55 protein-coding genes (1 of these 55 only partly in view) are annotated in these 56,094 nt (G+C 71.0%); 23 read left to right on the top strand and 32 right to left on the bottom strand.

All coding sequences use genetic code 11. The features are described 5' to 3' along the window. Nucleotides 1-83 precede the first annotated feature (83 nt). The gene (locus tag AB0J58_RS27745) at nt 84-881 is read right to left on the bottom strand and encodes an SDR family NAD(P)-dependent oxidoreductase (RefSeq protein WP_364220738.1); all 798 of its coding nucleotides are present in this window, start codon (nt 879-881) and stop codon (nt 84-86) included. 159 nt (nt 882-1,040) lie between these two features. Between AB0J58_RS27745 and AB0J58_RS27750 the strand changes: the two genes are divergently transcribed. The 4 genes from AB0J58_RS27750 to AB0J58_RS27765 are packed head-to-tail and all read left to right on the top strand — an operon-like array spanning nt 1,041 to nt 3,877. After that, complete coding sequence (locus tag AB0J58_RS27750) at nt 1,041-1,493, top strand: MaoC family dehydratase (protein WP_364220741.1); 453 nt, start codon at nt 1,041-1,043, stop codon at nt 1,491-1,493. After that, nucleotides 1,490-2,239, top strand: coding sequence for a 3-oxoacyl-ACP reductase FabG (gene fabG, locus AB0J58_RS27755; protein WP_364220744.1), 750 nt, complete (start codon nt 1,490-1,492; stop codon nt 2,237-2,239). The genes AB0J58_RS27750 and fabG overlap by 4 nt, the downstream gene beginning before the upstream one ends. Beyond that, entirely contained in the window at nt 2,236-3,018 is a 783-nt protein-coding gene (locus AB0J58_RS27760) for an enoyl-CoA hydratase/isomerase family protein (protein WP_364220747.1), read from the top strand. Before fabG ends, AB0J58_RS27760 begins: the two co-directional genes overlap by 4 nt. A 49-nt stretch (nt 3,019-3,067) precedes the next feature. Next, nucleotides 3,068-3,877, top strand: a complete 810-nt coding sequence (locus AB0J58_RS27765) for an enoyl-CoA hydratase-related protein (RefSeq protein WP_364220750.1) — start codon at nt 3,068-3,070, stop codon at nt 3,875-3,877. 48 nt (nt 3,878-3,925) lie between these two features. On the opposite strand, the gene AB0J58_RS27770 is transcribed toward AB0J58_RS27765, so the two are convergent. After that, nucleotides 3,926-4,957: an MBL fold metallo-hydrolase gene (locus AB0J58_RS27770; protein WP_364220753.1), complete on the bottom strand. Its 1,032-nt coding sequence runs from the start codon at nt 4,955-4,957 to the stop codon at nt 3,926-3,928. A 94-nt stretch (nt 4,958-5,051) separates the two neighbouring features. On the opposite strand from AB0J58_RS27770, the gene AB0J58_RS27775 reads away from it, so the two are divergent. The 15 genes from AB0J58_RS27775 (at nt 5,052) to AB0J58_RS27845 (ending at nt 20,385) form a co-directional block, all read left to right on the top strand. Next, on the top strand, nt 5,052-5,852 hold the full coding sequence (locus tag AB0J58_RS27775) for an enoyl-CoA hydratase-related protein (RefSeq protein WP_364220756.1): 801 nt from the start codon (nt 5,052-5,054) through the stop codon (nt 5,850-5,852). Between the two features lie 299 nt (nt 5,853-6,151). Next, on the top strand, nt 6,152-7,849 hold the full coding sequence (locus tag AB0J58_RS27780) for an AMP-binding protein (protein WP_364220759.1): 1,698 nt from the start codon (nt 6,152-6,154) through the stop codon (nt 7,847-7,849). Next, nucleotides 7,846-9,096 carry an aromatic ring-hydroxylating dioxygenase subunit alpha gene (locus tag AB0J58_RS27785; RefSeq protein ID WP_364220761.1) on the top strand — a complete coding sequence of 417 codons (1,251 nt, stop codon included), beginning with the start codon at nt 7,846-7,848 and terminating at the stop codon, nt 9,094-9,096. The genes AB0J58_RS27780 and AB0J58_RS27785 overlap by 4 nt, the downstream gene beginning before the upstream one ends. After that, entirely contained in the window at nt 9,093-9,569 is a 477-nt protein-coding gene (locus AB0J58_RS27790; RefSeq protein WP_364220764.1) for an aromatic-ring-hydroxylating dioxygenase subunit beta, read from the top strand. Before AB0J58_RS27785 ends, AB0J58_RS27790 begins: the two co-directional genes overlap by 4 nt. 12 nt (nt 9,570-9,581) lie before the next feature. Beyond that, a complete protein-coding gene (locus tag AB0J58_RS27795; RefSeq protein ID WP_364220767.1) occupies nt 9,582-9,803 on the top strand; it encodes a hypothetical protein in 222 nt (73 codons plus the stop codon). Next, nucleotides 9,796-11,049 carry an acetyl-CoA hydrolase/transferase C-terminal domain-containing protein gene (locus tag AB0J58_RS27800; protein ID WP_364220770.1) on the top strand — a complete coding sequence of 418 codons (1,254 nt, stop codon included), beginning with the start codon at nt 9,796-9,798 and terminating at the stop codon, nt 11,047-11,049. Before AB0J58_RS27795 ends, AB0J58_RS27800 begins: the two co-directional genes overlap by 8 nt. Beyond that, on the top strand, nt 11,046-12,257 hold the full coding sequence (locus tag AB0J58_RS27805; RefSeq protein ID WP_364220773.1) for an acetyl-CoA C-acetyltransferase: 1,212 nt from the start codon (nt 11,046-11,048) through the stop codon (nt 12,255-12,257). Before AB0J58_RS27800 ends, AB0J58_RS27805 begins: the two co-directional genes overlap by 4 nt. Beyond that, complete coding sequence (locus AB0J58_RS27810) at nt 12,254-13,636, top strand: OB-fold domain-containing protein (protein WP_364220775.1); 1,383 nt, start codon at nt 12,254-12,256, stop codon at nt 13,634-13,636. Before AB0J58_RS27805 ends, AB0J58_RS27810 begins: the two co-directional genes overlap by 4 nt. Continuing rightward, complete coding sequence (locus AB0J58_RS27815) at nt 13,633-14,826, top strand: acetyl-CoA acetyltransferase (RefSeq protein ID WP_364220778.1); 1,194 nt, start codon at nt 13,633-13,635, stop codon at nt 14,824-14,826. The genes AB0J58_RS27810 and AB0J58_RS27815 overlap by 4 nt, the downstream gene beginning before the upstream one ends. An 86-nt stretch (nt 14,827-14,912) precedes the next feature. After that, on the top strand, nt 14,913-16,073 hold the full coding sequence (locus AB0J58_RS27820; protein ID WP_364220781.1) for an acyl-CoA dehydrogenase family protein: 1,161 nt from the start codon (nt 14,913-14,915) through the stop codon (nt 16,071-16,073). Between the two features lie 42 nt (nt 16,074-16,115). Then, complete coding sequence (locus tag AB0J58_RS27825; RefSeq protein WP_364220784.1) at nt 16,116-17,420, top strand: FAD-dependent oxidoreductase; 1,305 nt, start codon at nt 16,116-16,118, stop codon at nt 17,418-17,420. A 26-nt stretch (nt 17,421-17,446) separates the two neighbouring features. Continuing rightward, complete coding sequence (locus AB0J58_RS27830) at nt 17,447-17,638, top strand: ferredoxin (RefSeq protein ID WP_364220787.1); 192 nt, start codon at nt 17,447-17,449, stop codon at nt 17,636-17,638. Further along, nucleotides 17,635-18,858, top strand: a complete 1,224-nt coding sequence (locus AB0J58_RS27835; protein ID WP_364220790.1) for an FAD-dependent oxidoreductase — start codon at nt 17,635-17,637, stop codon at nt 18,856-18,858. The genes AB0J58_RS27830 and AB0J58_RS27835 overlap by 4 nt, the downstream gene beginning before the upstream one ends. A gap of 19 nt (nt 18,859-18,877) precedes the next feature. After that, nucleotides 18,878-19,588, top strand: a complete 711-nt coding sequence (locus AB0J58_RS27840) for a nitroreductase (RefSeq protein WP_364220793.1) — start codon at nt 18,878-18,880, stop codon at nt 19,586-19,588. 152 nt (nt 19,589-19,740) lie between these two features. Further along, entirely contained in the window at nt 19,741-20,385 is a 645-nt protein-coding gene (locus AB0J58_RS27845) for a lysoplasmalogenase (RefSeq protein ID WP_364220796.1), read from the top strand. 101 nt (nt 20,386-20,486) lie between these two features. On the opposite strand, the gene AB0J58_RS27850 is transcribed toward AB0J58_RS27845, so the two are convergent. Both AB0J58_RS27850 and AB0J58_RS27855 read right to left on the bottom strand, forming a co-directional pair. Then, nucleotides 20,487-21,389: a dioxygenase gene (locus AB0J58_RS27850; RefSeq protein WP_364220799.1), complete on the bottom strand. Its 903-nt coding sequence runs from the start codon at nt 21,387-21,389 to the stop codon at nt 20,487-20,489. After that, nucleotides 21,386-21,604, bottom strand: coding sequence for a fumarylacetoacetate hydrolase family protein (locus AB0J58_RS27855; protein ID WP_364220802.1), 219 nt, complete (start codon nt 21,602-21,604; stop codon nt 21,386-21,388). The genes AB0J58_RS27850 and AB0J58_RS27855 overlap by 4 nt, the downstream gene beginning before the upstream one ends. A 4-nt stretch (nt 21,605-21,608) precedes the next feature. Between AB0J58_RS27855 and AB0J58_RS27860 the strand changes: the two genes are divergently transcribed. Continuing rightward, nucleotides 21,609-22,025, top strand: coding sequence for a hypothetical protein (locus tag AB0J58_RS27860; RefSeq protein WP_364220805.1), 417 nt, complete (start codon nt 21,609-21,611; stop codon nt 22,023-22,025). On the opposite strand, the gene AB0J58_RS27865 is transcribed toward AB0J58_RS27860, so the two are convergent. From AB0J58_RS27865 to AB0J58_RS27885, 5 genes are all read right to left on the bottom strand, one after another. Beyond that, the gene (locus tag AB0J58_RS27865) at nt 21,974-22,414 is read right to left on the bottom strand and encodes an OsmC family protein (RefSeq protein WP_364220808.1); all 441 of its coding nucleotides are present in this window, start codon (nt 22,412-22,414) and stop codon (nt 21,974-21,976) included. The two genes, AB0J58_RS27860 and AB0J58_RS27865, sit on opposite strands and share 52 nt — an antisense overlap. A gap of 167 nt (nt 22,415-22,581) precedes the next feature. Further along, nucleotides 22,582-22,842: a DUF1876 domain-containing protein gene (locus AB0J58_RS27870; protein WP_343978110.1), complete on the bottom strand. Its 261-nt coding sequence runs from the start codon at nt 22,840-22,842 to the stop codon at nt 22,582-22,584. A 104-nt stretch (nt 22,843-22,946) separates the two neighbouring features. Then, nucleotides 22,947-24,065 carry a fructose-1,6-bisphosphate aldolase/phosphatase gene (gene fbp, locus AB0J58_RS27875; RefSeq protein WP_364220811.1) on the bottom strand — a complete coding sequence of 373 codons (1,119 nt, stop codon included), beginning with the start codon at nt 24,063-24,065 and terminating at the stop codon, nt 22,947-22,949. A gap of 209 nt (nt 24,066-24,274) precedes the next feature. After that, nucleotides 24,275-24,706, bottom strand: coding sequence for an Hsp20/alpha crystallin family protein (locus AB0J58_RS27880; protein WP_343978104.1), 432 nt, complete (start codon nt 24,704-24,706; stop codon nt 24,275-24,277). Between the two features lie 334 nt (nt 24,707-25,040). Then, entirely contained in the window at nt 25,041-25,496 is a 456-nt protein-coding gene (locus AB0J58_RS27885; protein ID WP_364220814.1) for a MarR family transcriptional regulator, read from the bottom strand. A 145-nt stretch (nt 25,497-25,641) separates the two neighbouring features. Between AB0J58_RS27885 and AB0J58_RS27890 the strand changes: the two genes are divergently transcribed. Continuing rightward, nucleotides 25,642-27,081, top strand: coding sequence for an MFS transporter (locus tag AB0J58_RS27890; protein ID WP_364220817.1), 1,440 nt, complete (start codon nt 25,642-25,644; stop codon nt 27,079-27,081). A 184-nt stretch (nt 27,082-27,265) separates the two neighbouring features. Next, nucleotides 27,266-29,107, top strand: coding sequence for a protein kinase (locus AB0J58_RS27895; protein ID WP_364220820.1), 1,842 nt, complete (start codon nt 27,266-27,268; stop codon nt 29,105-29,107). A gap of 199 nt (nt 29,108-29,306) precedes the next feature. On the opposite strand, the gene AB0J58_RS27900 is transcribed toward AB0J58_RS27895, so the two are convergent. From AB0J58_RS27900 to AB0J58_RS27960, 13 genes are all read right to left on the bottom strand, one after another. After that, a complete protein-coding gene (locus AB0J58_RS27900) occupies nt 29,307-30,470 on the bottom strand; it encodes an acyl-CoA dehydrogenase family protein (protein ID WP_364220823.1) in 1,164 nt (387 codons plus the stop codon). Further along, a complete protein-coding gene (locus AB0J58_RS27905) occupies nt 30,457-31,656 on the bottom strand; it encodes a CoA transferase (RefSeq protein ID WP_364220826.1) in 1,200 nt (399 codons plus the stop codon). The genes AB0J58_RS27900 and AB0J58_RS27905 overlap by 14 nt, the downstream gene beginning before the upstream one ends. 40 nt (nt 31,657-31,696) lie before the next feature. Next, nucleotides 31,697-33,163, bottom strand: coding sequence for a glycerol kinase (locus AB0J58_RS27910; protein ID WP_364220829.1), 1,467 nt, complete (start codon nt 33,161-33,163; stop codon nt 31,697-31,699). After that, nucleotides 33,160-34,911, bottom strand: a complete 1,752-nt coding sequence (locus tag AB0J58_RS27915; RefSeq protein ID WP_364220832.1) for a glycerol-3-phosphate dehydrogenase/oxidase — start codon at nt 34,909-34,911, stop codon at nt 33,160-33,162. The genes AB0J58_RS27910 and AB0J58_RS27915 overlap by 4 nt, the downstream gene beginning before the upstream one ends. A gap of 11 nt (nt 34,912-34,922) precedes the next feature. Then, nucleotides 34,923-35,939, bottom strand: a complete 1,017-nt coding sequence (locus tag AB0J58_RS27920; protein ID WP_364220835.1) for a DUF2804 domain-containing protein — start codon at nt 35,937-35,939, stop codon at nt 34,923-34,925. Continuing rightward, nucleotides 35,936-37,402 carry an NAD-dependent succinate-semialdehyde dehydrogenase gene (locus AB0J58_RS27925; protein WP_364220838.1) on the bottom strand — a complete coding sequence of 489 codons (1,467 nt, stop codon included), beginning with the start codon at nt 37,400-37,402 and terminating at the stop codon, nt 35,936-35,938. The genes AB0J58_RS27920 and AB0J58_RS27925 overlap by 4 nt, the downstream gene beginning before the upstream one ends. Beyond that, nucleotides 37,399-38,079, bottom strand: a complete 681-nt coding sequence (locus AB0J58_RS27930) for a GntR family transcriptional regulator (RefSeq protein WP_364156838.1) — start codon at nt 38,077-38,079, stop codon at nt 37,399-37,401. The genes AB0J58_RS27925 and AB0J58_RS27930 overlap by 4 nt, the downstream gene beginning before the upstream one ends. Nucleotides 38,080-38,095: 16 nt before the next feature. Then, the gene (locus AB0J58_RS27935; RefSeq protein WP_364220841.1) at nt 38,096-39,256 is read right to left on the bottom strand and encodes a mandelate racemase/muconate lactonizing enzyme family protein; all 1,161 of its coding nucleotides are present in this window, start codon (nt 39,254-39,256) and stop codon (nt 38,096-38,098) included. Between the two features lie 7 nt (nt 39,257-39,263). Further along, nucleotides 39,264-40,133 carry a carbohydrate ABC transporter permease gene (locus AB0J58_RS27940; protein WP_364220844.1) on the bottom strand — a complete coding sequence of 290 codons (870 nt, stop codon included), beginning with the start codon at nt 40,131-40,133 and terminating at the stop codon, nt 39,264-39,266. After that, complete coding sequence (locus AB0J58_RS27945; RefSeq protein ID WP_364220847.1) at nt 40,127-41,083, bottom strand: sugar ABC transporter permease; 957 nt, start codon at nt 41,081-41,083, stop codon at nt 40,127-40,129. Before AB0J58_RS27945 ends, AB0J58_RS27940 begins: the two co-directional genes overlap by 7 nt. Then, entirely contained in the window at nt 41,080-42,438 is a 1,359-nt protein-coding gene (locus AB0J58_RS27950; protein WP_364220850.1) for a sugar ABC transporter substrate-binding protein, read from the bottom strand. Before AB0J58_RS27950 ends, AB0J58_RS27945 begins: the two co-directional genes overlap by 4 nt. A 57-nt stretch (nt 42,439-42,495) precedes the next feature. Next, complete coding sequence (locus tag AB0J58_RS27955; RefSeq protein WP_364220853.1) at nt 42,496-43,626, bottom strand: alcohol dehydrogenase catalytic domain-containing protein; 1,131 nt, start codon at nt 43,624-43,626, stop codon at nt 42,496-42,498. A gap of 210 nt (nt 43,627-43,836) precedes the next feature. Next, nucleotides 43,837-45,114 (bottom strand): YncE family protein, encoded by a 1,278-nt coding sequence (locus AB0J58_RS27960; RefSeq protein WP_364220856.1) that lies wholly within the window; start codon nt 45,112-45,114, stop codon nt 43,837-43,839. A 326-nt stretch (nt 45,115-45,440) separates the two neighbouring features. Between AB0J58_RS27960 and AB0J58_RS27965 the strand changes: the two genes are divergently transcribed. Continuing rightward, nucleotides 45,441-45,845, top strand: coding sequence for a hypothetical protein (locus AB0J58_RS27965; protein ID WP_364220858.1), 405 nt, complete (start codon nt 45,441-45,443; stop codon nt 45,843-45,845). Between the two features lie 114 nt (nt 45,846-45,959). Here the strand turns inward: AB0J58_RS27965 and AB0J58_RS27970 are convergent, their stop codons facing one another. The 10 genes from AB0J58_RS27970 to AB0J58_RS28015 form a co-directional block, all read right to left on the bottom strand. Next, nucleotides 45,960-46,904: a MurR/RpiR family transcriptional regulator gene (locus AB0J58_RS27970; RefSeq protein ID WP_364220861.1), complete on the bottom strand. Its 945-nt coding sequence runs from the start codon at nt 46,902-46,904 to the stop codon at nt 45,960-45,962. Nucleotides 46,905-47,077: 173 nt separating this feature from the next. Next, nucleotides 47,078-48,403 carry an ArgE/DapE family deacylase gene (locus tag AB0J58_RS27975; protein ID WP_364220864.1) on the bottom strand — a complete coding sequence of 442 codons (1,326 nt, stop codon included), beginning with the start codon at nt 48,401-48,403 and terminating at the stop codon, nt 47,078-47,080. Beyond that, on the bottom strand, nt 48,400-49,398 hold the full coding sequence (locus tag AB0J58_RS27980; protein WP_364220900.1) for a branched-chain amino acid ABC transporter permease: 999 nt from the start codon (nt 49,396-49,398) through the stop codon (nt 48,400-48,402). Before AB0J58_RS27980 ends, AB0J58_RS27975 begins: the two co-directional genes overlap by 4 nt. 5 nt (nt 49,399-49,403) lie before the next feature. After that, nucleotides 49,404-50,279 (bottom strand): branched-chain amino acid ABC transporter permease, encoded by an 876-nt coding sequence (locus AB0J58_RS27985; RefSeq protein ID WP_343978041.1) that lies wholly within the window; start codon nt 50,277-50,279, stop codon nt 49,404-49,406. Further along, nucleotides 50,266-50,997 carry an ABC transporter ATP-binding protein gene (locus tag AB0J58_RS27990; RefSeq protein ID WP_364156818.1) on the bottom strand — a complete coding sequence of 244 codons (732 nt, stop codon included), beginning with the start codon at nt 50,995-50,997 and terminating at the stop codon, nt 50,266-50,268. The genes AB0J58_RS27985 and AB0J58_RS27990 overlap by 14 nt, the downstream gene beginning before the upstream one ends. Beyond that, nucleotides 50,994-51,740 carry an ABC transporter ATP-binding protein gene (locus AB0J58_RS27995; protein ID WP_343978035.1) on the bottom strand — a complete coding sequence of 249 codons (747 nt, stop codon included), beginning with the start codon at nt 51,738-51,740 and terminating at the stop codon, nt 50,994-50,996. The genes AB0J58_RS27990 and AB0J58_RS27995 overlap by 4 nt, the downstream gene beginning before the upstream one ends. Then, nucleotides 51,737-52,552 (bottom strand): SDR family oxidoreductase, encoded by an 816-nt coding sequence (locus tag AB0J58_RS28000; RefSeq protein WP_364220869.1) that lies wholly within the window; start codon nt 52,550-52,552, stop codon nt 51,737-51,739. Before AB0J58_RS28000 ends, AB0J58_RS27995 begins: the two co-directional genes overlap by 4 nt. Nucleotides 52,553-52,639: 87 nt before the next feature. Further along, entirely contained in the window at nt 52,640-54,274 is a 1,635-nt protein-coding gene (locus tag AB0J58_RS28005) for a gamma-glutamyltransferase (protein WP_364220872.1), read from the bottom strand. After that, nucleotides 54,258-55,103 carry a polysaccharide deacetylase gene (locus tag AB0J58_RS28010; protein WP_364220875.1) on the bottom strand — a complete coding sequence of 282 codons (846 nt, stop codon included), beginning with the start codon at nt 55,101-55,103 and terminating at the stop codon, nt 54,258-54,260. Before AB0J58_RS28010 ends, AB0J58_RS28005 begins: the two co-directional genes overlap by 17 nt. Beyond that, nucleotides 55,100-56,094, bottom strand: partial view of an ABC transporter substrate-binding protein gene (locus tag AB0J58_RS28015; RefSeq protein WP_364220878.1) — the 3' portion only. It continues 319 nt past the right edge of the window; 995 of the gene's 1,314 nt are visible here — the last part of the coding sequence; the start codon falls outside the window, past its right edge — the gene reads right to left on this strand; it ends in the stop codon at nt 55,100-55,102. The genes AB0J58_RS28010 and AB0J58_RS28015 overlap by 4 nt, the downstream gene beginning before the upstream one ends.

Consider the following 56,094-nt stretch of genomic DNA (forward strand, 5'->3'; position numbering starts at 1 on the left):
TTCACCCCCGGGCGCGGGCCGCCCCGTCTATACTGCGGGGGGTGGGGGCCCGCGCCGGACCGGCGCGGCCCCGCACACCCGGCTCAGGGCATCGCGTAGCCGCCGCTGACCGAGATCACCTGTCCGGTGACCTGGCGGGCCGCCGCCGGGGAGGCGAGCCAGACGACGGCGTCGGCGATGTCGCGGGCGGTGGTCAGCCGGCGCAGCGGGGTGGCCTTGAGCATGTGCTCGACCTGGCGGTCGTTGAAGATCGCATCCTGGCCGCCCGCCCACAGGCTGGTGGCGCCGACGGCCTCGGGGCCCTCGGGGATGACCAGGCCGGGGCAGACCACGTTGGAGCGGATGCCGTGCCGGCCGTGCTCCTTGGCGGTCGTCCTGGCCAGGGCTAGGATCCCCGCCTTCGAGGCCCCGTAGACGGCCTGCCGGATCTCGCCGAACGCGGCGTCGCTGGCGATGTACACCAGGGATCCAGCACCGGCCTCGCGCATCGGCGCGAGCACGGCCTGGGTGCATTCGATCGCGGCGAAGAGGTTGACCTCGAAGGTGCGCTGCCACTGCGCCCGGTCGGTGTGCTCGGCGACGAACCCGGGGATGCTGATGCCCGCGTTGTTCACCATGACGTCGATGCCGTCCCAGACCTCCAGCACCCGGTGGGCGGCACGGGTGGCCGCCCCCGTCTCGGCCAGATCGGCCCGTACCACGACGGCCTCGGTGGCTCCGAGCTCCAGGGCCTCGCCGCGGACCCTGTCGGCCTGGTCTCCGTCGAGGTCGCAGATGGCGATCCGCGCGCCTTCGGCCGCGAAGCCGTGCACGATGCCCCGTCCGATGTTGGAGGCGCCGCCGGTCACCAGGACTCGAGCACCGGTGAGACCAAGATCCATGTCGCTGGGTTCCTTCGCGCTGGGGCCGGATGCTCTCGGGCCGGACGGGCCGAGGTCGTCGAGGGTCATGTTGGGACCCCGGCCTTGTGACCAGATTCTTATCTAATCTAGATTAGAACAGGCGGCCGGTGTGTGGGCACCCCCGCCCGAGGAGGGAACATGAGGATTTTCAACGACCTCGACGAGTTCGCCAGGGCGAGCGGCGAGGTACTGGGCACCAGCGACTGGCTTGCCGTCGAGCAGGAGCGGGTCAACGGATTCGCCGACGCCACCGGTGACCACCAGTGGATCCACGTCGATGTGGACCGGGCCAAGGACGGCCCGTTCGGGGGGACGATCGCGCACGGCCATCTCACGCTGTCGCTGCTCCCGGTGTTCCTCAAGCAGATCTACCGGGTCGACGGCCTTCGGATGGCGGTCAACTACGGCCTGAACAAGGTGCGCTTCCCCGCGCCGGTCCCGGTGGGCTCGAAGCTCCGGGCGACCTCGCGGCTGGTTGAGGTCACCCCGCTGGACGGCGCGGTCCAGGCGGTGCTGTCCAGCACCGTCGAGGCGGCCGGAGTGGAGAAGCCGGTGTGCGTGGCCGAGTCGGTCGTGAGGTACTTCGGATGAGCGGGACAGGGCTGGTGGCGGGCCGTACAGCGATCGTGACGGGCGCGGCGCGGGGTATCGGGATGGAGATCGCCCGGCTGCTGCACGAACACGGCGCCAGGGTCGTCCTGGCCGACCGGGACGCCGACGAGGCGGCCGCGGCGGCGGCCGGGCTCGGAGACGGGCGGAGCGTCTGGGCGCGCGGCTGTGACGTCACCGACGAGACCCAGGTCGAGGCGCTCGTCGCGGAGACCGTCGAGCGGTTCGGATCGCTGGACGTCTTCGTCAACAACGCCGGCATCACCAGGGACGCCTCGCTGAAGAAGATGACGGTGCAGGACTTCGACGCGGTGATCAACGTCCATCTGCGCGGCACCTGGCTGGGCGTGCGGGCCGCCGCGGCGGTGATGCGCGAGGCCGGCGCCGGCTCGATCGTCAACATCTCCTCCCTGTCGGGGAAGTCCGGCAACCCGGGCCAGACCAACTACAGCGCGGCCAAGGCCGGCATCGTCGGCCTCACCAAGGCAGCCGCCAAGGAGCTGGCGCACCGCGGCGTCCGGGTCAACGCCGTGCAGCCGGGCCTCATCAGGACCGCGATGACCGAGGCCATGCCGCCGGAGGTCTTCGCCGCCCGGGAGGCCGACATCCCGATGAAGCGGGCCGGTGAGCCGCGCGAGGTCGCGGGGGCGGTGCTGTTCCTCGCCTCCGACCTGGCGAGTTACCTGACCGGCACGGTGCTCGAAGTCGGGGGCGGGAGGTTGATGTGAGCGAGCGAACCAGTGGGCAGGACAGCGGAGAGGTCGTGCTGAGCCGGGTGGACGGCGAGGTGGGGCACGTCATCCTGAACCGCCCGAAGGCGATGAACGCGATCACCGTCGAACTCGGCGGCGAACTGGAGCGGGTGCTGACCGGGATCGCGGACCGGGTGAACGTCGTCCTGCTGCGAGGGGCGGGCGGGAACTTCTCGGTCGGCGGTGACTTCAACGAGCTCGAACGGCTGCGTGTCGCCGGAAGGGAGGCGATGCGCCCGCTGTTCTCGAACTTCGGCCGGGCCTGTGCCGCCATCGCGGAGCTGCCGGTACCGGTGGTCGCCGCCGTCGAGGGGTACGCGATGGCCGGCGGTTTCGAACTCATGCAGGCGTGCGACGTCGTGCTGGTGCACGAGAACGCGAAGATCGCCGACAACCACGCCAGGTTCGGGCAGGTGCCCGGCGGTGGCAGCACCCAGCGGCTGCCCCGGCTGGTCGGCCGGCAGCGTGCCCTCGGGCACATTCTCAGCGGCGAGCGGTTGTCCGCGGCCGAGGCGGTCGCCTGGGGGCTGGCCTACCGGTCGCTGCCCGCGGACGGTTTCGACGAGGAGGTGAACGCGTTCGTCACGCGGATGGCCGGTCGCGACCGCGACGCCCTGACCCGGATCAAGCGCCTGGTCCGCACCGGGCTTGACCTGCCCCCCGAGGAGGGGCTGGCGCTCGAGCTGGAGACCGTGCTCGACCATCTCGGCGGGCAGGCCGCCGCGGCGGGCATCGCCTCTTTCAAGCGAGCTTGACCTTCCCCCCGGGCGCGGAGCCCGGAGTTTCCACGCTCAAGGAGATCTGATGACACGTGAACTGATCGACTCCGGCCCGGTACTGCTGGACCTCGACTCCGGCGGGGTGGCGCGCCTGCGGCTGAACCGTCCCGAGGCGGCCAACGGGATGGACGTGCCCTTCCTGAGAGGGCTGCACGCGGCAGTGATGCGCTGTCACGGTGAGCCGGACGTGCGCGCCGTACTGCTCACCGGAGAGGGGCGTAACTTCTGCGCCGGCGGTGACGTCAAGACTTTCGCGGCCAGGGGCGAGGGGCTGCCCGACTACCTGCGTGAGGCCACCTCCTGGCTGCAGGTCTCGGTCTCGGCGCTGATGCGGCTGCAGGCCCCGGTGGTGGCCGCGGTGCACGGCTTCGCGGCCGGCGGTGGCGGGTTCGGCCTGGTGTGCGCGGCGGACCTGGTGATCGCCGCCGAGTCCGCGAAGTTCATGGCCGGGGCCACCCGGGTGGGCATGGCGCCCGACGCCGGCGTCTCGGTCACCCTTCCCCGGCTGGTCGGGCTCCGCAAGGCGATGGAGATCACCCTGACCAACCCGGTCCTCACCGCTGCCGAGGCCCTTGAGATCGGCCTGATCACGAAGGTGGTCACCGACGACACCCTGCTCGACGAGGGCCTCGCACTGGCGCGCGCGCTCGCCGCCGGCGCCCCCAGGGCGCTGGCCGCCACCAAGCGGCTGCTCTGGGACGGCCTGGGGGCGAACGTGGAGGCCAGGCTGCCCGAGGAGGCCCGTACGGTCGCCGACCTGTCCGGCACCGCCGACGCGCGCGAGGGGCTGGCCGCCGTCATCGAACGCCGGAGCCCGCTCTTCACCGGCCGCTGACCCCTCCATCCGAGACCTGTGCGCCCGCAGGTTCCGGATGGGCGGCGTTCAGGACGGCGCGTAGGCGCGGACACCGCCGTCCAGGTCGGCGGCGACGAGCACGCCCTGGTCGGTCAGCACGTCCAGATGGGCGTCGGTCTCCAGCACGGCGAGCATCTGGCTGAACAGGTCGAGGTCCTCCAGCCTGCGCCGGCGGCGGGTCCACGGCATGGCCACGGCCACCTCGTACGCCGTCCGCGCCCCGGTCTTGATCTCGTGTGCGCAGGCGTCCAGCCGCTCCTCGTGGTGGGCCAGCAACTCCTCGATCCGGGTGTGGACGCTGGGGGTGACCGGTCCGTGCGCGGGCAGCAGCAGGGTGTCGGGCATCTCCCGGACCAGCCGCAGGGAGTCGAGATAGCTCCGCAGCGGCTTGGGCTCCGGGACGACCTCCAGACCGAGGGACGGGGTGATGTGCGGGAGCACGTGGTCACCGGCGAACAGCAGGCCGGCCGCGGCGTCGCGCAGCACCACGTGCCCCCTGGTGTGTCCCGGCGTGGCGAACACGTCGAGTTCGACGGGGCCGAGAGACATCCGCTCGCCGTCGTCCAGCCAGCCGTCGGGGTGCTTCCACGGCAGGTCGCGCTCGTACTCGTGGCTCTCGGTGGCGGCGACGCGGCCGGCGATCTCCGGGGCCCCGCAGCGGCGCAGCAGCTCGATCTGGCGGGGGTAGAGTCCCTTCTCCTCGTCGAAGGCCTCGATGGAGGGCTGCTCGCCGCGGCCGATCCGCACCCGGGTGCCGAAGGTCTCGCGCAACCTCAGGGCCTGGGAGTAGTGGTCCCAGTGGGCATGGGTCACCAGGATGCCGGCCACGTCCGCCAGCCGGTGTCCCAGCGTTCCCAGCGCCTGGGCCAGTGCCTTCTCGGTGTCCGGCATCGCCCATCCCGAGTCGACGACCACCGGGCCTTCCGGGCTCTCGATCAGGTAGGCGTTCACCGCGTGCAAACCGTTGGAGGGGAGCGGCAGCGGCACCCGATGGACCCCCGGCAATACCGGATGGGCACCCGGCTCGGTCCAGTCCTCGGGCTGCTCTGCGATCGTCATGCGTCGTCTCCTCAGCATCGGTGGCTTGTCTCGAAGTCCGAATCGCCCCTACTCTATTATTTGAAAATAAATTCAAAAGTTGAGGGTGGGGAACATGTCGGAGCGGGCCGGTGAGATCGCCGAGGGTGACTGCGTCCTGGTGGGGGAGAGTGGTGCCGTACGGGTGCTGACCCTGAACCGGCCGCGCCTTCGCAATGCCATCGACCTTGAGCTGCGGATCACGCTCGCCGAGCGGATCGAGGAGGCGATGGCCGACGGTACGGTGCGGGTGATCGTGCTGACCGGGGCGGGCGGCACGTTCTGCTCCGGGGGTGACATCTCCACCATGCGCCGCCGGTCGGCCGAGGAGAGCAGGCCGAGGGCGGAGGCGGCGCAGCGCATCGTGCGCGCGATCTGGTCCGGCCCCAAGCCCGTGCTGGCCGCGGTCGAGGGCTTCGCCTTCGGGGCCGGGGCGTCGCTGGCCCTCGCCTGCGACCAGGTGGTCGCCGCCTCCGACGCCGTCTTCAACCCGACCTTCACCCGGGTGGGTCTCGCCGGTGACCTGGGCATCCTCTGGTCGCTGAGCAGGCGCGCGGGGCTGGCCAGGGCGCGCCGGCTGCTCATGCTACCCCGGGCCGTCAAGGGGGCGGAGGCGCTGGAGATGGGCCTGGCCGACGTCCTCGCCGAGCCGGGCGCCGCGCTTGAGGCCGCGCTCGCCGACGCGGAGAGGCTCGCCGCGGCGCCGCCGCTGGCCCTCGCCGCGATCAAGTCGATGCTCGTCGAGGGGCCGTCCGATCCGTACGAGGTGCTGGCGCGCGAGGTCGACCACCAGGTTCGCCTGTTCGACACCGATGACTTCGCCGAAGGCGTGGCGGCGTTCCATGAGCGACGGCCGCCGGTCTTCCTCGGCAGGTGACCGACCCTGTCGCCCCGCGGGACCGCCGGAGGGCTCGCCGTGCGGAATCCCTTCCGCGGAGGCTCTTACTTTTTTAATCTGCCTTATGTAGCCTGAGCCGCCTGCACGGTGTCGACCGCCCGTAACCCGGTGCCGCCCGGGGGTGGCGCCGCGCCATGGCGGCGAGCTCCGTGGACACCACGTGCAGACCGTCCCGTCGGCAGTTCCGCGGCGGGTGCCCCTTCCTGCCGCTGCCGCCGGGCATGCGTGCGCGTTGACAAATTAATCTAATTAAGATTATATAATTCAGGAGGTATCCTATGATTCCGAGCGTCGGCGAGCGCCGTGAGCAGCTGAGCAGGCGTTTCCCCGAGTGGACGCCGCTAACCCTTGACGGTCGGCTGGAGCGCTGCGCGCAGGAGTTCGGCGACCGCCCCCTCGTCCTGACCGACGAGCGGACCCTCGGCTACGCCGAAGCCGCCGAGTGGTCGGCCCGGCTGGCGGACGGACTGGCGGCACTCGGGGTCCGGCCGGGCGACCGGGTCGGTCTGCTGATGGCCAACTACCTGGAGTTCGTCCCGCTGAAGTTCGCGATCGCCAGGACCGGTGCGGTCGCGATCCCCTTCAACTACCTGTACCGGCAGGATGAGCTCGCCTACGTCCTGGCCCAGTCCGAGTGCAACGTACTGATCACCATGACCGGTTTCGCCGGGCTGGACTACCTGGACATGCTCGACGCCATCGCCCCCGGCTGGGAGCGCGAAGGCGGCGAGGCGCTGCCGGACCTGCGCCAGGTCGTGCTGCTCCCCACCGACGGGCGGACCCGCGACGGGGTGCTGACCGTGGACGGCCTCGGCGAGCTGGGCGCGGGCGCACCCGGCGGGGCCGCACCCGGAACGCGGACCCCCGACGATCTCGGGGACATCCTCTACACCTCGGGCACCACCGGCTCGCCCAAGGGCGTGATGGTCACCCACGACGCGGTGCAGCGCACCGCCTACGCCTCGGCGCTGAGCAGGGCCTTCGAGGACGGCCGGCGCATCCTGTTCTCGCTGCCCTGCTACCACATGTTCGGTTACGTCGAGGGCCTGCTCGCGGCCATGATGGTGGGCGGGGCGATCATCCCGCAGACCGCGTTCAGCCCGGCCGGCTACTTCGAGGGGATCGAACGCCACCGGGCCACCGAGATCCTGTGTGTGCCGACCATGACCGTCGCGCTGCTCGAGCACCCCGACCGGCTCACCCGGGACCTGTCCTCGCTGTTCGCCGTGCTGTCCGGTGCCGCGCCCTCCCCGATCTGGCTCTGGGAGCGGGTCCGCGCCGAGCTCGGGGTCACCGAGCTGGTCACCGGCTACGGCATGACCGAGTGTGGCGGGGCGATGACGATGTCCCTGCCCGAGGACCCGCTGGAGCGCGCCTCCGCCACCGTCGGCCGGCCCAAGCTCGCCGGCGTCGCCGGGCTCCCCGGTGACATCTGTGTCTACCGGACCGTCGACCCGGTGACGGGGGAGTTCCTGCCGGCCGGCGCCGAGGGCGAACTCGTCTCCACCGGGCCGACGCACATGCTGGGCTTCTGGAACAAGCCCGAGGAGAGCGCGCTCGCCCTGCGGGACGGCTGGGTGTACTCGGGTGACCTGGGCATCGTCCGCGAGGACGGCTACCTGGTGCTCACCGGCCGCAGCAAGGAGCTCTACAAGAGCGGCGGCGAGCTGGTGATGCCCAAGGAGATCGAGGAACTGCTCACCGCGCGGCCGGGCATCAGCCAGGCGTACGCGATCGGCGTGCCCGACGACAGGTGGGGCGAGACCGGTTGCGTCTGGATCGTTCCAGAGCCGGGGGTGAGGCTCGACGCGGACGAGATCATCGCGTTCTGCAAGGAGAACCTGGCCCGTTTCAAGGTGCCCAAGCACGTGCTCTTCGCGGAGCCGTCGGAGCTGCCGACCACGCCGACCGGAAAAATCCAGAAATTTCGGCTTGTTCAGCAGGCCAAGGCACGTATTGAAGGAGGGAAGTCGTGACCGTCCAGTACTCGGAGCTGATCCAGCCCGAGAGGGTGCACGGTTCGCTGTACACCGACCCGGAGATCTTCGCGGAAGAGCTCGAACGGATCTGGTACCGCACCTGGGTGTGCGTCGGGCACGTGAGCGAGGTGGCGCAGCCCGGCGACTACGTGCGCAAGAACGTCGCCGCCCAGGACGTCATCATGACCAGGAGCGCGGACGGCGAGGTCGGCCTGCTGCTCAACCGGTGCGCGCACCGGGGCAACCTGGTCTGCGAGGACCGGCGGGGCAACTCCAGTGCCTTCCGCTGCCCCTACCACGGCTGGACCTACCGCAACACCGGTGAACTGCTCGGATATCCCTACAACCAGGGGTACGGCGGTAAGAACAAACTCGAACTCGGCCTCGGCCGGGTGCCCCGGGTGGACACCTACCAGGGCTTCGTGTTCGCCAGCTTCGCCGCCGAGGGGCCGACCCTGAAGGAGCACCTCGGCGCCGCGGCGGGCGAACTGGACCGGCTGGCCAGGCTCTCCCCCGAGGGAGAGGTCGAGCTCACCGCCGGCTGGCTCAGGCACCGTGCAAAGGCGAACTGGAAGCTGCTGGTCGAGAACGAGACCGACGGCTACCACCCGCAGTTCGTGCACGGCTCGGTCTTCAGCGTCACCGGCAGCCCCATCGGAGCCCTCTACAGCGACAAGTCGACAGCCGTCACCCGTGACCTCGGCGGCGGCCACAGCGAGAACGACCTGCGTCCGGAGTTCCGCCGGGCCGCCCGCCCCATGGGCTGGTTCGGCACCTCCGAGGCCAGGGTCCCCGACTACGTGGCGAAGATGCGCGCGCTCCACGGCGAGCAGGCCGAGGAGATCCTCATCGAGGGCGCACCACACGTCATGGTCTTCCCCAACCTGTTCATCGCCGAGATCAGTGTTTTCATGATCCAGCCGACGGCGGTCGACGAGACCGTGCAGAACGTCACCGCGGTGCAGCTCAAGGGCGCGCCGGAGATGAACGGCAGGCTGCTCTCGCAGTGCGTCGGCTCGGTCGGTCCCGCGGGGATGCTGCTGGCCGACGACTCGGAGATGTACGAGCGCAACCAGCGCGGCATGGCCGCCCGGCGGCCCGAATGGCTCGACATCCGCCGCGGCGTGGGCCGCGAGCGCATCGACGAGAACGGTTTCCGGATCGGCGCCGCCAACGACGAGACCGGGATGCGCGGCTTCTGGTCGCACTACCGGGGTCTGATGGAAGAGGGGGCCGCGCGGTGAGCAGTCCGGAACTCGGTGAGATCGAGCGGTTCCTCTATCGCGAGGCACGGCTCGCCGACGAGCACGACTACGACGGATGGGAGGCCCTGTGGACCGACGACGCGCTCTACTGGGTGCCCGCCGGAGGCCCCGACACCGACCCCAGGTCGCAGATGTCAGTGATCTACGACAACCGCAGCCGCATCAGGACGCGGATCAGCCAGCTCAAGACGGGCAAGCGCTACTCCCAGTCGCCGCCGTCGAACATGCGGCGGCTGATCTCCAACGTCGAGGTGGTCGGTGTCGAGGGAACCGACACCGTGGCCGAGGCGAACTTCGTGCTCGTCGAGTCCCGCGAGCGGGGGACCACCCTGTGGTCGGGCCGCGTCACCTACCGGCTGCGCCGCGTCGAGGACGACATCCGGCTGGCCTACAAGAAGGTGGTCCTGGTGAACAGCGCGGAGGCGCTTTCCACCCTGGCCTTCCTCATCTGAAGGAGTCCGGCAGTGGATCAGTGGATCATCGCCAGCGAGTTTGCCGAGGTGGCCGTGAGCCTCGACACCGACGCCAACGGGCCACGATTGCGCGTCGAGGACCTGCGTGGCGGCCGGGTGCGCTACCTGGACGCGCTGGAACTGGAGTCCGTCGTCTGGCTCTCCGACGAGCGGGCGCGGGAGTTGCTGGACCCCTCGGCCGGTCGCTGGAGCGACAGGCCCGCCGATGACTGAGGTCCTCGAAGAAGCCGGGCGGCTGGACCTCACGGCCCACGTCCGTCCCGGCGACGCGGTCATGTGGGGACAGGCCTGCGCCGAGCCGCTCACCCTGACCGGGCGGCTCATCGAGCAGCGCGCCGAGATCGGCGGCTTCCGGTGCTTCCTCGGGCTGCCCGCCTCGGACACGATCCGCCCGGAGCACGCCGACCACGTGTCGTTCCTGTCCTACTGCGGTGGCGGCGGCAACCGCGCACTGCACCGGGCCGGCGCCTTGGACATCCTGCCGTGTCACTACTCGACGCTGCCGGATCTCATCGAGAGCGGGGCCCTTCCCGTCGACGTCGCCCTGGTCCAGCTCTCGCCCGCGGACGGCGCCGGTCGCCACAGCCTCGGCATGGCCGACGACTACCTGTCCGCCGCGATCGACAGGGCACGCGTGGTCATCGCGGAGGTGAACGACCAGGTGCCCTGGACGCACGGGGCGCGCACGCTCACCGCCGCCGACCTGGATGTGATCGTGTTCACCTCCCGGCCGCCGGCCGAGATCGTCAAGAGTGTGCCCGGTGACGCCGAGGAGCGCGTCGCCGGGCACGTCGCCGGCCTGATCGAGGACGGCGCGACCCTGCAGCTCGGGCTTGGCGCGCTGCCCGAGGCGATCGTCGCCCGGCTGGCCGACCGCCGTGACCTCGGTGTGCACTCCGGCCAGATCGGGGACGCCGTCGCCGACCTGATGGAGGCCGGAGTGATCACCGGCGCCCGCAAGACCGTCGGCCGGGGCCGTACGGTAACCGGAACGCTGATGGGAACGTCGCGGTTGTTCCGCTACGCCCACGGCAACCCGGCGATCGAGCTGCGCGACACCCGCCACACCCATGATCCCGAGGTGCTCGCGGCCCAGGAGCGCCTCGTCGCGATCAACTCGGCGATCGAGGTCGACCTGTCCGGTCAGATCAACGCCGAGGTCGCGCGCGGATCGTACGTCGGCGCAGTCGGCGGTGCGATCGACTTCCTGCGCGGGGCGGCCCGCTCCCGAGGCGGCCTGCCCATCGTGGCGCTGACCTCCACCGCGAAGAGCGCCAGCCGGATCGTGGCGAACCTGAGCGGGCCGGTCAGCACGTCCCGCGCCGACGCCGGGATCATCGTCACCGAGTACGGAGTCGCCGACCTGCGCGGGCTGTCCCTGGACGAGCGGCGCGCCCGGATGCTCGCCATCGCCCACCCCGACCATCGCCCCGCGCTCGAGAAGGAATGCTGTCAATGAGAAGAGCCGCGATCGTCGCCCCGGTCCGCACGCCGGTCGGCGCCTTCGGTGGAACCCTGCGCCCGGTGCCGGTGGAGGACCTGGCGGCCACGGTCATCAGGGCCGTCCTCGCGCGCTCGGGCATCGACCCCGAGCGGATCGACGACGTGGCGATGGCCCAGTCCTACGCCAACTCCGAGACGCCGTGTGTGGGCCGCTGGGCCGCCCTGCACGCGGGCCTGCCGGTCGCCGTCCCCGGCTTCCAGATCGACCGGCGCTGCGGCGGCGGACTGCAGGCCGTGGTCACCGCCGCGATGATGGTGCAGACCGGAGCCGCCGACGTGGTGGTGGCCGGCGGTGTGGAGAGCATGAGCAACATCGAGCACTACTCCACCCAGGTCCGCTGGGGCAGCCGTTCCGGCGGCGTGCAGCTGCACGACCGGCTGGACCGGGGCCGTGAGCGGTCCCAGCCGGAAGGGCGCTTCGGCCGGATCTCCGGGATGATCGAGACCGCCGAGAACATCGCCCGTCAGTACCGGATCACCCGTGAGGAGGCCGACGACTACGCCGCGGGCAGCCAGCGCCGGGCCGCCGCGGCCCGGGATGCCGGGGCCTTCGACGACGAGATCGTCGGCGTCCAGGTGCCGGTGCGGCGCGGCGATCCGGTCATGTTCGAGCGCGACGAGGGCATCCGTCCGGACACCACTCCCGAGACGCTGGCCAGGTTGCGGACCCTGATGCCGGGCGGGACCGTGACCGCGGGCAACTCCAGCCAGCAGAACGACGCCGCCGCGGCCTGCCTGGTGGTGGCCGAGGACAAGCTGGACGAGCTCGGGCTGGAGCCGCTGGGATTCCTGGTCGGCTGGGCGGCGGCCGGCTGCGAACCGGCCACCATGGGACTCGGCCCGGTGCCGGCCGTGGCCAGGCTGTTCGCCGCGACCGGCGTGACGTTCGACGACATCGACCTGGTGGAGCTGAACGAGGCGTTCGCCTGCCAGGTGCTCGGCGTCATCAGGGGCTGGGGGTTCTCCGGTCCGGCCGAGCTGAGCGACCGGCTGAACGTCAACGGCTCCGGCATCTCGCTCGGGCACCCGATCGCCGCGACCGGGGTGCGCATGCTCACCACGATGCTGCACGAACTGCGCAGGCGGGGTGGCGGGTACGGCCTGGAGACCATGTGCATCGGCGGCGGCCAGGGCATGGCCGCCCTCTTCGAGGGAGTCTCGTGAACACGCCGAAGGGGATCGTGGCGTACGCCACCTACCTGCCCAGGCATCGGCTGCGGCACGCCGACCTGGGCACCGCGCTCGGCACCCGGGGCGGCACCGGATCACGGGTGGCCGCCTCGTTCGACGAGGACAGCACCACCCTGGGGATCGAGGCCGCGCGGCGGCTGCCGCGCGAGGGAGGGCGGCCAGAGTCGATCTTCTTCGCCACCACCTCGCCCGCCTACCTCGACAAGACCAACGCCGCGGCCGTGCACGCGGCCCTCGGTCTGGGCGCCGACGGCTTCGCGGTGGACCTGGCCGGGTCGGCGCGGTCCGGCACCGGCGCGCTGCTCGCCGCCGCCGCGAGCGGAGGGCTGGCCGTACTCGCCGACGTGCGGACCGGTCTGCCGGGTTCGGCCGACGAGCGCGACGGGGCCGACGGGGCCGCGGCCTTCCTGTTCGGCGACCCCGATGAGGCGGTTGCCGAGATCGTGGCCCGGGTGTCGGTGACCGCGGAGTTCCTGGACCGCTGGCGCACGCCGGACGAGCCGGCCGCCCGCCGCTGGGAGGAGCGTTTCGGACTGGAGAGCTACCTGCCGCTGGTGACCGAGGCCGGACGGCGCGCGTTGCGGGAGGCGGGCGTCGCCGCCCCCGACCACGTGGTGCTCTCCTCGCCGAACCCGCTGGTGGTCAGGCGGGGGGCCGCGCTGTTCCCCGCGCGGGTTCCGGCGGGAGGGACGCCGGGTCACGCGGGCGCGGCGGACGTCGGACTGGGCCTGGCGGAGGTCCTGGACCGGGCGGCGCCCGGCGAGACGGCGCTGGTGCTCTCCGCCGTGGACGGCTGCGACGCGCTGGTACTGCGGGTCACCGGCCGCATCGAGGGCGGGCGCCAGGCACACCCGCTCTCCGCGCAGCTCGCCGCCGGGCGAGATGTCTCGTACACCACCTATCTCACCTGGCGTGGCCTGCTGGACCGGGAGGCGCCCCGGCGACCGGAACCCGAGGTGGCCGCGGGGCCGCCCTCGGCCAGGTCGCAGGCGTGGAAGTTCGCGTTCACCGGGTCGCGGTGCCGCGGCTGCGGTTTCGTCCACCTGCCTCCGGCGCGGGTCTGCAAGGGCTGCGGAGCCGTGGACGAGATGGAGCCGCGCCCGCTGTCGGGCGCGCGGGGCACGGTCGTCACCTTCACCGCCGACCGGCTGGCGTACTCTCCCTCGCCGCCGCTGATCGACGTCGTGGTCGACTTCGACGGCGGCGGGCGGTACACGATGGAGCTGGCCGACGCCGTCCCGGACGAGGTGGCGATCGGAATGCGGGTGGAGACGACGTTTCGCAGGCTCCACACGACCCAGGGAGTGCACAACTACTTCTGGAAGGCACGGCCCGTGGAGGACGAGCGATGAGCGCAAGGGGAATCAAGGACCGGGTCGCGATCGTGGCCATGGGATGCACCCGGTTCGGCGAGCACTGGACCTCCTCCACCGACGATCTGCTGATCGACGCGGTCGAGGAGTGCGTGGCCGCGGTACCCGGCACAGACCTGGCGGACGTGGAGGCGTTCTGGCTCGGCACGCTCGGTTCCGGACAGTCCGGTCTCACCCTCAGCCGCGCGCTGGCCCTGGACTACCGGCCGGTCACCCGGGTGGAGAACTACTGCGCGACCGGTTCGGAGGCGTTTCGCAACGCCTGCTACGCGGTGGCGTCCGGAGCCTACGACCGGGTCATGGCGGTCGGGGTGGAGAAGCTCAAGGACTCGGGCTTCTCCGGGCTGACCCGGATGGACCCGCCCGGAGACGGCACGGCCGCGGAGAACACCCTCACCGCGCCGGCCGCGTTCTCACTGCTCGACCCCGCCTACTGCGCGAGGTACGGCGTCGACCCCGCGCGGATGCGGGCGGCGATGACCCACGTGGCCTGGAAGAACCACGCCAACGGGGCGCTCAACCCCAAGGCGCAGTACCGCTCCCGGGTGTCAAAGGAGAAGATCGCCGCGGCGCCGCTGGTGGCCGGGCGGCTCGGGGTGTTCGACTGCTCGGGGGTCTCCGACGGCGCCGCCTGCGCGCTGATCGTCCGTGCCGAGGACGCCCATCTCTACACCGACCACCCGGTGTATGTGAAGGCGCTGTCGCTGACGGCGGCGCCTGGCCGTGCGGCGATGGATCCCGAATACGACTACACGACCTTTCCCGAGGTGGTGCGCAGTGCCCAGGACGCCTACCGGCAGGCCGGGATCACCGATCCGCGCACCGAGATCTCGCTGGCCGAGGTGCACGACTGCTTCACCCCCACCGAACTGGTACTGATGGAGGACCTGGGCTTCGCCGAGCGTGGCGAGGCGTGGCGCGACATCCTCGACGGTGCCTTCGAGTTCGGCGGGCGGCTGGCGGTCAACCCGGACGGCGGCCTGAAGTCCTTCGGCCATCCGGTCGGCGCCAGCGGGCTGCGGATGCTCTACGAGTGCTGGCTGCAGTTCCGCGGCGAAGCCGGGCAACGGCAGCTGAGCGACCCCAGGCTCGCTCTCACCCACAACCTGGGTGGCCGGCCGGGGGCCTGCGTCTCCTTCGTCTCGCTGGTCGGCAACGAGCTGGGCTGACCGGCGCGGGCCGGCCGGGGCGGTTTGACCTGGCCCGTTTATTTATTCTATTTTAAATTAGAGATAGTGTCAGGGATGGGGACGAGATGGCGGGATTCATCGTCGACAGCGAGGAGCACGCCCTGCTCCGGGAGAGCGTCGGCAAGATCGCGGAGCGGTACGGCCACACCTACTTCGCCGACCGGGCGCGTGCCGGAGGCAGGGTCGACGAGCTCTGGACCGAGCTGGGGGAGAACGGCTTCCTCGGCGTGCACCTGCCCGAGGAGTACGGCGGCGGCGGAGGCGGCCTGGCCGAGTACGGCGTGGTGCTGGAGGAGCTGGCGGCCCACGGCATGCCGCTGCTGATGGGGGTCATCTCGCCCGCCATCACCGGCTCGATCGTCTGGCGGCACGGATCGGCCGAGATGAAGGACGAGTGGCTGCCCGGCATGGCGGCCGGGACGAAGAAGATGGTGTTCGCGCTCACCGAGCCCGACGCCGGCTCCAACAGCCACCAGGTCACCGCCGGCGCGCACCGCGACGGCGACGGCTGGCGGCTGACCGGCACCAAGTGCTACATCTCCGGCGTCGATGAGTCCGACGCGCTGCTGGTGGTGGCGCGGGACGGCGAGCCCGGCCCGTCCGGGCGCGCCCCGCTCTCGCTGTTCGTGGTGCCCACCGACGCGCCCGGCCTGCGCTTCCAGCAGATCGTCACCGAGCTCGTCGTCCCGGAGAAGCAGTTCACCGTCTTCTTCGACGACGTGCGGATCGGTCCCGAGGCGCTGATCGGCGAGGCGGGGCGGGGCCTGCGCCAGGTCTTCGCCGGCCTCAACCCCGAACGCATCCTGGCCGCCTCGCTCAGCAACGGCATCGGCAGGTACGCCCTGGACAAGGCCGCCCGCTACGCCCGCGAGCGGCAGGTGTGGTCCACCCCGATCGGTGCCCACCAGGGGGTCTCGCACCCGCTCGCCGAGTCGTACATCGCCGTGGAGCTCGCCAGGCTGGCCACCGCCCGCGCCGCCGAGCTGTACGACTCCGGCCAGGACGCCGCCGAGGCGGCCAACATCGCCAAGTTCGCCGCCGCCGACGCCTCGCTGAAGGCACTCGACCAGTCGATCCAGACGCACGGCGGCAACGGGCTCTCCCGGGAGTACGGGCTGGCCGACCTGTGGTTCGCGGCCCGGCTGCTGCGCACCGCCCCGGTCAGCAGGGAGATGGTGCTCAACTTCATCGCCCAGCACAGCCTGCGGCTGCCCAACTCCTACTGAGGCGCGTTCCGTCACCGACACGAGCACGAAAGAGGTTCACCGATGCACGACTTCGACGCCCTGGTGATCGGGGCGGGGGCGGGCGGTCTGTGCGCCGCCGCCAGACTCTCCCACCTGGGCTACCGCACTTTGGTGGTCGAGCGGCTGGACCGGGTCGGCGGCCGGGCGTCCACCTACGAGATCGACGGCTTCAAGGTCAACAACGGGGCCATCGTGCTGGAGCTCGGTGGCGTCACGGAGGAGACCTTCGCGACCGTCGGCGCGCCGTACGACGTCCGCATGCCCTCACCCCCGCTGCTCTACCGGATCGGCGGCAAGGACATCGACGTGACCGGCGGCGGCTGGGGGTTCCTGCTCGGCAAGCTCACCCGCCAGGGGGCCAAGCTGGTCAAGGGCCTGGGCGCGGCCCGTGAGGACAGCGGGCTGCCCGAGGCCGAGCTCAGCACCGCCGAGTGGGTGTCGAAGTACACCGGGAACGAGAACGTGCACGGGATGTTCCGCAACATGTGCGGTTCCATCTTCGCGGTCGGCTCCGAGGAACTGCCCGCCCGGGTCTTCCTGACCTACTTCACCCGCAAAAGCGCCTTCAAGAAGTTCGGCTTCCACCCCGAGGGCACCATCGGCGCCTGGCGGGCGCTGGCCGACGTGGTGACCGCGAACGGCGGCGAGGTCTGGCTGGACAGCGAGGTACGGTCGCTGACCGTCACCGACGGCCTGGTCACCGGCGCGGTGATCTCCCGTGACGGCGAGAGTGTCGAGGTGGGCTGCCGGATCGCGATCAGCAACGCCGGACCGGCGGCGACCGTCGAGATGGTCGGCGCGGACGACCTGCCCGCCGACTACCGCGAGGAGGTGCGGCGCAAGGATCGCCCCTGCGCGATGATCACTGTGAACATCGCCAGCCAGGAGCGGCTCATCGAGGCTCAGGGCATGCTGAGCTTCGGCAAGACCCGGCGGCTGTGCTACATCGCCAACTTCACCGACCTCTGCCCGGAGATGGCGCCGCCGGGCTGGCACCTGTACTCCGCCTCCGGCGTGCCCAAGCCAGCCGTCGGCGACTTCGACGAGCGGGCCGAAACCGAGCTGATCATGGAGGACCTGCGCGAGCAGGTGCCCGGCTTCGAGCGGGCGCGCGTGCTGTCCACCGTGGTGACGCGTGACGGCTGGCCGCCGCAGCGTGCCGTGGCCGGCTTCGACCTGGCCCCCACCACGCCGATCCGGAACCTGTGGAACGTCGGGGACGGGGTCAAGGAGTACGCCAACGGCGGCACCACCGCGTGCGCCGAGACCGCCAAGCTCATCGTCGAGCAGATCACCGAGCGCCACTCCGTCGGCGCCGGCCGCTGAGCCCGCGTCCCACCGAAGGAGGAACAATGAAGATCGTCGTCGACTACGCCAGGTGCACCGGCCTCGGTATCTGCGAGTCACTGGCACCCGGCGTCTTCGAGGTCGATGACTCCGGTGACCTCGTCGTGCTGACCGAGAAGATCTCCGCCGACGATCTCGAAGGGGTCCGGCAGGCGATCGAGGGCTGCCCGACCGAGGCCCTGCGGCTGGAGCCATGAGCGAGCGGCACCTCCTGGTCGTCGGAGCCTCCCTGGCGGGTCTGCGGGCGGTCGAGGCCGCCCGCAGGAGCGGTTTCGACGGCCGGATCACCCTGATCGGCGCCGAACCCCACCTTCCCTACGACCGGCCGCCGCTGTCCAAGGCCTTCCTCGACGGTGCGGACCTGCCGGCCTTCCGCGGCGAGGAGGTGCTCCGCGAGGAACTGGGTGTCGAGCTCGCGCTCGGCGCCGAAGCGACCGCGCTGGACACCGGCACCGGGACCGTACGGGCCGGAGGGCGGGAGTTCGGTTACGACGCCCTGGTGATCGCGACCGGGGCGGGCGCCCGCGCCCTTCCCGGCACCGGCGGCCTGCGCGGCGTCCACACCCTGCGCACCCGTGACGACGCGCTGGCCGTACGGCGGGCGCTCGACGCGGGCGCCAGGACGGTCGTGGTCGGTGCCGGTTTCATCGGCTCGGAGGTCGCCTCCGCAGCCCGCAAGCGGGGCCTGGAGGTGACGATCGTCGAGGCGCTGCCGACCCCGCTGGTGCGCGCCGTCGGCGAGTCCATGGGCGGGGCGTGCGCCGCCCTGCACGCGCGGAACGGCACCGACCTGCGGTGCGGGGCCGGTGTGCGCGCGGTGGAGGGCGACGGCCGGGTCGAGCGGGTCGTGCTCTCCGACGGGACCGTGCTCGCCGCCGACCTGGTGGTGGCCGGCATCGGGGCGGTGCCCGCCACCGGCTGGCTGGCCGGTTCGGGGCTGACCCTCGACGACGGCGTCGTCTGCGACGAGACCCTGTTCACCGGGGCGCCGGGAGTGTACGCGGCCGGAGACGTCGCCCGCTGGCACAACCCGCTCTTCGGCCGCCAGATGAGGTTGGAGCACTGGACCAGCGCGGCCGAGCAGGGTGCCGTGGCGGCGCGCAACGCGCTGGGTCCGGCCGCCGCCAAGCCCTACTCCACGGTCCCGTACTTCTGGTCGGACTGGTACGGCGCGCGCATCCAGTTCGTCGGGGTCCCCGCGACCGACGAGGTCCGCGTCGTCGATGGTGATCCCGAGGGGGAGCGCTTCGTCGCCCTCTACCGCGAGGGCGACCGCCTGGTCGGCGCGCTCACGCTGAACGGCCAGCCCCAGATCATGAAATATCGCGGATTGATCATGCGAGGCGCCTCCTGGGCGGAGGGGCTGGAGTTCGCCGACCGCCGCCGGGCCGCGGCCGCGGTCAGGGAGAGCGTGTGAGAGAGCACGAGGAGTGCCGGTGACCGTCGAAGAGACCGGGCAGGGCGATCAGGTCGGCAGGCTGGACGAGGCGCTGGAGCGGATCCTGACGGCTCGGCACAGCTGCCGCGCCTTCCACCCCGATCAGGTGCCGGCCGAGCTGATCGAGCGGATGTTCGCCCTTGCCCAGCGCACCGCCTCCTGGTGCAACTCCCAGGCCTGGCAGGTGATCCTGACCAGTGGTGAGGCGACCGAGAGGTTCCGTGCCGAGCTGTACGCCGCCGCCTCTACCCGGCCGATGCGCTCGGACATCCCCGGACCCGAGGAGTACCGCGGCGTCTATCGGACGCGGCGGCGGGAGGCGGGCTACGGCCTCTACAACAGCCTGGGCATCGCCCGCGGGGACCACGAGGCGCGCGACCGCCAGCTCCTGGAGAACTTCCGCTTCTTCGGCGCGCCCCACGTCGCGGTGATCACTTCGGACCGGTCGCTCGGCCCCTACGGCTACATCGACTGCGGTGGTTATGTCGCCACCCTCCTGCAGGCCGCGGAGAGCCTGGGCATCTCGGCGATCCCGCAGGCCGCGATCGCCATGCAGTCCGACACCGTGCGCGCGCACTTCGAGATCCCCGACGACCGGGTGATCGTCTGCGGCGTCTCCTTCGGCTACTCCGACGCCGGGCACCCGGCCAACTCCTACCGCGTGGGCCGCGAGGAGCCGGCGAACGTGGTCGACTGGCGCGGCCGGTAGCGGGCGCCGGATACCCGGCCGACTCGCGCCGCGGTTCGCCTTGACTCCGTCGGGCACGGCGGGCCGTACGGAGAACGCCGCCCGGCACCCGGGTACCGCCGAAAGGCGACGGGCGCCTTGGGCCACCGGGCGGCAGGCCCTAGCATCCAGATGTGCAGAATGATGTTCTAAGGGCTGGAACGCTCTCACGCGCCCTGCCGGCCGCCTTCTGGCTCTGTTCCGCGGTCCATCTGGCGCTGGTCGCCGTCGGCGAAGGCCCGATGAACTCCGTGACCAAGGCGCTGCTGATGCCGCTGCTCGCGGCCTGGGTGCTGGCGCGGCGGGGACCGCGCCTGCTGGTGGCGGCGCTCCTGCTCTCCTGGGGGGGCGACGTGGCCCTGGAGATCGACGGTCTCTTCATCGCGGGCATGGTCCTGTTCGCCGGGGCGCACGTCTGCTACGTGACCTGTCTCGTCCGCGAGGGGGCACTTCGGGCGGTGCGCCGCCGCCCGGCGATCCCGGTGGTCTACGGCGTCCTGTGGGCAGGGATGATCTTTCTCCTCTGGCCGGGCCTGGGCGACCTGCGCCTGCCGGTGGCCGTCTACTCACTGCTGCTGACCGCCACCGCGGTGACCGCCGCCGGTCTCGGCCCGCGCATCGGGACCGGGGGTGCCCTGTTCCTGCTCTCCGACGCGCTGATCGCGTTCGGCCTGGCGGACCTTCCACGCCCGCCGATGACCGGCCTGGTGATCATGGCTACCTACGTCGCGGCCCAGTACCTCCTGGCCTCGGGCATCGTCGATCGCCTCCGTGACTGAAGTGGCCGCACAGCCGGCGGCGGATGCCCCTCCGTCGGAGAGGCATCCGACCGGCCCGCTCCGGGGAGATCGTCACCGGCAGGGCCCGCGGTTCTCCGTGATCACCTTTTCATCTCCGACTCGGTGGCGAGCCTGATGTCGAACGTGACGTCCAGGTAGGGCCCGTCCATCCCGTACCGCTCGATCGAGGCCTGGTCCTCGCGCGGCTCGAAGTCGACGACGATCTCCGGCTTGACCGCGAAGGCGGCGTCGGAGTCCAGGTAGGGGTCGTCGTCGACGAACACGTGGGTGGTCAGCGTGTGATGCCCGGCTGCCTCGACGCGGATGTGAAGATGGCCGGGGCGCATGGGATGACGTCCCATGGCGCGGAGCATGTCGCCTGCCGGACCGTCCATCGGCACGGGGTAGCTGGCGGGCTTCACGGTGCGAAACCAGTACTCGCCGTTCTCGTCGGTGGTGAACAGACCGCGCAGGTTGCCTTCCGGCTGCTCGGCGTCCTGGGTGTCGTAGTGGCCCTTGTCGTCGGCCTGCCACACGTCGAGGATCGCACCCGGCAGGCGGTTCCCGTGGCAGTCCTGCACGGTGCCGTGGATCACGGCGCTCTCGGCCCGGCCCCATTCGGGGCCCGCGGCGATGAGGTCACCCAGTTCGCGCGGCGGAGCCACGGAGTGGAAGGGGCCCTCCACCGAGCTCGGCGTCATGTCGGCCGGTCCCTGGTTGTTCACGTCGTCGACGAGCGTGGTCAGTCCCAGCATGTCCGAGAGCAGGACGAACTCCTGCCGGGTGGGCGTGCAGAACGAACCGGTACGTGCGAGGAAGGCGAGTCCCGCCTCCCACTCGGCCGCCGTCGGCCGCACGTCCTCGACGAAGCCGTGCAGGTGACGGATGAGGCTCTCCATGATGGTCATCAATCGGGTGTCCGCACCCTGGAGCTGGCCGACGACCTGCTCGGTCATGGGGTGACTGCCGGCCGGGCCGCGCCCGGAGCCCATGGTCTCACTCATGCCCAGTCCTCTGCGCTCGCTGTGTTGATCACTGGAGTACGGGCGCCGCTCGGCTTCCCGACCTCCACCTCGACCACGTCGCCGTCGTGCAGCAGCCGCGGGGGTGTACGCGGGTAGCCGATCCCGGACGGCGTTCCGGTGGCGATGACGGCGCCGGGCCGGAGCGTGAACGTGCGGCTTTCGAACGAGAGAATCGTCCCTGCTGAGAAGATCATCTTATTGGTCGAGGAGAACGAGGGTATCCGGCTCGTCAAGAAGCCGGGCGAGGCGGGTCGCTCCGCGGAGTTCTTCGGCCCGGACGCCGGCGGTGAGCAGGGCTGGGCCGCGCCGGCCGGGCCGCTCGACATCCTGGCCGACAACGCCGGCACCGGCCTGGGGGAGAGCGAACCCGGGGTGCCGATCGCCCTGGCCGGGGTGAACGGGATCTCGTGCGTGATCGTGGGGCACGACCGTCGCGCCGCACAAGGCCCGCCAGTGGTCGTGGTGATCGACACGCCGGGTGCGGCCGGCTCGGCACGTGCTGTCGGCCGCGCTCGGGCCGACCCGCGGCCCGAGAACGTGCCTGGCTCAGGTCACCGATGGCATCAGGTCGTTTCGATCGCCTCCATGACCGCTCCCTCCTCGGTGCGGACCTGAAGGGTGATCTCCGGCGGCAGCCGCAGCGAGTTGTGCACGGCGCTGTGCTCCACGACGGTGGTGAACGATTCCCGAAGCCCTTCGGGAAGGCCGGGAGCGTCGACGACCAGATCGATTCGGCCGACCCGTGCCGGACGCAGCTCCAGGTCGTAGTGGGCGGTCACGGTGACGCCGGCGGGCAGCTCACATCGGTGAAGGTAGCGTTCGGCGCGATGGGCGACGCAGGCCGCGAGACTCCCGACGAACAGCTCGACCGGGATGGGGCCGGTGTCGCCTCCGCCGAAGTCAGTGGGCTGGTCGACACGGATGGTGTGGCGGCGTATCCGAACGTCGAAGCGGCCGCCGCCGTGCCAGGTGATCTTCACCATTCCGTTCCGGTTCTGCTTCATGGGTGACTCCACGGGTGTGTTCAGGTTCCGTAGGTGGAGCACGTGGATCTCATCGCCCCGAGATGGCCCCTGTGTGTCGACAGGTGAAGGGCGCGCACCGTCCGCGGATCGTGGCCGAGGCGGACGGTGCGGTCATGCCGATCCCGGTGGCCCGAGGCGAGGGGCCGTCACCATGAGGTGGGCCCGGCGGCGACCTGGGCGATGTCCTCCGCGGTGACGGTGCGCAACCTTTCCGCCAGGTCGGCCAGCGCGCGGGCGACCGCGAGCTCGTCGCCGATCTCGGGGACCGACTGGTCGACCGGGTTGCGACGCGCGTGACCGATCCCGGTCAGGTGGGTGTCGTCCTTGGTGGTCAGTAGCGCCCGGGCGGAGGTGTCATCGCCCTCTTCGGTGATGTAGATCTGCACGGTCCATTGCTTGGCTTCCATGGAAGGAACCTCCGATCGAACGGGTGTTCGCGGTGTCGTGCCCCCGAGTGCGCGGCGGGCCGATCGGACGCCGATCGCCCGGGATGACCGGGCGGTCGCGTGGATCATCCGACGGGTGTCGCGATCTCGGTGGTCATCGGGGTCCAGCGGTTCGCGAGCCGCTGGGCGAGAGCGGGCATGGTGGTGCACTCCAGTTCCGACAGTGGCAGCCGGTGCGGTTCGAACGGGCCGTGGCGGCGGAGATAGTCCATGATCTCGGCGGCCTGGGCCCGTGCGCCGTCGAAGGCCGGATCGTCGAACATGTCGCGCGGGCCGATCAGCTTCCCGTCGTGGATCTGGAATCCCAGCGCGACCACGCGCGGCGGGCCGTCGAACCGGGACGGGTGCGCCTGCCGGACCGGGACCGGCAGGAACGGCGCGTGGTGCGAGCCACGCATGCAACCGGCGACCGTGTACGGGAAGGCGAAGGGTTCCAGTGCCTCGCCGACCGCCGGCAACCCGGACTGGCAGCGGACGATCATCACCGGGTCGTCCTTGCCGACGTACTTGCCGGCGATCAGGGACAGCCGCTGGGTGCTGGTCGTGGCCGCGGTCTCACCCAGGGTCTTGGAACGGACGCCGTGGATCACGTAACGGGCCGGGGCGCCGATGTACATCAGCATGTCGTACAGGTCGGCCGGGCAGTCGAAGACGATGCGCTTCTCCTCGTACAGGTCGTAGACCTCGAAGCCGAAGCCGGCGTGCATCTTTCCGTCGATGACCAGGCCCGCGGTGTTGAACGGGTCGGCGAACATCTTGTACAGCGGCAGGTTCCACGCGCCCGGCTCGGTCTTGTCGGCCAGGAAGCACAGCACCGGCTCTGACGGGCGCTCCTCGAACTCCAGTTCCGCGTACCCGGGACCCATGCCCCGCAAATTGCCGGAGAAGGCGTCCGACAGCAGGTCCTGGCCGGCGCCGTACAGGCCGAGTCCCTTGGCGATGTGGGTGGTGGCCTGGAAGGTGTCCCAGGCGAAGGAGTGGATGAGCCCCGCGTCGGCGCCGTAGGTGTGGGTCATGATGAGCGAGATGTCGTCGCCGCAGCTGGCGACCTGGCCGTCGATGAGCAGTCCCGAGGCGGTCGCCCGGTCGATCTCGCGACGGGCCTCGGCCATCATGTTCGGGTGCACCGCGGAGTGGCCGACGAACCCCCCGGTGTCGGCCTTGATGACACTCAAAGTGATCATGATGATCCCCCCGTGGGTTGTCCTGCTTCCACGCTGGTCAGGGGCCTTGCGGATGGATAGGGCAGAAGGCCCCGGCCGGGCGGGACTTCCGTACCTGCTTGTGGGTGTGCTCGGGCGGCCCGCGACCGGTGATCTGCGTGCGGAGGATCCGCCGCGCTCCGCGGATCATGGGCGGACCCGCGTCACGTCGAGCGGGCCCGCCCGATCCGTCAGGACTCTTGCCGAGGCGTGGACTCGATCTGGATGTGCTTTTCCTGCTGTTTGGTGTCGGCGAGTTTGACGCTGACCTCCAGAACCCCCTTGTCGTAGGAGGCCTTGACGTCGTTCTCGTCCACGTCGCTGGGCAGCGTGATCGACCGGGTGAAGGAGCCGTAGCGGAACTCCGTCCGCTGCTGGTCCCTCTGCTCGTCACGCCGCTCGGCGTGGATGGTCAGGAGACCGTTGGACAGGGTGATGTCGACATCCTTGTCGGGGTCGATTCCCGGCAACTCGGCCCGCAGTACGTAGCGATCGTCCTTGACGTAGTCCTCGAACTTGATGGGCTGCGCCGCCGGCGACTGCAGGGCGGCGAGGGGCATGTCCAACCAGTTGAACAGTTCGGGGACGAGACCTCGCCGTTCGCGGATCATCGGCATGCTCATGGTGTCCTCCTTGTCTACCGAGGTCTTCCCATACCTCCATCACACCACCGGGCAGGACTCGGGATAACAGTCAGAGGTCCCTAAACACGTAGGTCTTTTGGCCGCCGCGCCCGACGCCGGAAAGCCGTCGACGCCCTTCGAACCGTGGCTCGGGCGCGATTCGAGGCGGCACCACCAGATCGCGGCGGTGGCCTGGGCCGAGGCCGCGCCGTCGGCGGCCGCGGCGCTGGGACGAGGGCTGTCGGCCGGAGGTCTTCTCGCGGAGCCGGGTGTGGTGCCCGAGGGGCCAGGACGGCCCTGACGGGAAACCTCGGATGGCACCACCGGCAGGCGGTCAGGGACGGGGCCAGGGGCGGCCGGTGAGACGTTCGATATCGGTGTTGAACCGTTGGAGGCAGGCGGCGAAGGTGGCGACCTCCTCGGGCGTCCAGTCGTCCAGCACCTTGTCCATGCTGCGGACGATCTCGTCGCGCTGGCACCGGAGGCGGCGCTCGCCTTCGGCGCTGATGCGGAACTTGCGGGCGATGCCCCCGTCGGGGTCGGGGATGCGTTCGACCAGCCCGGCGCGGAGCATGGCCGAGGTCTGCCGGTTGAGGGTGGAGGGGTCCAGGTCGAACGCCTCGCTGAGCTGCCCGATGGACATCGGGCCGACGAGCTGGATGCGACTGAGCAGGACGTAGGCGCTGCGGTCCAGGTGGTCGCCCTCACGTTCGGCGCGGGACAGGGTCAGGTGGTAGTACCGCCCGAGCAGCATGGTCTCGTACTCGATCGAGTGTGTGGGCTTCTCCAAGCCGATCCCTCTCCAGACTTCCTCGCGTCCTGTTCCGCCATACGAGCGCGCATCGGTGGTCGGTGTGTATCACCCCATTTTATGCATCAAGCACATTATGTGTATCGTACACATCGCCTTATTTGTCCAGACAAGGGAGATCCACGTGGACGACTCCACGTCCACCACCCGCCCCGGTGGGATCGTCGGTGTGCTGGCGGTGGCCGGTATCGTCGCCTCGCTCATGCAGACCCTGGTGGTGCCGCTGATCGGCGAGCTGCCACGCATATTGCACACCGACGCGGCCAACGCCTCCTGGGTGATCACCATCACCCTGCTGGTCGGGGCGGTGGCCGTCCCGGTGATCGGGCGGCTCGGCGACCTGTACGGCAAGCGCCGGATGATGCTGGCCTGCTCGGTGCCGATCATCGCGGGCTGCGTGACCTGCGCGCTGGCCGACTCGGTGACCCAGATGATCATCGGGCGAGGTCTGCAGGGCATGGGCATGGGCATGATCCCGCTGGGCATCAGCGCGCTGCGGGACCTGCTGCCGTCCGAGCGGGTAGGCCCCGCGATCGCGCTGATGAGCTCGTCCATGGGCATCGGCGGAGCGCTCGGGATGCCGGTCGCGGCGGCGGTCGCCGAGTACGCGAGCTGGCGGGTGCTGTTCTGGGGCGCGGCCGCGCTGAGCGTGCTGGTCGCCGGCCTGATCTGGCTGCTGGTGCCCGCCACGCCCGCCCGGACCACGGGACGCCTCGACGTCGTCGGCGCGCTCGGCCTGGGCATCGGCCTGGTCTGCCTGCTGCTGGGGGTTTCCAAGGGCGCGGACTGGGGCTGGGCGAGCGGAACCACCCTCGGGCTGTTCGCCGTCGCGCTGGTCGTCTTCGTGGTGTGGGGCTGGTGGGAGCTGCGAGCCGGTGACCCACTGGTCGATCTGCGCGTCACCGCCCGGCGCCCGGTACTGCTGACCAACGTGGCCTCGATCGTGGTCGGATTCGCGATGTACGCCCAGGCGCTGATCGTGATCCAGATCCTGCAGCTGCCCGAGGCCACCGGGTACGGTCTGGGCCAGTCGATGCTGGCCGCCGGCCTGTGGACGGCCCCGTCGGGCCTGATGATGATGGTGGTCTCGCCGCTGGGCGCGCGGCTGTCGGCCGCTCGCGGCCCCAAGGTCACCCTGGTCACCGGCAGCCTGGTCATGGCGCTCGGGTACGGCTCCTCGATGGCCCTGCTCGGGACGACGTGGGGCCTGTTGATCGTCACCTGCCTCTGCAGCATAGGCGTCGGACTGGCCTACGGCGCGATGCCCGCCCTGATCATGGGTGCGGTTCCCCGGTCGGAAACCGCCGCGGCCAACAGCTTCAACTCACTGATGCGCTCCATCGGCACCTCGGTGTCAGCCGCGGTGATCGGTGTCGTCCTCACCCAGATGACCATGCGGCTGGGCGGGCACACCCTGCCGTCCGAGAGCGGCTTCCGCACCGGGCTGCTGATCGGCTGCGGCGTCGCGCTCGTCGCCGCGGCGATCGCCTCCGCGATCCCGGCGCGCCGGGCCGACTCCCCGGCCGAGGACGCCGTCACCGCCGAACCGGCGACCGTGTCCTGACGCCTCCACCGAGGACTCCGCCGTTCCGCCCTCGAACGCGCGGAGCGCCTTGAGCACCCGGACAGGGGAGCCGCGCCGAGAAGCGGGTCTGTTGACATCGCCGCCGACGGTTTGAGCCGGTGCAGAACTTTGCGGAGGTGGACGGCGTCTCATCGAAGGAGTAGATGAGGCGAGGGGGCCAGCGATGATCGACGCTCTTCAACCGGGTGATCCGCAGCGGCTGGGGGAGTACTGGCTGGCCGGTCGGTTGGGGGCCGGGGGGCAGGGGGTGGTCTACGACGCCTACGACGAGGACGGGACCCGTGTCGCGATCAAGGTTCTGCACAGCTCCGGCGGTGCTTCGCAGTATCTGAAGGAGGTGCGGGCGGCCCAGCGGGTCGCGTCGTTCTGCACCGCGAAGATCCTCCAGGCGCGTCTGGAGGGTCCCAGGCCGTACATCGTCAGTGAGTTCGTCAACGGGCTGAGTCTGGGCCGGGTCGTTCAGGACGGTCGTCGCTTCCAGGGCGATGACCTGCATCGGCTGGCGATCGGGGTGGTGACCGCGCTGGTGGCCATCCACGAGGCCGGGATGATCCATCGTGATCTCAAGCCCGACAACATCCTGCTCGGCCCCGACGGCCCGCGACTGATCGACTTCGGGATCGCCCGGACCGTGGAGATGTCGCTGACCCCCATGGGGATGCCCGTCGGCACCCCTCCGTACATGGCGCCGGAGATCTTCGAGGGTAGGCGGGCCGGAGCGGCGGCCGATGTCTTCTCCTGGGGGGCGATCGTGTTGTTCGCCGTCACGGGCGAGCACGCCTTCCAGGCCGATTCCGTTCTCGGGGTGGCTCGTCGGGTGCTTACCGCCGATCCTGATCTCGGTATGTTGCCGGAGTCGCTGCGTACGCTGGTTGGTGCGGCGCTGGCCAAGGACCCGCTCGCCCGGCCGACGGCCCGCGCCATCCTGTCCGTCCTCATCGACGGCACACCGGACACCCCCGGCGACCTGATGGCGGCGGGTAGCGCGGAGGCCGGGCCACCGGCCCGGTGGGAGCCGATCGATCCGACCCTGGGCATGATCGCCGAGGATGCCTACACCTCCCTCACCCCCGAGGAACGCGACCGTGTTCCCGAGGTCTTCCTCCGCCTGGTGACGGTCGGCGACGACGGCGACCTGTTGCCCCGGCCGGTCCCGCACGCCGAACTCTTCGACGGGCTGACACCTCCGGAGGAGCGGGTGCTGCACAACATGCTCATGGCTTTCCGTGACCTGGTCACCCACGCCGATGAGCGGATCACCCTCGCCAGGCCCGCGGTGCTGAGGGCCTGGCCTCGGCTGCGCGGCTGGCTCGACACCGAGCGCGACGGCCTGCCCGTCCATCACCGGATCCGGCAGGCCGCGCAGGCGTGGGAGGCCCGCGGCCGGCGACCAGGAGACGTGCTCGGCGGCGGAGTTCTGGAAGAGGCCCTGCTCTGGGTCACCACAGGCCATCGGCATCTCGTACTGAACCGGCTGGAGACCGAGTTCCTCAACGCCGGCACCCGCGCCCAGACCCGCGACATCCGGCGCCGCCAGGCCCTCACCGTCTTCCTGGCCGCACTCCTCGCCGTAGCCCTGGTGGCGACGGCCCTGGCCGTACGGGCGCAGCGAGACGCCGACCACCGGCGCGACGTGGCCGTCTCCCACCGGCTCACCGCGCAGAGCGAACTCCTCGCCGGCGATCCCAGGCTGTCGGCACTGCTGGCGGTGGCGGCCTGGCGCGTCAGCCCGACCCCCGAGGCCCGCACCGGCATGCTCGCCGCCCTGAGCGACCCGGGACGCGCGATCCTGGCCGGCCACACCAACGTGGTCGCCTCGGTGCCCTTCAGTCCTGACGGACAGGCGCTGGTCACCGGTGGTCGTGACGGCGCGGTGCGCCTGCGGGATGTCGGCATCCCCGGTGATCTCCCCGCGGCGCTCTGCGCGATCGCCGCGGACTCCCTGACCCGCGAGGAATGGGCGCGGTACGTTCCCGAAGCGGACTACCGGACGCTCTGCCCGTGACACTCGCGCCCGTTCGTCCGGTGTGACGGGCGAAGATCATGGCTGTGCCGCCCGGCCCCCGGTCGTCTCCCGAGCTCTTCGGGCATCGAGATGAGCCCGTCGCCGCCCGGCGGCGGAGGAAGGCCGGAGCGCACGAAGCGGCTTGGCCGGCGAATCGTTCTTCCCGGGGAACGGAGGGTCGTCTTCGGCGCCCGGCCGGTCAGCGGAAGGCGGAGTGGCCGGTGACCGCCCGGCCGAGGGTGAGGGCGTGGATCTCCTCGGTGCCCTCGTAGGTGGCGACGCTCTCCAGGTTGACCAGGTGGCGCATCACCGGATACTCGAGGGTGATCCCGTTGGCCCCGTGCACGCCGCGCGCGACGGCGGCCACCCGCTGGGCGGCGCGCACGTTGGCGAGCTTGCCGAAACTGATGTGGGAGTGGTGGGCCCGCCCCTCGTCCTTGAGGCGGCCGATCCGCAGGGCCGTCAGGTTCGCCTGGTCGACGTCCACCAGCATGTCGGCGATCTTCCGCTGGGTGAGCTGGAAGGCGGCGATCGGCCGGCCGAACTGGGTGCGGGTCCGCGCGTAGCCGAGCGCCGCCTCGAAGCAGTCGCGGGCCGCTCCCGCGGCTCCCCACACGATGCCGAAGCGCGCCTCGGACAGGCACGACAGCGGGGCCTTGACGCCCTCGGCGAGAGGGAGCGCCGCCTCGTGCGGGAGCCGTACGCCGTCGAGGACGAGTTCGGAGGTGATTGAGGCGCGCAGCGAGATCTTCCCGTGCAGTGTGGTGGCGGAGAAACCCGCGGTGCCGCGGGGGACGAGGAAGCCGCGGATGCCGTCCTCGGCCCGCGCCCACACGACGGCGACGTCGGCGACCGACCCGTTGGTGATCCACATTTTGGTGCCGTCGAGAACCCAGTCCATCCCGTCCCTGCGGGCCCGGGTGCGCATCGAGCCCGGGTCGCTGCCCGAGTCGGGCTCGGTCAGGCCGAAGCAGCCGATGGCCTCACCGGCCGCCATGCGCGGCAGCCACTCCCGCTTCTGCTCCTCGGAGCCGAACCGGTGGATCGCCGTCATCGCCAGCGAGCCCTGGACGGACACCAGGCTGCGCAGTCCGCTGTCAACGGCCTCCAGCTCGCGGCAGGCCAGCCCGTAGCTCACCGCGTTGGTGCCCGCGCAACCGTAGCCCTCCAGGTGCATGCCCAGCACGCCCAGCGCGCCCAGGCCCCTGGCCACCGCGTGCGGGTCGGGGATGGTGCCCGCCTCGAACCAGCCGGCGACGTGCGGCCGGAGTTCGGCGCGGCAGTAGTCGCGCACGGCGTCGCGGATCGCTCGCTCCTCGTCGTTCAGGTCGCGGTCGACTTCCAGGAAATCATGCGGGTTCAACAGGGGGCCTCACTGACTGGACGGCTTGATGGATGACGCCCGCCTGCCGGAGGAGGGCGATGCGGTCGTCGGCGATGCCGAGTTCGGCCAGCAGTTCACGGGTGTGCTGGCCGAGAAGCGGCGGGGGAGCGATGTCGCGGTCGGCGGAGACGCTCTCCAGGGTGAATCCGGTGCGGATGAGCTCCAGCGGTCCGGCGGTCGGGTGCTGGAGCCGCAGGGTCACGTCGCCGGCCGTGCGGATCGCGTCCAGGACGCCCCGGATCCTGCCGGAGGGAACTCCGGCGGTGTCGAGCCGCGCGATCCATTCGTCCACCGTGCGGGTCGCGAAGACGGCGCCGAGTTCGTCGACCAGCGCGTCGCGTTCACGGACGCGGCCGTCGTTGGTGCGGAAACGGGCATCGCCCGTCAGGTCGTCGCGTCCGATCGCCGTGCACAGCGCGCGGAACAGCCGGTCGTTGCCCGCGGCGACCATGAGACGGCCGTCGGCCGCCTCGAACGCCTGGTAGGGCACCACCGTCGGGTGCGCGTTGCCGTAGGCGAGCGCCTCCTCACCCGAGACCAGCGCGCTCTGCGCCACGTTGACCAGACCGGACAGCGCCGATCCCAGGAGCGAGACCTCGACCAGCTCGCCCTGTCCCCGGGTCGCCTGGCGGTGCAGGGCGCCCAGGATCGCGACGGCCGCGTTGAGCCCGGCGAGCACGTCGGTGATCGCGACCCCGACCTTGCTCGGGGACTCGCCGGTGATGTGCATGTAGCCGCTCTCGGCCTGGATCGTCGCGTCGAACCCCGGCCGGTCGCCGCCGGGGAACCCGGTGATCGAGCAGTACACGACGCCCGGGTTCGCCTGCCGTACCGCCTCGTATCCGATGCCCAGGCGCTCGGCGACCCCGGGGCGGAAGTTCTCGATGACCACGTCCGCCTCGGCGCACAGCCGCTGGGCGACCTCGCGGCCGAAGGGGTGCTTGACGTCGAGCGCGAGGCTCCGCTTGCCGCGGTTCACCGCGAGATAGTAGGCGGCCTCGCCGCCCGCGTACGGTGGGCCCCAGGCCCGGGTGTCGTCGCCGTGCTCCGGATGCTCGACCTTGATCACATCCGCGCCGAGCTCGGCGAGGACCATGGTGGCGTACGGCCCCGCCAGGACCCGGGAGAAGTCGGCGATCCGGATCCCGTCGAGCGGACCCGTCATCGTCCCTCCCCCGGGAACCGGCGGCCGAGACCGGCTGGACTCACGACCCGAACCGCCGGGCCGCGTCCACCGCGTCGAGCCAGCGGCGGTACCCCTCCGGAGAGATCTCGCGGGGCTCGAAGACCCGGCCGCCACCTCTCACCTCGGAGATCTCGGCCGGGTCGCGCCACACCCCGCCCGCCAGGCCGGCCAGGAAGGCGGCGCCCAGGCCGGTGGCCTCGGTGGTGTCCGGCCGTACCACCGGCCGGCTCAGGAGATCGGCCTGGATCTGGCAGAGCAGGTCGTTGGACGCGGCCCCGCCGTCCACCGCCAGATGGGAGACGGGGATGCCCGCCGCACCGCTGACGGCCTCCACGACGTCGCGGATCTGGTAGGCGATGCCGTCGAGGACGGCACGGGCGAGATGGGCGCCGGTGGTGCCCCGGGTGATGCCCAGCAGGGCGCCTCTGGCCCGCGGATCCCAGTGCGGCGTGCCGATGCCGGTGAGCGCGGGGACGAAGATCAGCCCGTCGCTGTCGGGCACGGACGCGGCCAGCCGCTCGCTCTCGGCGGAGTCGCTGATCACACCCAGCCCGTCACGCAGCCACTGCACCGCGGCTCCGGTGACGAACACCGATCCCTCCACGGCGTACTGGACCGGCTCACCGGCGAGTTGCCAGGCGACGGTGGACAGCAGCCCCGCGCCGGCGGGGGCGAGTCGGTCACCGGTGTTGACCAGCAGGAAGCTGCCCGTGCCGTAGGTGCACTTCATCGCGCCGGGCGTGAACGCGGCGTGGCCGAACAGCGCGGCCTGCTGGTCTCCCGCAACTCCGCCGATCGGCAGGTCCAGCCCGAGAAAGTGGTCGGGCGCGGTGCGGCCGATGAGCGCGCTCGAAGGGACGATCTCCGGCAGTGCGGCCGGTGGCACCTCGAAGAGCTCGGTCAGCTCAGCGGACCAGCCGGCCCTGGCGAGGTCGAACAGCAGGGTCCGGGAGGCGTTGGACGGATCCGTGGCGTGCAGCCGGCCGCCGGTGAGCCGGGCCAGCAGGTAGGAGTCGACGGTGCCGACCGCGGTGCGCCCCTCTCGCACACCGGCCCAGACCTCCGGGAGGTTCCCGCGCAGCCAGGCCAGCTTGGTGGCGGAGAAGTAGGGGTCCAGCGGGAGCCCGGTGAGCTCGCGGATCCGCGGCTCGTGCTCCCTGAGCCGGTCGCACTCTCCGGCGGAGCGGCGATCCTGCCAGACGATCGCCCGGGTCGCCGGCCGCAGGGTCGCGCGGTCCCAGAGCACGACGGTCTCGCGCTGGTTGGTCAGCCCGACACAGGAGACCGGTACGGCCGCCGCGGCGAGCGCGTCCGAGCAGGCCCGCAGCGTGGCGGCCCAGATCTCGTCGGGGTCGTGCTCGACGAGGCCGGGCGCGGGAAAGTGCTGCGGGAACTCCTGGTGGCCGCGGCCCAGGACACGCCCGTCCTGCGCGACCACGAGTGAGGTGACACCGGTGGTCCCGGCGTCGATGGCCAGAACGCTCACGCGGCACCACTCCATCGGCCGGTGAGGTCGGCGAGCAGGGGGACGAGTTCGGCGTCGGCGGAGGTGTCCAGCGCCGAGTGGGTCACCTCGGCCGCGTGCGTGTAGTTCCCGGCCTGCTCGGCGGCCCAGCTCGCGGTACGGCCCAGCGCGCCGGCCAGCAGGCGGGCCACATGGGGTGCGGCGCTCACGCCTCCGTCGGCGGTCTCCAGCCCGGCCCGGCTGCGGCGGCGCAGGATGTCGTCCACGGTCATCGCGGCCTCGTGCCGTGCGGCGTACAGGACCTCGGCCGCCAGCAGTGAGGGGGTGCCCGGTACGGGTTCCAGCAGCTCCGGGTTCCGGCGGCCCAGGGTCAGCAGGGCCGGGTAGTCGGCGCCGTAACGGCGTGCCAGCCGTTCCACCGCCGTCACGGGAAGTCCGGCGGCCACGGCCGCGGAGTCGCGGCGGTTCCAGGCCTGGGCGTAACCGTTGGAACCGACCAGCCCGAGGTGCTCGGTCACCGACGGGCGGACCTTCGGCAGGCCGCGCACCACCGCGTCGACCGCGTCCTTGGCCATGATCCGGTAGGTGGTCAGCTTGCCGCCGACGACGACCACGACGCCGGGCGCGACCTCCTTGACCACGTGCTCGCGGCTGATGGCCGTGGTGGAGTTCCGGTCGGGCTGGTCCACCAGGGGACGCAGGCCGGCGTACACGCCGAGCACGTCGTCCCTGGTCAGCGGATCGCTCAGCCACTGGTTGGCCTGGTCCAGCAGGTAGCGGACGTCGGCGCCGGTGGGGAGCACCGGTCCGGGGCCGATCTCCCAGGGGGTGTCCGTGGTGCCGACGAGCACCACGTCCCCCGTCGGGATCAGGAACAGCACGGAGTGGGGCGTGCGGGCGATCAGCGCGCTGTCGAGCCTCAGCCGCTCGCGTGACACGACCAGATGCACACCCTTGGAGGCGCGGACCCCCACCTGCTGGTCGCCGAGCATCTGCTGGGTGAGCCCTGACCAGGGGCCGGTGGCCAGCACCACGCGGCGTGCGCGGACCGTGAACTCCGCACCGGTGAGCAGGTCCTCGCAGGTGGCGACCGTGTGGTCGGAGCGGGAGGCCAGAGCGCTGACCCGGACCCGGGTCAGCACGATGGCCCCCTCCCGCGCGGCCGTACGGGCGAGTGCGACGACCAGGCGGGCGTCGTCCACGTGGCCGTCGTCGTAGGCCAGCGCGCCGACGGCGGCGTCACGGCGCAACTGCGGCGCCTCGCGGAGCAGGGCGCGGTGGGTCAGGTGCCGGTGCCGGCGGAAGCCGTGCCGGTCGCCGATCCCGGCGAGCGCGTCGTAGAGGGTCAGCCCGGCGCCCACGTAGCCGCGCTCCCAGACCCGGTGGGTCAGCGGATAGAGAAAGGACATTCGCTGGACGAGGTGTGGCGCCAGGTCCTGCAGCAGGCCGCGCTCGTGCAGCGCCTCCCGGACCAGCCCGAACTCCATCTGCTCCAGGTAACGTACGCCGCCGTGGAGCAGGCGGCTGGAGTTGCTGGAGGTTCCCGAGGCAAGGTCGCCGCCCTCCAGCAGGGCCGTGGTCAGCCCGCGTGAGGCCGCGTCCAGTGCCGCGCCCGCGCCGGTCGCGCCGCCGCCGACCACCAGGACGTCCAGCAGGCCGCCGGTCAACTCGGTCAGGTCACAGTCACGGCGCAGCGGGTCGAGGCTGTCGCCCGCTCCGAAGGGCAGACCGGCCGCGAACGGTTCACGCTCTCGCTCAGAGATCATCATGTTCTGCTCCATTACCAGCGTCGCTGTACTTCCTCGGCCCAGCCGTACAGGTCGTCGATCCTGATCACGGTTCCGTCGTCGGCGACGACGGTGCCGCGGTAGTGACCGAAGGCCTGGTCCTCCCGGCTGCGCATGTAGCGGAGCCGGGTGACGTCGGAGGACCGGACGTACTCGGGGACGAACTCCAGGTCGACCCGCTCGCCGGTGATCTGCCAGGGGGCCATCCAGTCGGAGGTGTCGTAGCGCCAGACCAGCTCCTCGCTGATCTTGTGCAGCCTTCCGTCCAGGAAGATCCCGTTCTCCACGCTGCCGGTGCCGTCGGTCCACTTGCCGCCGATCTGCACGCCGATCTCGCGGCCGCCTGAGCGCCCGGACGCCGCGCCCCAGTTCCACAGCACGTTGCCGGGCCACCGGCCACGCCCGTGGTCCAGGGTGGCGAGGGTGTCCTCGGCGGTCAGCTTGATGCGGCGGCCGTTCACGACCAGCGTGCCCTCGGCGGGGCGTCCGAGGTCCTTGACGGTGTACTGGAAGCGGCGGGATGACCAGGGCACGACCACGCCCAGGCTGTCACGGCCCTCGACGCGGTGCACGAGCAGGTCGGCCTCGAACTCGGGGGACCTCACCCGTAGCCGGGTTCCCACGGTCGCCTCGTCCACGGCGATCTTGACCGGGCCCTTCGCGATCCTGACGCTGCCCTCGCCGCTCCGCTCGGAGAATCCGGTGCCCTGGCTCGGTACGAGCAGGCTCCGGCTGAACACGTCCTTCTTCGTGGCGCGGTCCAGGTACCAGACGGACTCACCGGCCAGATAGTCCAGGCTGGAGGCGCTGAAGGAGAAGATGTGCTCGGGACTGGTCAGGCACCAGTAGTCCCAGCGCATCGTACGGCCCCAGCCCCGGATGTTGGACCGGTGCAGCGGGGTACGGCTCCAGCCGACCGCGTCCGGGTTGAGGCGCCCGTCCGGACGGCAGAGGTCGACCCGCTTGGTGATCTCACGCTCGACGATCCGGCGGGAGGTCTCCTCGGTCATCGGCCCAGTCCCACGTTGACGTACTTGTACTCCACGAAATCCTCCACTCCGTGACGGCCGCCCTCGCGGCCGTATCCACTGCCCTTGACCCCGCCGAACGGCCCCTGCGGCGGGGCGAGCGGGGCTCCGTTGACCGAGACGATGCCGAACTGAAGTTCCTCGCAGACGCGCACGACCCGGCCCAGGTCCCGCGTCCACAGGTAGGCGGCCAGGCCGTACGGCGTGGTGTTGGCCCTGGCCACCACGTCGGCGTCCACCTCGGCGTCCACCTCGGCGTCCTCGTCGGCGTCCTCTGCGGCGCCGAAGGTCAGGATCGGGGCGACCGGGCCGAAGGTCTCCTGCCGGCACACCAGCATCTCGTCGGTGACGCCGGTCAGGACGGTGGGCGGATGCAGCCTTCCGGTTCCCTCCCGGCGGGTCGTCGCGAGCCGGGCGCCGTGCGTGAGGGCGTCCTCGACATGCCGCCTGACCTTGGCGAGCGCCCGGTCGTCGATCAGCGGGCCCATCGTGACGCCCGGGTCCATGCCGTTGCCCACGGTGATCGCCTCGGCCAGCCTGACGAGCTCGTCGGTGAACTCCGCGGCGACGGACTCGTGGACGTAGATCCGGTTCGGGGAGGTGCAGGCCTGGCCGGCGTTCATGAACTTGGCCCGGGCCACGCCCGCGGCGGCGGCGGTCACGTCGGCGTCGGGGAAGACGAGCACCGGGGCATGGCCGCCCAGCTCGACGCTGAGCCGTTTGACGTCGTCGGCGCTCTGCCGGATCAGCTGCCTGCCGACGGCCGTCGAGCCGGTGAACGACACCTTCCTGACCCGCGAGTCGGCCATGACCGCCTCGGCGAACTCCTGCGGCCGGGACGTGGTGACCAGGTTGAAGACCCCCGGTGGGAAACCGGCCTCGGTCAGGCACTCGGCGACCGCGATCGCCGACAGCGGGGTGAGCTCGGAGGGCTTGAGGACCACGGTGCACCCCGCGGCCAGCGCCGGGCCCAGCTTGCGGGTGATCATCGAGACCGGGAAGTTCCAGGGGGTGATCGCCGCGACGACGCCCACCGGTTCCGGCAGCAGCCAGATGCGGGTGTCGATGCTGGTGGAGGGGATGGTCTCGCCGTACACGCGGCGGGTCTCCTCGGCGGACCACAGGAGGTGGTCGGCTCCCGCGACCACCTCGCCGGTCGCCTCCGCCAGCGGTTTGCCCTGCTCGGCGGTCATCACCGCGCCGATCGCCTCGGCCCGGACGGTCAGCAGCCCGGCGGCCCGGCGCATGATCGCGGCGCGTTGGTGCGCGGGCATGGCGCGCCAGCCGGGGAGCGCGGAGGCCGCCGCGTCGACGGCTTCGGTGGTCAGCTTCCCGTCACAGTCGGCCACTTCGGCGACGGTCTCGCCGGTCGCCGGATCGGTGACCGCGAAGCGTTCCGCCGCGTCACGCCAGCGCCCTCCGACGAGGGCCTGTCCCGTCTTCATCTCTCCTCCTCCATCACTTCGATCAGCGCGGCCAGCGCGGCCATCTCGTGGGCGTACTGCAGCTCGCTCGCGCGGCCGATGTCCCCCTCGACGAGCGCGTCCCTTATCGCCACGTGCTCGGCGTGGGATTTCGGCAGCCGCCAGGGGACCAGCCGGAAGCCGCGCTGGGCGGTCTCCGTCTTCGACCACAGGCCCACCAGCATCCGGTGCACCAGGCGGGACTTCTCGGTGTCGCAGATCAGCGAGTGGAACCGGCGGTTCAGGCCGGCGAAGGCGGCGACGTCACCGCTGTCGATGGCGACGACCGAGGCCTCCAGGACGGTGTCCACCTCCAGCAACCTCGCACCGCTGAGCGGAGCGGGGTGGAGCTGAAGGGCCAGGGAGGTGAGCGCGGCGCGGATGCCGTACAGCTCCCGCACGTTGTCCACGGTGAACTCGGCGACCACCGCGCCGATGTGCGGGCGCTCGACGAGCCACTCCTCGGACACGAGCTGCTTGATGGCCTCACGTACCGGCGTGTCGCTGACGCCGACGGCCTCGGCCACCACCCTGGTGATGATCTTCGTGCCGGGCTGGGCCTGGCCCGACATGATCATTTGCTTGATGTGGTCGGCCGCGAGATCCGCCTTGGTACGGAACGGCTTCGGCCGGCCTGACGGGGGGAACACCTCTGTCATCGCTGTTGGACACCCCTCAAACCCGTTGGACGGTCAGCGGCTCGATCGCCGCGTGGTCCAGCTCTACACCGAGACCGGGGCGGTCCGGAACGGTTACAACCCCGTTGGAATCGGGCAGCAGCGGCTCGGTGAGCATGACGTGGAAAACCTCCGGAACGATCACCGGAGGATCGTAGGGGTATTCCAGCCAGTCGCAGTTGGGCAGTGAGGCGCAGAGCTGCAGGTTGCCCGCCACCCCGAGTCCGGTGGCCCAGGCGTGCGGGACGACCCGGCGGTGCCTGGCCGCGGCCATCGCGCCGAAGTCGCGCAGGGCCGCGATGTCCTCGCTCTCGTTGGCATCCGGCTGGTAGATGGTGAAGCAGTCGTCCTCCAGCAGCCGGACGAGCTGGCCGATGCCCCGGTTGTGCTCGCCGCCTGCGATCGGGATCGGCGAGGCCGCGGTGAGCTCGCACAGCGCGCGGTAGTCGTGGCGGGGGAGCGGCTCCTCCAGCCAGGCGACGCCGAGATCGGCCAGTTCCCTGGCGGTGGTCAGGGCCCGGTCGAAGTCCCACATCATGCGGCTGCCGTCGGGCCGGTAGCGCCAGCGCGCCGCCGCCTGGTTGGCGTCCACCATGATGGCGATCTCCGGGCCCACCGCCTCGCGGACCGCGGCCACCTGGGCGATGTCCTCGGCGATCGTGTCGGCGTGGACGCGCAGTTTCACGCCGGTGAAGCCCTCCGACACCACGCGCAGCGCGTCCTCGGCCCGCTGCCCGGGGTCGCGGACCTCGCCGAAGCTGGCGTAGGCGCGGACCTGGCCGGCATGCCCGCCCCAGAGCTGGTACAGCGGGCGCCCGCAGGCCTTGCCGACGGCGTCCCAGACGGCCACGCTCACCACCCACGGGCGCGGGAAGACGTACTCGGCCACGTAGCGCAGGTGGTTGGCGATGTGGCCGGTGGCGAACAGATCCATCCCGACCAGCCGGGGGCGGATCCATCCCCTGATGGTCTCCAGCAGCAACGGGCCGGTGGCGTGGCCCATGTCGCCGCCCGCCACGCCGACCACGCCCTCGTCGGTCTCGACCTCGACGATCACGGCGGACATGCTGCGGTGGGCGCCCTCGGGGGCCCACGACGGGGCGAAGGGGCGTGGATAGGGCAGTTCGATGAGGCGTGCCCGGACGTCTCTGATCCTCATTGCCGCCTCATCCCTTGGTCGCGCCATCGGCGAGACCCTTGATCAGATACTTCTGCACGGCCAGCGCGAAGATCACCACAGGCAGTACGGTGAGCGTGCCCACGGCGGCCAGCGGGCCCCAGAGTCCGCCCTTCTCGGTGTCGGCCGCGATCCCGGCGATGGCCACCGGGATGGTGACGGCCTTGTCGTTGGTGAGGATCAGGGCGAACAGCAACTCCTCCCAGGCCAGGATGATGCAGAAGATCAACGTGGAGACCATGCCGGTCAGGCTGCACGGCACGATGATCCGGAAGAACGCCCCGATCCGGGAGCAGCCGTCGATCATCGCGGCCTCCTCCAGCTCCTTGGGCAGGCTCTTGAAGAACGCGCGCATCAGCCAGACGACGTACGGAACCAGGAAGGTCACGTAGGCGAGGATCACGGTGATGTACTGGTCGGTCAGCCCCAGCTTGCGGGCCACCAGGAACATCGGCACGACCAGTGCGATCGGCGGTACCGCGCGCGAGGCCAGGATGAGGCCGCCCATGACACCCGCGCCGCGCATCCTCATCCTGGACAGCGCGTAGCCGGCCATCGAGCCGGCGACCATCGAGATGATCGCCGCCCCCATCGCCACGATGATCGTGTTGATCATGCGGGGCAGGATGCGGGCCTGATGGAAGTAGCTGACGTAGTTGTCGAAGGTGATCTCGCTGATCCACTTCGGCGGGATGGTGAAGATGTCCTTGGGCAGCTTGAACGAGATGCTGATCATGAAGATCACCGGGTACAGGAAGGCCAGCGTGACCAGGATCGCGGCCGTGATCGTCGCGATCCGTCCCAGGCGGGCCCGGCCGGCCTTCCGGTTTCCGGGGGCCGGGGCGGCGGTGCTCACCATCGGTTCTCCAGACGACGGCTGATGCTGAACAGGAAGTAGGTGAGAACGACGGTGATGATCAGCACTATCGTCGCCATCGAGGAGGCCGAGCCGAACTCCAGGCTGCGGAAGCCCTTCTCGTAGATGTAGAGGTTCACCACGTTGGTGGCGTTACCCGGGCCGCCCCTGGTCGCGGCGAGCGCGATGTCGAACATCTTCACCGCACCGAGCCACCGGACCACGAAGGCCGCGGCCATCACCGGCACCAGCAGCGGCAGAGTGATACGCCACAACGTCTGCCAGCGGCCGGCGCCGTCGGACTTGGCCGCCTCGTACACGTCACCCGGCAGGGCCATGATCCCGGCCGCGGCGATGAGGACCACGAACGGCGTCCACCGCCAGGTGTCGATCAGGATCACGCTGACCATGGCGAGGGTCGGGTCGCCGATCCACTCCACCGGGCCGATGCCGACCAGGCCGAGCGTGTAGTTGACCACGCCCCAGAGCGGGTCGAGCAGCATCCGCCAGACACCGCCGGCCACGACCGGGGCGACCACCATGGGGATGAGGAACAGCGCGCGCAGCACGCCGCGGCCCCGCCACTCCACGTTGAGCAGGAAGGCGATGGCGAACCCGAGGATCATCTGCAGCGGCAGCGCGACCACCAGGTAGATGCCGGTGACCTTGAGCGACTCCAGGAAACCCGGGTCCCTCAGCACCATCTCGTAGTTCTTCCAGCCCACCCAGCCGACGGGTTCGAAGAGCGCCAGGTCGAAGTCGGAGAAGCTCACCCAGAGCGTGTAGAAGATCGGATAGAGCAGCATGCCCGCCAGCAGGACGAGCGCCGGGGTCATGAACAACCACGCGGTACCCGGCTCGCCGAGCCGGAACCGCCGGGCGGCCCTGGGGCCGGACCCCCGGGCAGGGGCCTTGCCGGCCCCTGCCCGGTGCGTGCGAGTGGAGACACTCACTGCGGGTAACCCTTGGACTTCAGCAGCTCGGTGATCTCCTTCGCCGCCTCGTCGACGGCCTGCTCGGCGGTCGCCTGACCGGACATCGCCCGGCTCGTCTGCAGGGCGAGGATCTGCTGGACCGCGTCGGCCTCGGGGAGCCGCGGCCGCCACATCTTGTTCTTCTCCACCGCGGCGTAACCGGCCTTCAGCGCCTCGTAGACCGGGGCGGCCCACTCGGCCGCCGGAGTGCCGTTCAGCGTGGAGTTGCGCGCCGGGAACGTTCCGAACGCGCTGCCGGTGAACTGCTCGCCCTCCTTGGAGGTGACCCACTGCAGCCAGGTCCACGCGGCGGCCGGGTGCCGCGTCTTCTTGGCGATGCCCGCCGACCAGATACCGCGGTGCGCGCCCGGACCGGCCGAACCCGCCGGGAGGGTGGTGAGGCCGACGTCCTCCGGCTTCAGCGTGGTGGACGCCTCGTCCACGGCCGTGCCCTTGTAGACGCTGCCCCACATGAACATGGTGGCGGTCCGGCCCTGGCGGAAGGCCTCGAGCGGCTCGTTGAACTGGTAGGTGCTCGCTCCCGGCGGGGCGTACTTCAGCAGGTCGACGTGCGTCTGCAGGGCCTTCACCCCGGCCTCGTTGCCGAACGCGACCTTGAGGTCGTCGTCCAGCAGCGCCACCCCGTTGGAGTTCAGGACGGTCTGCCAGATGGTCGGGGTGAGCGGGTCCTTGGTGAAGTAGGTGCCGGTCGCCCAGGCGTCGACCTTGCCGTCGCCGTCGGTGTCCTGGACCAGCTTCTTGGCGTCGGCGAAGTACTGTTCCCACGTCGTCTCCGCCGTGGGTTCCTGGACTCCGGCCTTCTTGTACAGCTTCTTGTTGTAGAACATCAGCAGCAGGTTGGAGCGGACCGGGACGGTGTACTGCTTGCCGTCCCACTGACCCGCGGCGAGCGGGGTGGGGTTGAAGTCGTCCCAGTCGTAGCCCGCGTCGGTCCACTTGCTCACGTCGGCCTTGAGGTCCATCAGGCCGCCGGTCTTGGCCAGCTGGGGGATCCACGAGTCGTCGCCGAGCACCACGTCGTAGGTCGGGGTGGGCCCGGTCAGCTCCAGCATGGTCTTGGGGAGCTGGTCGTTGTACGGCACGCCGTCCACGGAGACCTTGATATTGGGGTACTTCTTGTTGAACTCGGGGACCAGCTGGTCCTGCCACTGCTTGGCGAAGGCGTCGTTGGCGATGACCCTGATGGACACGGGGTTCTCCGCCGTGCCGAGTCCGCCGCCGTCGGCGGAGACCTCGGACGCCGTCGAGCCGCACGCTGTGATGGTCAGGCCGAGCGCGGCTGCTGCTGCGGTCAACCGGAGGGAACGGCGCATGGCCGGTCCTCCTCTCGGGGGTTGTACAGGATGGGGAAAGGGGTGTTGCGGAGGAGGTCAGAGGGCGGGGTCGATCGCGAGCTTGACGATGTCCCGGCCGTCGAGGGGGGAGCCGTCGCCGAGGGCGGCGAGGGCCTCGCCCACCCGTCCCAGCGGCACCCGGTGGCTGACCACACGGTCGTACGGCCGGCCGCCGCGTTCCAGGATGAGCAGCGCCTGGTGGTAGTGGCGCAGCATGTCGGGGCCCGCGCCGTAGACACCGGCGATGGTGATGTCCCGTTTCAGCAGGTCGCTGAAGGGATTGAAGGGGACCGTCCCCCGATCGGTGAAGTTGCCCAGTTCGGCGAGCACGCCACCGTCGGCCACCAGGCCGATGGCCTCCATGAAGGCGGCCGGCGAGCCGCTGGCGCCTATCACGCAGTCGGCTCCCGGCGCGCCGAGCGCGTCGAACACCGCACTGCGGCGCTCGGCCACGCCGGTCAGTTCCTGGATGCTCACCGTCGCGTCCGCCCCGAGTGCCGCCGCCAGTTCCAGCCGCGCGTCCGGAGCACCCACCGCGACGACCCGGTGCGCTCCCGCCGCGCGGGCCGCGACCACGGCCATCAGCCCGATCGCACCCACTCCCTGGACGACCACGGTGGAGCCGACGCCGACCGAGCCCCGGGTGATCCCGTGCAGCGCCACCGACATCGGCTCCTGCAGGACCGCCACCTCGGCGGGCAGGGTCGTCCGGTAGAACACCGTGCCCGCGTTGGCGGCGTGCAGGTAGTCGGCGAATCCGCCCGTCAGGTGCGGTGGGGTCGTCACCGGTGAGGTGAACCCGTAGGACGGACGCCGGTCAGGACAGTCGGCGGGACGGTGCCGCACCTGGCACTGGTAGCAGCGCCCGCAGCTCAGCGCGGGGAAGACGCCGACACGGTCGCCCACGGCCACGGGCTGCCCGCCGTGATCGGCGTTCACCCCCTCACCGAGGGCGGCCAGGGTGCCGACGATCTCGTGCCCCAGCAGGGCCGGAAAGGTGATCCGGTCAAGGCGCCCCCGGTAGATGTGCGCGTCGGTGCCGCAGACGCCGCACAGTTCCAGCTTGACGGCGAACTCACCCGGACCGGGGTCGGGGACGGGGTAGGACCGGACCTCCACCGGCCCTGCGGCGTCCATGACGACTGCTGCTCGCGCCGCTGTCCTCATCCATCCCCTCCATATTCTGGATTCTATAGAATATGGAGGGAACCATAGGAGGCTCCCGCAAGAGAGGTCAATAGCCGGATTGCATCTGTTACCAGGACGTTTCATACTTTGGTCGCCCAGGTGTCCGGTTTGCCGCTGGCCCGCCCCCGGTACGGCACCCCTCGCCACCCGCGCCGGAGTGGACCGCCGGTGACCGGCGTGACGTAGGTGTCAGCGGAAGATCCCCGTGTGGCCGAGTGAGTAGCGTCCGGGCTGGGGGTAGATGGACAGGCCGTGCGGGCCGGCGCCGACATCGATCTTGCGGATGAGGCCGCCGTTCTCGGTGTCGAACACGTAGACCACCCCGTCATAGCGTCCGGACAGCCACAGACGGCGGCCGTCGGCCGACACGCCGCCCATGTCCGGTGAGCCGCCGCCGGGAATGTGCCAGGTGTCGATCGGGAGGTGAAGGGCGAAGGAGACGACCGAGACCGACCCGGCGCCCCGGTTGGAGACGTACAGCACCTTCGAGTCCCGGCTGACGTAGAGGCCGTGGGCGCCCGCGCCGGTTTTGATGAAACCCGTGATCCGGAAATCTGCGGCGTCGACGAGCCACACGCCGTCCTTGGCCATGTCGGCGACATAGAAGACGGTGCCGTCCGGGGAGAGTTTCACGTCCTGCGGCATGTTGGGGTACGGCATGTGGCCGTGTCGCATGGCGTCGTGCGCCATGTCGTGTTCCATCTGGTACGACGCGTTGTCGCCCCGCGGGGTCGCGCGGCGGATGCCCCTGCGTCGGGTGGTGCCGTCCGCCAGGTCGATGACGGCGCGGACCCTGCGGGCGGCCGTGTCGATGACCACCAGCTGGCCGGAGAACTCGCAGCTGCCGAGGAGGAGGCCGCCGTCGGCGGTGAAGTCCGCGTGGTTGATCCCCCGGCAGGGCATGTGCAGCGAGTGCCGGAGCCGCATGGTGCGCGGGTTGAGGAAGTCGAGCCGGTTCTCCCGCTCGGCCATCACCAGGGCGGTGCGGCCGTCCGGGGTGAAGTACAGGTTGTAGGGGTCGTCGACGAGCACCGGCTTGCCCGCCTTACCGGTCATGGGGTCGATCGGTGTCAGGGAGTTGCCGTCGTTGTTGTTGACCCAGAGTGTCTTCAGATCCCACGAGGGGACGACGTGCTGCGGTCGCCGGCCCACCGGGAAGGTGCGGAGCACCCGGTAGGTACGCGGGTCGATCACGCTGACGGTGTCGCTCTCGCTGTTGGGCACGTAGACCCGCTCGGGAAACCTCGCCACGACCGGGCTGAGCATACCGGGCCGGTCATGGGCGTAGATGTCCACCGGCGCGGCCGATCGGGTGGCCGAGGCGCTCGCCGCACTGCCCGGCGAGGTGGCGGAGGGCGTCCCGCCGGCGGCCCCGGCGTGGTGAGGCGGGCCCGGCGCCGGCGCCGGGCGCCCGCCCGCGCAGGCGGACAGGACGCACGACACCAACCCGATCAGGGGAATGGTCACACCGGGCCTTCGCCGCTCACTTCTCAGCCGCCGCATGACCCGCCCCTTCGATCCGACGCCGACTCTTCGTCGACTATGGAAACGTTAGGAGCGGGTAGGTCGGCAGACGTTCAACCCGTGGTTAGCGTGGTGTTCGCTTTTTTCCCGCGCCCTGTCCCGGTGGCGACGGGCCTTTCTCGAGTCCACAGAGCATGAGATCACCGTCTGTGGCACGTTCAGCACCGTGCCGAGGTCTCCCCGGCGCCTTTCGGACAGGAATCCCGGATTTCCGGACCTCTGCGACGGCCTTGCTTGGTACCCGGCCGGTAGGGCGGCACGGTGGAGGCATGACTCAGACAGCAACCGTCACCCGCCGCTGGCGCAGGTTCGCCTGGCACTACGTGGAGATGGTCATCGCGATGTTCGCCGGCATGTTCGCCCTGGGCATGCTCCTGTCCGCCGTCGGGCTCGGCTTCTCCCACGAGCGGCAGCCCGAGCTCGCCTACCTGTTGATGGCGTTCGACATGTCCGTCGGCATGGCGATCTGGATGCGCTACCGGGGCCACGGCTGGGCGGCCACCCTGGAGATGTGCGCCGCCATGTTCGTCCCCGTCGTGCCGCTCTTCCCGCTGCTCTGGCTGGGTCTCGTCGACGGCGGGGCCGTGATGACGCTCGCCCACGTGGCGATGTTCCCGCTGATGCTGGCCGCGATGCTCTGGCGCCGCGACGAGTACGCCGGTTGCGCGGCCTGACGGCCGAGCCTCCGCGGGCATCGGGCCGTGACCCGTACTCGTTGGCGCACGGTGGCGGCCAACGCGTACGGGTCACCGTCGGAAATACTGTCGGAAGTACCGCCGGAAGTACCGTCAGGAGTGGTCTTCCGCGGCCGTCCGGGTCCCGCGGGGCGGCTCGGCGCCGGCGCCGGGACCGGCCGGGGTGAGCGGCCCGTCGTCCTCGCGCAGCACGTCGTCGGCCATCTGGTCGTACTCGGCCACCCGGCTCCTGCCTGCCTCGCCGAGCTGCTCCACCACCGCGGCGACCAGCGTTTCGAGCAGCGCGACCGCCGGGGTCAGCGAGTCGAACGGTGAGGGCGAGCGGACCTGGGCGGGCAGCACGACGTCCGCCACCGTGGCGGCGGGCGACAGCCACGGGTCGGTCAGCAGCACGATCTTCACGTTGCGCGCCGCGGCGGCGCGGGCGAAGGCGATCGTCTCGCGCTGGTAGCGCCGGTAGTCGAAGAGCACCAGCACGTCGCGGCGGCCCATGTCGAGCAGGTGGGCGGCGTGGTCGGCGGTGGACCCGGCGATGTACGTCGCATTGGGACGCAACTGGTGCAGGTGGGCGATGAGGTACTGGGCCAGGATGGTGCTGAACCGGCCACCGGCCGCCGAGATGCGGCGGCCGGGGTCGGCCAGCAGTTCCGCGGCCTTGACCAGCTCCCCCTCGGGAAGCTGGTCGAAGGTCATGGCGGTGGCGTCCAGCAGCACCCGGCGGGACCGGCTCAGCACCCTGCCGGTGTCCTCCTCGGCACTGCCGTACTGGGCCAGAGGAGAGGAGTAGCGCTGCTGGGTCTCGCGTTTGAGCGCCTGCTGCAACTCCGGGTAGCCCTCGAAGCCCAGCCGGTAGGCCAGCCGCAGCACGGTGGCCGGGCTGGTCTGGGCCTGGCTCGCGACGGTGGCCAGCGGCTCCAGACCGGCGGTCGGGTAGCCCGCGAGCAGGGTGCGGGCGACCCGCTGCTCCGCACGGGGCAGCTTGGGCAGCACGTCGCGGAGCTGGGCCGCGACGGTGCGCGGCTCAGGGGTGCCGAGCATGTTGCCTCCTCATGGGCGGCCGCCGGATCGTGCGGCGCGTCGCAAGGAAGGGATCATGCCACGAACCGTACGAAAAGAGAACGTCGTGCTCGGATCGAGCGCCGCTCACCCGCCGCTCGCGCCCCATCGCCCACCGCCCGCCGGTGGTTCCCAGCCTCGCGGCCGTCCGGCGCTCACCGCTCGCCCGCGAGCCCGCACCAGTCGATCGCGGTCAGCGCGTAGGTCTTCGCCGACTGCACCAGCTGGGCGATCTCCACGTACTCGTTCTCCGCGTGCGCGGTGTAGCCGACGCCCGGGCCGTACACCAGGCCGCCGATGCCCTTGCGGTCCATCCAGGTCAGGTCGCACACGCCCATGAAACCGGTCGTCAGCGGCGGCTGCCCGCCGGTCGCCGTGGTGTGCGCGCCGACCAGCGTCGTGCTCAGCGGAGCGTCGTCGGGCAGCGAGTAGGGCGGCCAGAGCAGCTTCCACTCGAACACCGGCGGGTGCTCGCGCAGCCACGGGTCGGTGCGGCAGGCGTCCATGACCCGGGACTCGATCTCGGCCATGACCTCCTCGTTGGACCGGTCGGGGTGGTGGTAGACGCAGTACTCCACGACCAGCTCGTCGGCGAGGAAGAAGGGCACCAGGATGCCCGAGGGGTTGGCCCGCAGCACGCCGGGCAGCAGGTTGAAGTAGCCGGGCGGGAAGAGCGGGTGCCGGTTGTGCCGGGCCCAGTCGTCCTCCAACGCGCGCAGCGCCTGGTAGACCACCCAGAACTTGTCGACGGTGTTGACGCCGAGCGCGTCGCCCTCCAGTGTCGGGTGCACGGTCATGCCCCGCAGCCCGGAGTGCGCGGTCTTGCCCTCCAGGGAGACGCTGAACCAGAGCAGGCCCGGCGTCACCGGCACCGACGCCGGCAGGGTGCCGGCCTGCCCGGACGGCTCGCAGACGATGGCCGCGTCCGCGCCGAACCCGGCCTCCAGCACCGCGGTGGTGCCGGCCTCGTGGTCGCCGACCTCCTCGCCGACGACGCCCTGCAGGACCAGGTCACCGGCCAGGCGCACGCCGGCCCCGCGCAGCGCGAGGGCCGCGTAGGCCGCGGCGACCAGGCCGCCCTTCATGTCCGTCGCGCCGCGCCCGATCACCGCGTCGTCGGTGACCTGGGCACGGAACGGGTCGCCGCGCCACCGGTCGAGGCGACCCGGCGGTACGACGTCGACGTGCCCGTTGAGCAGCAGCGACCGGCCGCCGCCCGCGCCGGACACGACGCCGCAGGCGTTGTCGCGGCCCCGCTCCACGGTGACCTTGGTGACCTCGGCCCCGGCCTCGGCGTACAGGTCGCCGAGCAGCGCGCTGACGTCGCCCTCCGCCCCGACGATCTTGTCGTACTCCTGGCCGGGGTAGCGCGGGTTCACGCTGGGGATGGCGATCGCGTCGGCCAGGCTGGAGACCATCCGCTCGGCGAGCAGGTCGACCTGCTCCAGTACCCGGCGGGTCACGTCGTGTTCGGCGGTCATACGGTCTCCTTCGAGGTGGTGGGAAGTGGCTCCGGAGCGGGGTTGCGGGGCCGCCGGAGCGAGGTGAGGACGGAGTTCGTGATGCCGGCCAGGCCCTTGGGGGCGATCCAGAGCACCACGAGGATCAGCATGGCGATCACCATGTCGCGCCAGGCCCCGGCGTCCTGCAGCACGTCGGAGACCAGGGTGACGACCACGGCGCCGACGATCGGCCCGTAGACGCTGCCGCTGCCGCCCAGGAAGATCATGCTGAGCAGCAGGGTCAGGTAGCCGAAGCCGAAGACGTCGGTGCTGACCACGCCGTTGAGGAAGGCGTTGAAGCTGCCGGCCACCCCGGCCACGGCCGCGCCGATCATGAAGACGATCAGGTGCTGGCGCACCCTGGAGACGCCCCGGCTGGTGGCCAGCGCCTCGTTGTCGCGCAGGGCCAGCAGCGACATGCCCAGGGTCGAGCGGGTCAGCACCCGCACCAGCACGGTGACCGCGAACAGCAGCGCGGCGCCGAGGAAGTAGTAGCCGATCCGGCCGTCGGCCCGCAGGTTGACGTCGCCCAGGCTGAGGCGGGGGATGCCGACGATGCCGTTGGATCCGCCGGTCAGGCCCGCCTGCCCGAGCACCAGGTAGATGCAGAGCTGGGAGAAGACGTACGTGGCCAGGCCCACGTAAATGCCGCGCAGCCGCAGTACCGGCAGGAACGCCACCAGCGAGGCCAGCAGGGCCGACAACCCCGAGATCGGCAGGGCCAGCCACGGGTCGATGCCGGTGCGGGTGGCCAGGATGCCCGTGGTGTAGGCGCCGATGCCGAAGAACCCGATCTGGGCGAAGTTGAAGATGCCGGCGAAACCGAGGGTGAGGTTCCAGCTCATGGCGAGCACGCCGTACATCGTGAAGAGGATCAGCAGCAGCCGGGCGTGCGGGTCGGTGAAGACCAGTGGCAGGACCACCAGGACCGTCGCGTAGACCGGCCAGCCGACCCAGGAGCGCAGGTTGGTCATGACGTTCACGCGCTCCTCACCTTGGTCCGCAGCAGTCCCTCGGGTTTGACCAGCATGATCACGATCATTGCGAGGAAGACCAGGACCGGGCTCCAGGAGAGCCCGAAGTAGTAGGTGGTGACGGCCTCGAGCAGGCCGATGGCGTACGCGCCGGCGATGGTGCCCGTCAGGCTGCCGGCTCCGCCGAAGGCGAGCACCACGAAGGCCCGCAGCAGCGGGTCGCCGCCCATGCCCGGGGAGATGAACTGCATGCTGCCGAGCAGCGCCCCGGCCACGGTGGCCAGGCCGATCGCGACCACGACCACGAAGACGTAGACCCGGCGCGGTGCGATGCCGAGCAGCTGGGCGTGCTCGCGGTTCTGTTCCAGCGCCCGTACGGTCAGCCCGATGCCGGTGCGTTTGAGGACCAGGGCCAGCAGGCCCACCAGCAGCGGGGCCAGCAGGATCGTGACGAGCTGGCTGCCCTGGGCGACCGCCCCGGCGACCTCGACGCGCGCGCCACCGAACGGCGGGAGCTGCTTGATCTCCGGCCCCCAGATCAGCTGGGCGCCGCTCTGCAGCAGCATGGTGGCCGCCAGCGTGGCGACCATCACCAGCATGTCGCCTCCTGGACGCCGGATGAACGGGCTGACCAGCAGGAACTCGTAGGCCAATCCGATCAGCGCCATCGCCGCCACGGCGCCGAGCAGCGCGACCGCCACCGGCAGCCCGCCGGCGTCCAGCAGCGTCCAGGTCAGGTAGGCGCCGAACATCATCAGCGCGCCGTGCCCGAAGTTGAAGACCCGCAGCGTGGACCAGATCAGCGTCAGTCCCGCCGCCATGAGCATGTAGAGGCCGCCGAGGACGAGCGTGCTCGTCACGATGACACTAATGCCGTCCATCGGCGGTCCCTCCCAGGAAGAGCGACATCATCTCGTCGCGGCTGCGGCTGCCGTCCGACGCGCCGCTGTCCACCACGTCGCCGTGCAGGATGACGTGGTAGCGGTCGGTCAGGTCGAGCACCAGGTCCATGTCGCCGTCGATCAGGATGACCGACGAGACCTCGGCGCGGACCCGCACGATGCACTCGCTCAGCTCGTGCTTGACCTTCGGTGACAGGCCCAGCGTGGGCTCGTCGAGGATCAGCAGAGTGGGCCGGGCCATCAGGCCCATGCCGAGGCTGGCCATCTGGCGTTCCCCGCCGCTGAGCGTGCCGGTGAGCTGCCGGCGCCGCTCCTTGAGCTTGGGGAAGACCGAGAACACCTGGTCGATCCCGTCCCGCCAGGTCGAGGAGTGCCCGCTGGAGGACGCGGAGAGCCGCAGTGCCTCCTCCACGGTCAGTTGCGGGAACAGCCGCGAGCCCTGTGGCACGTGGATGAGCCCGCGCCTGACCAGGCTGCCGGGGGACTCGCCCCTGGTGTCCCGTCCGGCGAAGGCGATCGTGCCGGAGGCGGCCCGGTGCAGGTTGGAGACGCAGCGCAGCAGCGTGGTCTTGCCGTGGCCGTTCGGCCCCAGCAGCCCGACCGCCTCGTGCTGCCCGACGCGCAGCGAGATGCCGCGCAACACCTTCGCCTGGCCGTAGCCGGCGGTGAGGTTCTCCACGGTCAGCAGATCGCTCATCGCGCGGCCCCCGGTCCCAGGTAGGCTTCGACGACCCTCGGGTCGGACAGGACCTCGGCCGGTCGGCCGGTCACGATGATCCGGCCGCTGTCGAGGACCGCCATCCGGTCGGCGAGCGCCTCCAGCACCGACAGCACGTGCTCGATGATCACCATGGTGACGCCCGTGCCGCGCACCCCGGCCAGCAACCGGATCAGCGCGTCCTGGTCGGCCGGGTCGAGGCCGGCCGCGGGCTCGTCGAGCAGCAGTACCGAAGGGCCGCTGACCAGCGCGCCGGCGATCATCAGGCGTTTGCGGTCGATCAGCGAGAGCCCGTCGGCCGGGCGGTTCGGGTCGCCGCCGAGCTCCACCGCGTCCAGCGCCTCCCGGCACCGGGCGGGGGCCCAGCGCCTGGCCTTGCCCGCGCCGCCGTACGCCGAGCCGATGCGGACGTTCTCCAGCACGCTCAGCGACTCGAAGACGGCCTCGGTCTGGAAGGTGCGCTTGAGGCCGGCCTTGGCGATCCAGCGCGGCGAGCGGTTCTGGATCTCGTGGCCGTCGAAGATCACCTTTCCGGAGTCGGGCCGGATCGGGATACCGGTGAGCAGGTTGAACAGTGTGCTCTTGCCCGCGCCGTTGGGGCCGGCCAGGCCGAAGACCTCGTCGCGCGTCACCGACATCGAGACGCCGTCGACGGCCCTGAGGCTGCCGAACGACTTGCCGACCTCGTGCGCGGCGAGGATGACCTGCGAGTCCCCGTTCACGACGCGGCCTGCCCGGGCCCGCGCCAGTCGCCCTGGGCGAGGAAGCCGCCGTCGACCGGGAGCAGCACGCCGTTGACGAACGAGGCGTCCGGGGCGACCAGGAACGCGACCGCCGCGGCGATCTCGTCCGGCGAGCACTGCCGCCCGGCCGGCTGGCGGGCCGCCGCCGCCTCGCGCTGCCGCAGGGACTCCGCGGCGGCCTCGGCGTCGAGCAGGCTCCGCGAGTCGCCCATGTCGTTGTCGACGTAGCCGGGCAGCACGGCGTTGACCCGGATTCCCCGCGGGCCGCCCTCGATGGCGAGCTGCCGGGTCAGGTTGGCGATGGCGCCCTTGGCCGCGGAGTAGGCGGGGAAGGCCGGCAGGCCGGTGACCCCGAAGATGGACGACAGGTTGACCATGGCGCCCGCCCGGCCCGCGGCCAGCAGCGGGAACGCCGCCCTGGCGCACAGGAACGTCCCGGTGACGTTGACGTCCATCACCCTGCGCCACTCGGAGATCGGTACCCCGGTGACGCCGCCGCCGCTCTCCGCGACGCCGGCGTTGTTGACCAGGATGTCCAGGCCGCCGAACTCATCCGAGACCCGGGCGAACAGCGCCTCGACACTGCCCTCGTCGGAGACGTCCGCCGCCTGGAACACGCACGCGGGGCCGTCCCCCGACAACTCCAGAGCGGTACGCGTCCCGCGTTCCATGTCGACGTCGGCGATCATGACCCGCGCCCCTTCCGCGCGCAGGCGGTGCGCGATGGCCGCGCCGATCCCGCCCGCCGCGCCTGTGACCAGGGCGCGTTGCCCGGTCAGAGTGCTCGCCATCGCGATATCTCCCTCAATCTGCTGGTACTCGTGGTGTTGGTCGGCCGTGGTGGGCCGCGACCGGGTGTCCGTCCTGTCCGGCCTGTCTCATCCGCCGGGCAGGCCCACCCCGTACGGCTTCATCCGGTCGACGCCGGGGGACCACGCCCCGCCACCGCGTCGCGCGATGCCGTTGGGGCGGGCGAAGTGCCAGGTGGTGGGCTCCTCGCTGACGACCTGGACGTCGAACCCGGCGGCGGAGAGGTCGGCTGCGGCTCCCGCGTCGCGCGAGTCCAGCCAGAGGCGGTCACCCTCGGCGTGGATCCTCGGTGCCGAGATCGCCTCCTGGAGGTCCGCGCCGTCACGCCAGCGGGCGGCGATCTGGGCGACGGCGGAGATGATCCGCCGCCCGCCCGAGGCGCCGAGCGTCGCCTCGGCGTCCCCGGGGCCGGTCAGCACGACGGGACTGACCGCGCTGAGCCCGGCCGCGCCCGGGGCGACGCTGGTCACCCGGCCGGGGCGGGGGTCGAAGTACATCATCCCGTCGTTCAGCACGATGCCGGTCTCCGGTTCCACCATGCGGGAGCCGAACAGGTCGAGCACCGTCTGGGTGAGCGAGACCGTCATGCCCTCGTCGTCGACCGCCGACAGGTGCGAGGTGCATCCCGCCCTGGTGGAGCCGCCGGGGGGCGCGGGGGAGGCATGCCCGCCCGCGATCCAGTCGGCCACCACCTCGTCGGCGTACCCGGGGGAGGCCAGCCGCGCCCAGGGCGCCGGTCCCTGCTGGGAGGTGGTGACCTCGCGCAGCCGGTCCTCGAACGCGTGGGACAGTACCCGCGCCCACAGGCGCGCCCCGGGATCCAGTCCCCTGCGCCGGGCGGCCTCGACCAGTTGCAGTGCCTCGATCACCGAGATCACCCCGGTGGCGTGCGGGCCGTACAGCCGCATCGGGCCGATCTCGACGGGAAGGACCTCGGACTCGTCGGCGACGTACCCGCCGAAGTCCTTCTCCGACAGCAGGCCACCGGCCCCGGTGACCGCCGTCGCGATCGCGCGGGCGGCCCGGCCCAGGTAGAACGCGTCGGGGCCGCCGGCGCCGATCTCGCGGAGCACCCGGGCCAGCCGGGGTTGGACGAGCGGGTCGCCGGGGCCCTGGGACGGGCCGCGCAGCGGCAGGCCGCCGGGCAGGAAGAGTTCCGCTGAGAAGGGGAAGGCCCGCAGCGTCCGGGCCTCGGCGCAGATCGCCGAGGAGGCGAACCAGTTGGTCTCGTGTCCCGCCTCGGCCAGTTCGATCGCCGGGGCGAGCACCTGGGCCAGCGGCAGACGGCCGAACCTGGCGTGCGCCCGGCACAGCGCGGCGACCGCCCCGGGAACGCCCACCGACAGCGGGCCGACGATGTTCGCGTCGTCGCGCACGGCCGGCCAGTTGTACAGGCCGGTGCCGGCCGCGGACGCCGCCGGGGCGAACATCTCCGGACGCGCCAGGCCCGGGGCCCGGATCGGGCCGCACACGACGGTCGCGGCCGGAGCGCCCGGCTCGCGCACCACCAGCCAGGCGCCGCCGCCGAGCCCGCTCATGTAGGGCTCGACCACTCCGGTGGCGAAGGCCGTGGCGACCGCCGCGTCCACGGCGCTGCCGCCCGCGCGCAGCATCGACGCCCCCGCGCGCGCCGCCCTCGGGTCGGGCGCGGTGACCATCCCGCCGGTTCCCGGGGGAGGGCCCGGCTCAGCCCTGCCAGGCATCGGCGATCTCGCTCAGCGTCGCGAACCAGACGTCGCCCGCCGCCAGCATCCGCTCGACCAGCGCCTCCAGGACGAGCAGGTGGTGGGCCCGGCCGATGGTCTGCGGGTGCATGGTGAGCACGTAGACCGCGCCCGGCACCCGCTGGTGGGCGTAGTCGAAGATGGTGTTCCAGCGGTCTTCCATGTCGCGGTGGGAACCCAGTGGGGAGACCCCGGCGACGTACTCCACCGAGGGCCAGTCGTCGAGATACCACGACACGGGGATCTCCACGATCCGGCTCTCCGGGCCGAACTCGCTGGCCGACTCGTAGTTCACCGTGACCCGCCGGGGCCGGTACGGCTCGAACTCCCGGCCCATCAGCGAGCTGTCCCAGTCGAAGCCGAACTCCTCGAGCAGGTCCAGCGTGCTCTCGGAGAAGTCCCAGGCGGGCGAGCGGTAGCCGCGCGGACGGCGCCCGACGACCTGCTCGTGCTGGCGCAGCGCGACCTCCATGAGCCGGCGCTCCTCGTCGGGCCCCAGGTCGGGCACGACCTCGTGGTAGCAGCCGTGCGCGGCGATCTCGTGCCCGGCCGCCAGGATCTGCTCGATGCGGTGCGGGAAGGTCACCAGGTCGTGGCCGGGGGTGGCCCAGGTCGCCGGCAGGTCGTTGCGGCCGAGCAGCTCCAGCAGCCGGGGCACCCCCTGCTCGGCGCCGAAGTCACCGCGCGACAGGTAGGACGGCGACGTGCGGCCCATGGTGCCCATCCAGGGGGAGTGGGCGTCGAAGTCGAAGGTCAGTGCCACGGCCATCCGCTTGCCCGGCGGCAGCAGCAGGGAAGCGGAGGTCACTTCTTCATCCACGGCGGGAGCTGGAAGGAGCCCGACTTGTACTTCTCAGGGGCGATCAGCACCCGCTTCTCGTCCTGGAACTGGAAGGACTGCAGCGGCACGTAGTCGTCGCCCTGCTTGGCCAGGTGCGTGGTCTGGTCGAACACGATCCGGCCGGAGGCCCGCTCGCTGTCGCTCTTGCCGATGGCGGCACCGATCGCCGACGCGTCGTCGGGGTCGCCGACCTCGCGCAGCGCGTCGGCGTAGATCATGGTCTCCACGTAGGTCATCACGCCCTGCGGGTCGACGTTGTCGGTCCCGTACGCGGCCTGCCAGTCCTTCTGCAGCTGCGCGGCCGGCGCGTAGCCGGGCGAGGGCACCATGCCCGCGAGATTGTTGAACAGCACGCCCTCGGCCTGCTGCTTGGTCAGCTCGAAGAACTGGGGCTGGTTGGGGCCGTACTGCATGAAGACCAGGGACTCGGTGGGCTTCTGCAGGAACTGCTGCAGGAAGCTGGCCTCGTTGGAGACCTGGTAGTCGGTGTTGACGATGAAGTCGGGGTCGGCGGAGCGGATCTTCCCGAGAACCGTGCCCCAGTCGTTGACCGTGCCGAACGGCACCTTCTCCTGGCCGGCGATGCTCCAGCCCTTGGCCTTGAAGTGCTTGACCAGGCCGTCGGCGATGTTCTCGCTGTAGGGGTTGTCGGAGCGGACGATGAACGCCGACTTGTTGCGCGGCTTCCACAGCCCCTGCTCGGCCCAGGACTCCGCCAGGTCGACCGGCTCGGTGCCGTAGGCGTCGTAGTCAGGGGTGATCGACCAGACCGTGGGGTACTTCGCCGGGTCCTTCTCGATGATGGCCTGGGTCTGCGCGGTGTTGCCGCCGATGAGGTAGACCTTCTCCGCCGCGGCGAACTCGTCGATCTCGAAGTTGGACGTGGAGGCGTAGCCGGTGACGACCGCCTTCACCGACTCGTCGTCGGTCAGGGTCTGCACGCCCTTGGTCACCGCGT

The sequence above is a fragment of the Streptosporangium sp. NPDC049644 genome (assembly GCF_040675205.1).
Classification (GTDB): Bacteria; Actinomycetota; Actinomycetes; order Streptosporangiales; family Streptosporangiaceae; genus Streptosporangium; species Streptosporangium fukuiense.

Bases quoted from the DNA above. Each gene is read 5' to 3' on its own strand.
- AB0J58_RS28005 (WP_364220872.1), bottom strand. From the start codon at position 54,274: ATGCCTGGCAGGGCTGAGCCGGGCCCTCCCCCGGGAACCGGCGGGATG.
- AB0J58_RS27815 (WP_364220778.1), top strand. From the start codon at position 13,633: ATGAGCGCAAGGGGAATCAAGGACCGGGTCGCGATCGTGGCCATGGGA.
- AB0J58_RS27985 (WP_343978041.1), bottom strand. From the start codon at position 50,279: ATGGACGGCATTAGTGTCATCGTGACGAGCACGCTCGTCCTCGGCGGC.
- AB0J58_RS27800 (WP_364220770.1), top strand. From the start codon at position 9,796: ATGACTGAGGTCCTCGAAGAAGCCGGGCGGCTGGACCTCACGGCCCAC.
- AB0J58_RS27975 (WP_364220864.1), bottom strand. From the start codon at position 48,403: ATGACCGCCGAACACGACGTGACCCGCCGGGTACTGGAGCAGGTCGAC.
- AB0J58_RS27855 (WP_364220802.1), bottom strand. From the start codon at position 21,604: ATGATCTTCTCAGCAGGGACGATTCTCTCGTTCGAAAGCCGCACGTTC.
- AB0J58_RS27895 (WP_364220820.1), top strand. From the start codon at position 27,266: ATGATCGACGCTCTTCAACCGGGTGATCCGCAGCGGCTGGGGGAGTAC.
- AB0J58_RS27920 (WP_364220835.1), bottom strand. From the start codon at position 35,939: ATGACCGAGGAGACCTCCCGCCGGATCGTCGAGCGTGAGATCACCAAG.
- AB0J58_RS27830 (WP_364220787.1), top strand. From the start codon at position 17,447: ATGAAGATCGTCGTCGACTACGCCAGGTGCACCGGCCTCGGTATCTGC.
- AB0J58_RS27930 (WP_364156838.1), bottom strand. From the start codon at position 38,079: ATGACAGAGGTGTTCCCCCCGTCAGGCCGGCCGAAGCCGTTCCGTACC.
- AB0J58_RS27805 (WP_364220773.1), top strand. From the start codon at position 11,046: ATGAGAAGAGCCGCGATCGTCGCCCCGGTCCGCACGCCGGTCGGCGCC.
- AB0J58_RS27940 (WP_364220844.1), bottom strand. From the start codon at position 40,133: ATGGTGAGCACCGCCGCCCCGGCCCCCGGAAACCGGAAGGCCGGCCGG.
- AB0J58_RS27905 (WP_364220826.1), bottom strand. From the start codon at position 31,656: ATGACGGGTCCGCTCGACGGGATCCGGATCGCCGACTTCTCCCGGGTC.
- AB0J58_RS27820 (WP_364220781.1), top strand. From the start codon at position 14,913: ATGGCGGGATTCATCGTCGACAGCGAGGAGCACGCCCTGCTCCGGGAG.
- AB0J58_RS27850 (WP_364220799.1), bottom strand. From the start codon at position 21,389: ATGAGTGAGACCATGGGCTCCGGGCGCGGCCCGGCCGGCAGTCACCCC.
- AB0J58_RS27835 (WP_364220790.1), top strand. From the start codon at position 17,635: ATGAGCGAGCGGCACCTCCTGGTCGTCGGAGCCTCCCTGGCGGGTCTG.
- AB0J58_RS27765 (WP_364220750.1), top strand. From the start codon at position 3,068: ATGACACGTGAACTGATCGACTCCGGCCCGGTACTGCTGGACCTCGAC.
- AB0J58_RS27775 (WP_364220756.1), top strand. From the start codon at position 5,052: ATGTCGGAGCGGGCCGGTGAGATCGCCGAGGGTGACTGCGTCCTGGTG.
- AB0J58_RS27935 (WP_364220841.1), bottom strand. From the start codon at position 39,256: ATGAGGATCAGAGACGTCCGGGCACGCCTCATCGAACTGCCCTATCCA.
- AB0J58_RS27870 (WP_343978110.1), bottom strand. From the start codon at position 22,842: ATGGAAGCCAAGCAATGGACCGTGCAGATCTACATCACCGAAGAGGGC.
- AB0J58_RS27915 (WP_364220832.1), bottom strand. From the start codon at position 34,911: ATGATGATCTCTGAGCGAGAGCGTGAACCGTTCGCGGCCGGTCTGCCC.
- AB0J58_RS27780 (WP_364220759.1), top strand. From the start codon at position 6,152: ATGATTCCGAGCGTCGGCGAGCGCCGTGAGCAGCTGAGCAGGCGTTTC.
- AB0J58_RS27950 (WP_364220850.1), bottom strand. From the start codon at position 42,438: ATGCGCCGTTCCCTCCGGTTGACCGCAGCAGCAGCCGCGCTCGGCCTG.
- AB0J58_RS27880 (WP_343978104.1), bottom strand. From the start codon at position 24,706: ATGAGCATGCCGATGATCCGCGAACGGCGAGGTCTCGTCCCCGAACTG.
- AB0J58_RS27970 (WP_364220861.1), bottom strand. From the start codon at position 46,904: ATGCTCGGCACCCCTGAGCCGCGCACCGTCGCGGCCCAGCTCCGCGAC.
- fbp (WP_364220811.1), bottom strand. From the start codon at position 24,065: ATGATCACTTTGAGTGTCATCAAGGCCGACACCGGGGGGTTCGTCGGC.
- AB0J58_RS28000 (WP_364220869.1), bottom strand. From the start codon at position 52,552: ATGGCGAGCACTCTGACCGGGCAACGCGCCCTGGTCACAGGCGCGGCG.
- fabG (WP_364220744.1), top strand. From the start codon at position 1,490: ATGAGCGGGACAGGGCTGGTGGCGGGCCGTACAGCGATCGTGACGGGC.
- AB0J58_RS27980 (WP_364220900.1), bottom strand. From the start codon at position 49,398: ATGACCAACCTGCGCTCCTGGGTCGGCTGGCCGGTCTACGCGACGGTC.
- AB0J58_RS27965 (WP_364220858.1), top strand. From the start codon at position 45,441: ATGACTCAGACAGCAACCGTCACCCGCCGCTGGCGCAGGTTCGCCTGG.
- AB0J58_RS27770 (WP_364220753.1), bottom strand. From the start codon at position 4,957: ATGACGATCGCAGAGCAGCCCGAGGACTGGACCGAGCCGGGTGCCCAT.
- AB0J58_RS27925 (WP_364220838.1), bottom strand. From the start codon at position 37,402: ATGAAGACGGGACAGGCCCTCGTCGGAGGGCGCTGGCGTGACGCGGCG.
- AB0J58_RS27955 (WP_364220853.1), bottom strand. From the start codon at position 43,626: ATGAGGACAGCGGCGCGAGCAGCAGTCGTCATGGACGCCGCAGGGCCG.
- AB0J58_RS27990 (WP_364156818.1), bottom strand. From the start codon at position 50,997: ATGAGCGATCTGCTGACCGTGGAGAACCTCACCGCCGGCTACGGCCAG.
- AB0J58_RS27825 (WP_364220784.1), top strand. From the start codon at position 16,116: ATGCACGACTTCGACGCCCTGGTGATCGGGGCGGGGGCGGGCGGTCTG.
- AB0J58_RS27865 (WP_364220808.1), bottom strand. From the start codon at position 22,414: ATGAAGCAGAACCGGAACGGAATGGTGAAGATCACCTGGCACGGCGGC.
- AB0J58_RS27750 (WP_364220741.1), top strand. From the start codon at position 1,041: ATGAGGATTTTCAACGACCTCGACGAGTTCGCCAGGGCGAGCGGCGAG.
- AB0J58_RS27745 (WP_364220738.1), bottom strand. From the start codon at position 881: ATGGATCTTGGTCTCACCGGTGCTCGAGTCCTGGTGACCGGCGGCGCC.